This window comes from Pseudomonas sp. NPDC089758 (assembly GCF_044748705.1).
GTDB classification, from domain to species: Bacteria; Pseudomonadota; Gammaproteobacteria; order Pseudomonadales; family Pseudomonadaceae; genus Aquipseudomonas; species Aquipseudomonas putida_X.
Window position 1 is genome coordinate 1 of record NZ_JBIVGN010000003.1, and the last position, 57531, is coordinate 57531.

The following is a 57531-nucleotide window of genomic DNA, read 5'->3' on the forward strand; positions in this document are numbered from 1 at the left end:
TTTGTTTACCTGCATTGCCATGGGCGGCTCCTCGCGTTATGGTTTTTGAGCTTGAAGGGTTTTCACCAAGAGGCGCTGGCTTGCTTCTATCGTCGCTTGCAAACGATGCATTCTTTATCGGCGCTTTGGTGGAAGGGGTGGGGCGATGTCTCCCACAGTCTGTACTGGGTCAACAGTCAGAATCCGGCATTTAGTCCCACCACCCCTTCAAGTCTAACCATACAAGCCGGCTTGCCGGCGATGGGCTGCACGGCAGCCATTGAACATGATCACCAGACCATCGGCGCCCGACTCTTCACCCGCACCTGCTGCGCCGGCACCCGTGCATGCCACTGCACCACCCCCACCGCCTCCAGCTCAAACGCGCTGCGTATCGTCCTGCCCTGTTCTTCGAACGAAAGCTGCAACTGAAAATGCCCACTGTTGAGCAGCAACCCCTCGCTCAACCGCTCGAATGTTTCGTCGTCCACCGCCCCCAGCGCCTGGCGCAATGCCGCAGCATCTACATAGCCCGACGCCGGCCGACCACTGACGATGCGGCTGAGCAACGAACGGGGATACCGCCCTTCATAAAGCGCTTCGAGCAATGGCAGATGCTCCAGCCCTATGGCATTGGCATTCAGGCGCCAGCCGGTGGTCTGCGGCAACGCACACAACATTGGATAACGGTGCTGGCGCGAGGCATCTGGCTCGAGCAGCAGGTTCAACTCACTGGTATCGAGCATCGGCTGGTTGGCCGCCAGACGAGGCGGCTGCTGGCGCAGATACTGAGCACTTTCGGCCCCCTGCAGGCGCGCATCGCTGTCGCTGTCGAGCCAGTCTGCCAAGGCGTCGACCAGACGCTGGGCGGCCATGTTGTCACCCAGCAAACGCCGTAGCTGGCGTTCGGCACGTTCACCGTCATCCCCCAGCAACGCATTGACGTTGAAACAGGTGTGCTGGTCGTACACCCGCAGCTGGGCCTGGCCGGCGCCAAAGTCGTATTTCAGCGGTTGCCCCCGCAGCGCCTGCCAGAACAGCGGGCTAAGCCGCCAGGCGGGGTCACGCAAGGCCTGCTCGGCATAGGCCAGGCCAGCCTGTTCCATGGCCCGCACCTGTACCCGCTGGCGCAGCAACTGCACGTCATCGACCTGACGCCGCCCATCCTCCACCAGCCAGGCCATCCCCGCCGCGAGCATCGCCAGTACCACCAACACCATCAGCAGTGCGGCGCCCTGCTGTCGCTTGCCACCCATGGCGCAGCACTCCTCTTACCAGACAAGGCGCCAGTCAACAGGGGCGTTGTTGCAGGCAGATTGCAAATACCTTGCAGTCATGTTCGCGTCATCTACGCGAGGCAGGATTGGCCTTTCTTTTCATGGCCTTACAGGAGCGGTCGTAATGGGTGGCATCGGAATCTGGCAACTGGTGATCGTACTGCTGATCGTGTTTCTGCTGTTTGGCACCAAGCGCCTCAAGGGCCTGGGCAGTGATGTTGGCGAAGCGATCCAGGGCTTTCGCAAGTCCATGGGCGGTGACAGCGATGCCAGCACCGCAGCCACACCGCAGCAGGTACAACAGGAGCCACTGACCCGTTCGCCGGCCCCACAACCGCACGCGGATCGGCAGGCCTGATGTTCGAGGTAGGCTTCAGCGAGATGCTGCTGGTAGGCATCGTCGCGCTGCTGGTGCTTGGCCCGGAACGCTTGCCCGTCGCTGCGCGTACGCTGGGCCGTGGCCTGGGCCAGGCGCGCCGGGCAATGCGCGGGCTGCGCGCGCAGATGGAACGGGAAATCGACATGCCCGACCTCGACAGCGCGCCACTGCAGCGCCTCGAGCAGCAACTGCGCCAGGGCATCAGCCTGAAGGCGGAACCGGCACCTGACGCTGCACCCGTTACCGTCATTCGGGAGACCACCTCATGAGCATCGCCTTGGACCCAGCGGCACACATGCCGCTCACCGGGCACCTGCGCGACCTGCGCAAGCGCCTGGTGCGCTGCCTGCTATTGGTCGCGGTAGTGTTCGCCGGCCTGTTCCCCTTCGCCCAACAACTCTACACACTGATTTCCGAACCGCTGCGCCGCTTCCTCCCGGAAGGCGCCAGCATGATCGCCACCAGTGTCACCTCGCCCTTTCTCACACCGTTCAAGCTGACGGCGATGTGCGCGCTGTTCCTGGCCATGCCCCTGCTGCTGCACCAGGCCTGGGGCTTCCTTGCACCGGGCCTTTACCGCCGCGAACGGCGCATCGCCCTGCCCTTGCTGGTGTCGAGCATCGTGCTGTTCTACGCCGGCATGGCCTTCGCGTTCTACCTGGTATTCCCCATGATGTTCGGTTTCTTTGCCAGCGTGACGCCCGATGGCGTGGCGATGATGACGGACATCAGCCAGTACCTAGATTTCATCATGGCGCTGTTCCTGGCGTTCGGCCTGGCATTCGAAATCCCGGTGGCAACGTTCATCGTGGTGTGGGTGGGGCTGGCCGATGTAGCCACGTTGCGGCGTAGCAGGCCCTACGTGATCGTTGGGTGCTTTGGGGTGGGGATGATTCTTACACCGCCGGACGTGTTTTCGCAGACGATGCTGGCGGTGCCCATGTGGATACTGTTCGAGCTGGGCCTGGTGGCCTGCGCGCTGGTCCACAGCAAGGCGGGTGTGCCGACAACGTGAGAGGGGCATCAGCTGCTTCGGTAGCGCTGCCTCGTTAACTTCGTAATGCCTCGTCTACATGCTGCTTGTTCATCCGATCCCATCGCGAGGAACACCATGAACGAGCCCCTTGAAACTTCAGACGTCATTGACGACACCACATTCAGCAGCAGCCTTGCCCTGGAGCAGCTGGGCAATCTCGCCAAAACCCTCGATGCCCAGCTGTTCACCCACCTGTTCAGGTCGGTGTTCGGCAGTGGCTTCGCGCCTGCGGTATTTGTCGAGTTGCAACGGCATCTGGCTGACGACACGCTCGCCAACCCCGCATTCAGGGTCGAGACGGGCCTGCCGACATGGACCGCCTATGACCCGGACGCGGAACAGATCCAGGTACAGCGCGAAGTCATAGATCAGGCACTTGAAAATCCGGAGATCACCGCCACGTTGCTGTTGGCGCTGATGCAGATTTTTGCCCTGCATGTTCACAAGCAGCTTCGTCGATATGAGGGCGCAGCAGGCACCGAACCGGCAACCGAGCCCCCACCAGAAAACCTCGGGGTCGCCTTTGCCCAGACGCTGCTCTTCTACAATGAGCCGATCGAAGCGGGTAGGACGTTCGCGATCTTTACCCACTCAGGCACTGAAACACCGTTGGTTGTGGCGTTCCCGACCCAGGAGCCACCCCACACCGACGAATTCGGTGCCGGCCGGGGCGACAAGAAAGCCAGCCATAGATCCTTCGGCCATGAATCGATTGAGGACGCACTGGAGGTCGCCGGCTTCGACAGCGCCCAGCGCAAGGCCATCTACTTCGGCAACTGGTTGCGGGACTACTCGCAACTGATTGACCCAAAACTGGTTCATCCGGTGCAAGGTGCAGGCGTCGATACCGCTGAAATCATTCAGAGCATCGCCAAAGGCCAACTGCCGAGAGTCTCGCGCAAGAAGCTGACAGCCATTGTCGACCTGTTTGCCCTGAAGGAATTCCATAGCCTGCAGCAGACACCCGAAGACCGCGCACACTACCGGGTGACCCCACAGATGCTTGGGGTCTACCGGGCCCACGAACACATCGACAACCCGACCACGCTGGACCGCAATGCCTTCGACCCGCGCAGCATCGACAAAGACTTCACTGCCCTTGTGTTCCCTGAACACAAGCAGAATGCGGTGCTGCCCAAGCGTTCGATGAAACGTTACATCCGCCGATCGATCGCCTACATGGTCAAACAGCTGGAGGCGGCCAAGAAGGAGGGCATGACTACCGAGGGCATGCGCCACTTTGGCGAGGCCTTGCACGTGCTCGAGGACTACTTTGCCCATTCGAACTTTGTAGAGCTCAGCTTGAAAAAACTGGGGCACGACAAGGTGCTGGTCTGGACCACGGGGATCGAGGCCAGAGAAAACAGCAGGCATGCCTGGCCTGTGGTCACCGGCATGTTCGGCGCTCTGGACATCGTCGGTAGCGTCGCCGACCCGCTGGCCAACTTGCTCTATGGTGATGAGTCATCCCCCACACCCGAGCCTGGCGAGCGCAGCGATTTCGACCAGGTCATGCTGATATTGCTCGAGGATGAGGATCCTCTGCTGCGCAATGCGTATGAGCTCTACCTGAAGGCCCGCGACAACGTACGTAAAAACGAGATCTACCGCTGGATCAACCAGGTGACAAAAGTCGCTCAGTTGCCCAACGAGGCGATTGGCTACGCCACCAACCTGATCAAGAAGCCCCTGCTCAAATGGGCAGGCGATCACATCGCAACCCTGCAAACGCTGCTGGACACTGACCCCAACAGCGATGCCAGCGCCCTGGCAACCCATTCACAACTGGCCAAGGACCACGACACGCATCCCTTCCACACCCTGGCGGTACAGATGGCAACAGAAGCCGTGAAGGTCGTAGGCCAAGCGATGTTCGATCACTGGCACGAAAACAGCGCAGCGTCTGGCGACCCCCGTGTATTGGCTGAGGGCATGATTGTTCACCCCTACGACACCGACCGATTCGATCAGATCGTCAAGGACTGGGCGCTCGCCAATCCACAACGGATCGAGCAGGGGGAGTCCGTCGAAACGCTCAGGCAGTTGCAGACAGACGAATTGGCAGAAGCAATGAAGGGTATAGGGGAGGCGCTGGAGACTGTCGTCAAGCACGTCGAGGAAATAGAAAAGATAACCGATACGAGCTTCTGGAGCATCGTCAACAGCCCGGACGCGGGCCCTTCGCCCTTTGGCTGAAAACCACCGGTTTCAGAAATCCAGCAGGCGCCAGACCTCAAAGGCCGGCGTCTCGTACGGATGGCTCAGCCGCAGCGCAGCGACGACCTGAGCGATCAGGTCATCAGCCACCACCAGCTCCACCTTCCACTCCTCGACCACCTCGACCTGGCCGGTTTGCCCGAGGAACGGCTGGCTGCCGTCCAACGGGCGAAACTGGCCCTGGCCGAGGGTTTGCCAGGCGCAGTGGTCGTAGTCGCCGATACGCCCGCCACCGGCGGCGAATACGGCGGCCTTGACCACGTCGACGTGGCTGGCCGGGACGAAGAAGGCGAGCTTGTACACGCCTTAGTTCACCCAGACGCGCGCGTTACGGAACATGCGCATCAGCGCGGCATCTTCCTGCCACTCATCCGGGCGCCAAGAGTTCTGCACGGCGCGGAACACGCGCTCCGGGTGCGGCATCATGATGGTCACGCGGCCGTCGCGGCTGGTCAGGCCGGTGATACCGCGCGGCGAGCCGTTCGGGTTCGCCGGGTAGGCCTCGGTGACCTTGCCGTGGTTGTCGACGTAGCGCAGGGCCACGCAACCGGACAGGTCGGCTTCCAGCAGTGCCTCTTCGCTAGCGAATTCGGCATGGCCTTCGCCGTGGGCGATGGCGATCGGCATGCGCGAACCCGCCATGCCCTGCAGGAAGATCGAGTTGGACTTCTGCACCTCGACCATGGCCACACGGGCTTCGAACTGCTCCGAACGGTTGCGCACGAAGTGCGGCCAGTACTCGGTGCCAGGGATCAGCTCGTGAAGGTTGGACATCATCTGGCAACCATTGCACACGCCCAGGGCGAAGCTGTCGGTACGCTCGAAGAAGGCCTGGAAGGCATCACGGGCACGGGCATTGAACAAGGCCGACTTGGCCCAGCCTTCACCGGCCCCCAGCACGTCACCGTAGGAGAAGCCACCGCAGGCAACCAGGCCCTTGAAGGCTTCGAAGTCGACGCGGCCAGCGAGAATATCGCTCATGTGCACGTCGATGGCGGCGAAGCCGGCGCGGTCGAAGGCGGCAGCCATCTCGACCTGGCCATTGACGCCCTGCTCACGCAGGATCGCCACTTGCGGGCGCACGCCTTTTTTGATGTACGGCGCAGCGATGTCCTCGTTGACGTCGTAGCCCACCTTGACCGACAGGCCAGGGTTGTCTTCTTCGAGCAGGGCGTCGAACTCCTGGTCGGCGCAGTCCGCGTTGTCGCGCAGGCGCTGGACCTGGTAGCTGGTCTCGGCCCACTGGCGCTGCAGCATGCGGCGGTCGTCGTCGAACAGCACTTGGCCGTTCAGGCTGATGGACACCTCGGCGTTGTTGACCGGTTTGCCAATCACCGCCACGCAACCTTCGCCCAGGCCAGCGGCACTGAACTGCGCCAGCACGTCCGGGGTGGCATCCTGGCGAACCTGGATGACAGCGCCCAGCTCTTCGTTGAAGAGGATGGCCGGCACGTCCTTGCTGTTGTCGGTCAGCGGGTCCAGTTGCAGGTCGAGGCCGCAGTGGCCGGCGAAGGCCATTTCCAGCACGGTGGTCAGCAGGCCGCCGTCGGACCGGTCGTGGTAGGCCAGCAGATGACCGTCGGCGTTCAGGCCCTGGATCACGGCGAAGAACGCCTTGAGGTCTTCGGCGTCGTCGACGTCCGGCGCCTGGGCGGCGATCTTGCCGTAGGTCTGGGCCAGGATCGAAGCACCCATGCGGTTCTTGCCGCGGCCCAGGTCGATCAGGATCAGGTCAGTCTCGCCCTTGTCCATGCGCAGTTGCGGGGTCAGGGTCTTGCGGATGTCACTGACCGGGGCGAAGCCGGTGATGATCAGCGACATTGGCGAAGTGACGCTCTTCTCGACGCCCTCTTCACTCCACTTGGTCTTCATCGACATGGAGTCCTTGCCGACCGGGATGGTCAGGCCCAACTCCGGGCACAGCTCCATGCCGACAGCCTTGACGGTGTCGTACAGACGGGCGTCTTCGCCTGGGTGGCCGGCAGCGGACATCCAGTTGGCTGACAGTTTGATGTCGGACAGCTTTTCAATCTGCGCGGCAGCCAGGTTGGTCAGGGTTTCACCGATCGCCATGCGCCCGGACGCAGGCGCGTCGAGCACTGCCAGCGGCGTGCGCTCACCCATGGCCATGGCTTCACCGGTGTACACGTCGAAGCTGGTGGCCGTGACGGCGCAGTCGGCGACAGGAACCTGCCACGGGCCGACCATCTGGTCGCGGGCCACCAGGCCGGTGATGGTGCGGTCGCCGATGGTGATCAGGAAGCTCTTGCTGGCGACCGCCGGGTGGTTCAGAACACGCTGCACGGCGCTGTCCAGGTCCACCTTGCTCGGGTCGAAATCATCGCCCAGCTCGGCTTCGCGCGTGACCGAACGGTGCATGCGCGGCGGCTTGCCCAGCAGCACGTCAAGCGGCATGTCCACCGGCGTATTGCCGAAGTGGCTGTCGGTCACGGTCAGGTGCGGCTCTTCGGTGGCCTCGCCAACGACGGCGAACGGGCAGCGCTCGCGCTCACAGATGGCCTGGAAGCGTTCGAAGTCGACGGCGCTGACGGCCAGCACATAACGCTCTTGCGATTCGTTGCTCCAGATTTCGTGCGGGGCCATGCCCGGCTCGTCGTTGGGCACGTTGCGCAGTTCGAAGCGGCCACCGCGGCCACCGTCGTTCACCAGCTCAGGGAAGGCGTTGGAAATACCACCGGCGCCGACGTCATGGATGAAGGCGATCGGGTTGTTGTCGCCCAACTGCCAGCAACGGTCGATGACCTCCTGGCAACGACGCTCCATTTCCGGGTTTTCGCGCTGCACCGAGGCGAAGTCCAGGTCTGCGGAGCTGGCACCGGTGGCCACCGACGAAGCGGCGCCGCCGCCCAGGCCGATCAGCATGGCCGGGCCACCGAGCACGATCAGCTTGGCGCCGACGGTGATTTCGCCCTTCTGTACGTGGTCTTCACGGATGTTGCCCATACCGCCAGCCAGCATGATCGGCTTGTGGTAGCCGCGCACTTCTTCACCGTGCGGGGTGTTGATGGCCTGCTCGAAGGTACGGAAGTAGCCAGTCAGCGCCGGGCGACCGAATTCGTTGTTGAACGCTGCGCCACCCAGCGGGCCTTCGATCATGATGTCGAGGGCGTCAACGATACGCTCAGGTTTACCGTAGGCCTGCTCCCATGGCTGTTCGAAGCCCGGGATACGCAGGTTGGACACGGTGAAGCCGGTCAGGCCGGCTTTGGGCTTGGCGCCACGGCCGGTAGCACCTTCGTCACGGATTTCGCCGCCCGAGCCGGTGGAGGCACCGGAGAACGGCGCGATGGCGGTCGGGTGGTTGTGCGTCTCGACCTTCATCAGGATGTGCACCGGCTCCTGCACCGCGCCGTACTGGCGGGTTTCAGGGTTCGGGAAGAAGCGGCCGGCAACGTTGCCGACGATCACCGAGGCGTTGTCCTTGTACGCAGACAGCACGCCTTCGCTGTGCATCTGGTAGGTGTTCTTGATCATGCCGAACAGGCTCTTTTCCTGAGCCTGGCCGTCGATGTCCCAACTGGCGTTGAAGATCTTGTGCCGGCAGTGTTCGGAGTTGGCCTGGGCGAACATCATCAGCTCGATGTCGTTCGGGTTGCGCTTGAGGCCCTGGAAGGCGTTGACCAGGTAGTCGATCTCGTCTTCGGCCAGGGCCAGGCCCAGCTCGATGTTGGCCTTGGCCAGCGCGTCGCGGCCACCGGCCAGGATATCGACCGACGTCATCGGTTTGGGCTGGGCGTGGCTGAACAGGTCGCTCGCCTGCTCCAGCTGGGCCAGCACGCGCTGGGTCATGCGGTCATGCAGTTCGGCGGCGACCACGGCGGCGTCGGCATCGCTCAGCTCACCGGCAACGTAGTAGGCGATACCGCGCTCCAGGCGCTGGATCGACTGCAGGCCGCAGTTGTGGGCGATGTCGCTGGCCTTGCTGGCCCAAGGCGAGATGGTGCCCAGGCGCGGCACGACCAGGAACAGGCGGCCAGTCGGCTCCTGCACCGGCACGCTCGGGCCGTACTTGAGCAGACGGCCCAGCACCTGCTGCTGGTCGGCGGTCAGCTCGCCGTCGACATCGGCGAAGTGGGCAAATTCGGCATACAAACCAGTAACAGCGGGGACTTTCTGGCTCAGTTGCTCGAGTAATTTACCGTGGCGAAAGGCAGAAAGGGCAGGAGCGCCGCGCAGGATCAACATCGTCGGGACAGCCTCAGGAAGGGGTGTGCTTAGAGGCCGTGCATTCTAGCCTAATTCCGCGGCTTGCGGCACCCGCCAGAGGGCAATGCTGCCGGGCGGCGGAACCGGACTTCGGGGTCAAAAAAAGCGACAGGCCGCACGCTGCACGCTGCAGGAAAAAACAGGTGCCGCGCAGGTCGCTTTTTTCCTGCCGCTTGCGCCGTGCTGCCGGGAGCCAGCATCACAGAACGCGCTACCAGACAACCTGGCAGTTGTCGAGATATGGCGCCCCCCGTCCTTTGCGTATACTGCAAGCTATGTTCGCCCATACTGCTTTGCGCCAGCGTTGCGCCAAATGGCTTTTCGCAACCGGTCTCTTTCTGTTGCTCGGTGCCTGCGTTGAAAAACCCAGCACCCTCGAGCGCGTGAAGGAGGACGGCGTGCTGCGCGTGATCACCCGCAACAGCCCGGCCACTTATTTCCAGGACCGCAACGGCGAAACCGGCTTCGAGTACGAGCTGGTCAAGCGTTTCGCCGACGATCTTGGCGTGAAGCTGGAGATCGAGACCGCCGACAACCTCGACGAATTGTTCGACGACCTGGGCAAACCGTCAGGCCCTGTGCTGGCAGCGGCCGGCCTGGTCAGCAGCGAACGGCGCAAGACCCAGGCAAGGTTCTCCCATCCTTACCTGGAAGTGACCCCTCAAGTCATCTATCGCAACGGCCGCTCGCGCCCCACCGACCCTCAGGGCCTGGTCGGCAAGAAGATCATGGTGCTCAAAGGCAGCAGCCATGCCGACCAGCTGGCTGAATTGAAAAGGCGGTATCCGGGCCTGGAATACGAAGAGTCCGACGCGGTCGAGGTGGTCGACCTGTTGCGCATGGTCGATGAAGGGCAGATCGACCTGACCCTGGTCGACTCCAACGAACTGGCGATGAACCAGGTGTACTTCCCCAACGTGCGGGTGGCCTTCGACCTTGGCGAAACCCGCAACCAACGCTGGGCAGTGGCCCCTGGCGAAGACAACAGCCTGCTGAACGAAGTCAACGAGTTCCTCGACAAATCCCAGAAAAACGGCACGCTGCAGCGCTTGAAAGACCGTTATTACGGCCACGTCGACGTGCTCGGTTACGTGGGCGCCTACACCTTTGCGCAGCATTTGCAGCAGCGCCTGCCCAAGTACGAAAAATACTTCAAGAGCTACGCCAAGGTTGAACAGGTGGACTGGCGCCTGCTGGCCGCGATCGGTTATCAGGAATCGCTGTGGCAACCGGAAGTCACGTCCAAGACCGGCGTACGCGGCCTGATGATGCTGACCCAGCGCACCGCCCAGGCGATGGGCGTGTCCAACCGCCTGGACCCCAGGCAGAGCATCAAAGGTGGCGCCAAATACTTCATGCTGGTCAAGCAGCAGCTCGATGACAGCATCAAGGAGCCAGACCGCACCTGGTTCGCCCTGGCGGCGTACAACGTCGGCAGCGGCCATCTTGAAGACGCGCGCACGCTGGCCAAACGGGAAAAGCTCAACCCGAACAAGTGGCTGGACGTGAAGAAGATGCTGCCGCGCCTGGCGCAGAAACAGTGGTACCGCCAGACCAAGTACGGTTACGCCCGGGGTGGCGAGCCGGTACATTTCGTGGCCAACATCCGCCGTTACTACGACATCCTCACCTGGGTGACCCAGCCGCAGTTGGAAGGCCAGGTGGCCGAGGGCAACCTGCATGTGCCTGGCGTGAACAAGGACAAGCCGGCAGAGCAGTCGCCGCCGATGTGACGCTCAAGGCCCTATCGCCGGCAAGCCGGTGCTCATAGGGGCAGCGCCAGTCTTGTCGTAGCGCCGCACCTGTAGACCGGTTTGCCGGCGATGCGGCCAGAACAGGCTAGGCCTTGGCCCGCCGGGCCTTGAAGAAGTCGCTTAGGATCTGCCCGCATTCTTCAGCCAGTACCCCGCCCTCGAACATTACCCGATGGTTGAGAAAACCCTGGTTGAAGAACTGCCCCTGGCTCTGCACGATGCCCGCCTTGGGCTCCAGCGCACCGTAGACCACCCGCGCTACCCGCGAATGCACGATCAACCCCGCGCACATGCTGCAAGGCTCCAGGGTCACGTACAAGGTGCTGCCCGGCAGCCGGTAATTGCTGGCGGATTTCGCCGCCGCGCGGATGGCGACCATTTCGGCATGGGCACTGGGGTCGCTGTCGATGATAGGCCGGTTGAAGCCCTGCCCGATGACCTGGCCGTGCTGCACCAGCACCGCCCCGACCGGCACCTCGCCCAGCGCTGCACCTTGTGCAGCCAGGTCCAGGGCCAGGCGCATGAACGCCTGATCATGGCTGCGATCGATGATCTGTGGGCGCATCAGACCACCGCAATCGCGGCCATCAGGCCGGTTTCCATGTGGTCGATGACGTGGCAGTGGAACATCCAGGTACCTGGATTATCGGCCACCAGCGCCACTTGGGCCCGCTCGTTCTTGCCCAGCAGGTAGGTATCGGTGAACCACGGCTCGACGATCTTGTGCCTGTTGGAGGCAATCACCTTGAAGCTCATGCCATGCAGGTGAATCGGGTGCTGGTACTGGGTCATGTTCTTCAACTCGAAGATGTAGCTCTTGCCTTTTTGCAGCGTGGCGATCGGCCGGTCGGCGCAGGTCTTGTCGGTGATGTCCCAGGCCTGAGCATTGATCTGCCACAGGCTAGGCGGCCTGCCGTTTTCGGTGTTGACCGAAACCTTGCCCACCCATTCGAAATTGAAGTTCAGCTTTTCGGCATTCTCCAGGTCCGGCTCGGCCACCGGGTTCGGTGGCAAGGCAGGCGGCCAGTCGCTGGGCGCATCATTGCTGGGCACCGAGCGCAATGTGCCCAAGCGGACGAAGCCATCGCGCAGGGAAATTTCTTCACCTGCCTGGGGAATGCGGATCGCCAGACAGACACGCATGCCTGGCCCCAGCCAGTACTCGTCATCGAGCACACGCGGGGTGACCGGATTGCCATCGAGGGCATAGATTCTGGCCTCGTGATCACCGCCCTTGAGGTTAAGGCGATAGGTCCAGGTGTTGTCCAGGTTGAGCAGACGCAGGCGCACAACCTGCCCAGCCGGTAATTCGGTTACCGAATCAGCCTGGCCATTGATGGTGATCAGCCGGCCAGCGGTACCATTGCGCGCCGCTTCGCGGGGGATGCTGAACGGCAGCCAGGCACCCTGCTCGTCCACGTGCCAGTTCTTAAGGCTCAGCGTGCGCTCATGCAAAAAACCGCTGGGCTCGCGCTCCTCGACGATCAGTGGGCCGACCAGGCCGCGCCCGAGCTCTTCAGAGCTGCTGACGTGCGGGTGATACCAGTAACTGCCGGCGTCAGGCACGCGGAACTTGTAGTCGAAATACTCGCCCGGCTTGACCGGCAACTGCGACACATACGGCACACCGTCCATCTCCAGCGGCAGGCGGATGCCATGCCAGTGAATGGTGGTTTCCACCGGCAGGTGGTTGATGAAGCGCACCCGCAACCAGGTGCCCTGGCGGACCCGCAGCTCGGTACCGGGTGCCGACGGGCCGAAGGCCCAGGCCTCGGTCTTGAAGCCAGGCACGAGCTCGACCTCCAGAGGCGCCGCGATCAGTTCGTAGTCGTGCCCGGCATTCTCATCCTCGACCTTGCCCAGCCAGTACCGCGCTGCGCCACCGGCGCCCAGGCCTACCACAACCAGGCCAGTGAGGCCCTTGAGCATTTGTCGACGGGTGAAGGACATCGGTGCGGGTACCTCGTTTGAGCGCAATCAAGCTGCCAGCACGGCTGGCGATGAAGGGCGAATACGATACACCTGCAAATGCGAAAGATTAAGTGAAGTCTCGTCGCAGGGGGCTCATCGGCCTTCCCAGATACGACGAGGGCGCCTTGCGGCGCCCTCGTGGCTCAACTCATTCCCACTCGATAGTGGCCGGCGGTTTGCTCGACACGTCGTAGGTGACGCGCGAGATACCGTCGATTTCGTTGATGATCCGGCCGCTGACGGTCTCCAGCAGGTCGTAAGGCAGGTGCGCCCAGCGCGCGGTCATGAAGTCCACGGTCTCGACAGCACGCAGGGCCACGACCCAGGCGTAGCGACGGCCGTCGCCCACGACACCCACCGACTTCACCGGCTGGAACACCACGAACGCCTGGCTGGTCTTGTGGTACCAGTCGGCCTTGCGCAGCTCTTCGATGAAGATGTGGTCGGCGCGACGCAGAATGTCGGCGTACTCCTTCTTCACTTCACCGAGGATCCGCACACCCAGGCCTGGGCCTGGGAACGGGTGGCGGTAGACCATGTCGTACGGCAGGCCGAGTTCCAGGCCGATCTTGCGCACTTCGTCCTTGAACAGCTCACGCAGCGGTTCGACCAGCTTGAGGTTCATTTCCTCCGGCAGGCCACCCACGTTGTGGTGCGACTTGATCACGTGAGCCTTGCCACTCTTGGCGCCGGCCGACTCGATCACGTCCGGGTAGATGGTGCCCTGGGCGAGGAACTGGATGTTTTCCAGTTTGCTGGCTTCGGCGTCGAACACGTCGATGAAGGTACGGCCGATGATCTTGCGCTTCTTCTCCGGGTCGGCTTCGCCTTCCAGGTTGTCGAGGAACTGCTTCTCGGCATCGGCACGGATCACTTTCACGCCCATGTTCTCTTTGAACATGGCCATCACCTGATCGCCTTCGTGCAGGCGCAGCAGGCCGTTGTCGACAAAGACGCAGGTCAGCTGGTCGCCGATGGCGCGGTGCAGCAGCGCCGCTACCACCGAGGAATCGACACCGCCAGACAGGCCCAGCAGAACGTTGGCCGAGCCGACTTGCTGACGCACCTGGGCGATGGCGTCTTCGACGATGTTCGAAGGGGTCCACAGGGCTTCACAGCCACAGATGTCCTGCACGAAGCGGGACAGGATGCGACCGCCCTGCTTGGTGTGGGTCACTTCCGGGTGGAACTGCACACCGTAGTAGCCGCGCGCGTCGTCGAACATGCCGGCGATCGGGCAGCTCGGGGTGCTGGCCAGGATGTTGAAGTTGCCCGGCATCTGGGTGACCTTGTCGCCGTGGCTCATCCACACGTCCAGGCCCAGTACGCCGTCGCCATCGACGTGGTCTTCGATGCCGTCGAGCAGGCGGCTCTTGCCGACCACGTCAACACGGGCATAACCGAACTCGCGCAGGTCCGAACCTTCGACCTTGCCGCCCAGTTGCTCGGCCATGGTCTGCATGCCGTAGCAGATGCCCAGCAGCGGTACGTTCAGGTCGAACACGGCCTGCGGAGCACGCGGGCTGTTGGCTTCGTGGACCGACTCGGGGCCGCCGGCGAGGATGATGCCGCGCGGGTTGAATTCGCGGATCGCTTCATCGTCCATGTCGAACGGATGCAGTTCGCAGTAGACACCGATCTCACGCACGCGGCGGGCGATCAGCTGGGTGTACTGAGAACCGAAATCGAGGATCAGGATGCGGTGAGCGTGAATGTCGAGGGCCATGACTCAATCTCTGGTGCAGCTGCAAGCGTCTAGCTGCGAGCTGCAAGTTGATCGGGGAAAACGCGGTAGCTGCTGCAACGCAACTACCGCTTGGAGCTTGCTACTTACCGCTGGAGGCTTCAGCCGACCCGGTAGTTAGGGGCTTCTTTGGTGATCTGCACGTCATGCACGTGGGACTCGGCCATGCCGGCACCGGTGATGCGCACGAATTCCGGCTTGGTGCGCATCTCTTCGATGGTTGCGCTGCCGGTGTAGCCCATGGACGAACGCAGGCCGCCCATCAGCTGGTGGATGATCGCGGCCAGGGCGCCCTTGTACGGTACGCGGCCTTCGATACCTTCCGGCACCAGCTTCTCGGCACCGGCCGAGGAGTCCTGGAAGTAACGGTCGGACGAGCCTTGCGCCTGCGCCATGGCACCCAGCGAGCCCATGCCTCGATAGGCCTTGTAGGAACGGCCCTGGAACAGCTCGACTTCACCCGGAGCCTCTTCGGTACCGGCGAACATCGACCCCATCATCACGCAGGAAGCACCGGCGACGATGGCCTTGGACAGGTCACCCGAGAAACGGATGCCGCCGTCGGCGATCAGTGGCACGCCGGTACCTTCCAGTGCGGCGGCAACGTTGGCGATGGCACTGATTTGCGGGACGCCGACACCGGCGACGATACGGGTGGTGCAGATCGAGCCTGGGCCGATACCGACCTTCACGGCGTCGGCGCCGGCTTCTGCCAGGGCCTTGGCCGCAGCGCCAGTGGCGATGTTGCCGCCGATCACCTGAACTTGCGGGTAGGTTTCCTTGACCCAGCGAACACGGTCGATCACGCCTTTGGAGTGGCCGTGGGCGGTATCGACGACAACCACGTCAACGCCAGCGGCAACCAGGGCGGCAACGCGCTCGCCGGTGTCCTTGCCGGTGCCGACCGCAGCGCCGACGCGCAGGCGACCCTGGTCGTCCTTGCTGGCCAGCGGGTAGGCCTTGGCCTTTTCGATGTCCTTGACGGTCATCATGCCCTTGAGGGTGAACTTGTCGTCGACGATCAGGACTTTTTCCAGGCGGTGCTTGTGCAGCAGCTCGCGGACTTCGTTCTTGTCGGCGCCTTCGCGCACGGTGACCAGGCGCTCTTTGGGCGTCATCACGTCGCGCACCTTGGCATCCAGGCGGGTTTCGAAGCGCACGTCACGGGAAGTGACGATACCGACCAGATCACCGTTCTCCAGCACCGGAACACCCGAGATGTTGTTCAGGCGGGTCAGGTCGAACAGGTCGCGCACAGTGGCGTCGGCGTCGATGGTGATCGGGTCCTTGACCACGCCAGCCTCGAACTTCTTGACCTTGCGGACTTCGCCGGCCTGCTGTTCGATGGTCATGTTCTTGTGGATGATGCCGATGCCGCCTTCTTGGGCCATGGCAATGGCCAGGCGCGCTTCGGTCACGGTATCCATGGCGGCGGAAACCAGAGGAATGTTCAGCTCGATGCCACGAGTCAAACGGGTCTTGAGACTGACTTCATTGGGCAGTACCTCGGAGTAGCCAGGTACAAGGAGGATATCGTCGAAAGTCAGGGCTTCTTGGCTGATACGCAGCATCGCGGGGGCTCCCGGGCGGGAAAAATGGAAGCGCGCCATTATACTCATCCACGGCGCGCCGCTCAATGCAAAATAAGGGCCTTCGGTCAGCGTGCTGGCAGTTTTACCTGCACCACCGCCACCGGCTGGTCCAGCCAGTCGGCGAAGCTGTCGAGAAAGGCCTGGGTAAACCCGGCCTCGCCCCAGTTGTTGAAGATGAACCCCAGGTTGGAAAAGGCACATGGCTGCAGGTAAATGAAGCCATTGATGTCGTCTTCGAAGCCGCACAACGGGCAGGTGAAGTTGTCACTCACCCCCGGCATCCACTCCTCCAGGCTTTCGAACAAAGGTTCACCCACCTCGCGCCGGCACTCGGGGCAGCCGGCTTCTTCGAGGAAACCCTCGGTGGGCGTATAGATGCAGCGTTTGAGCATCACTTCAAGGCCGTTCACCGGCACGCCGATCGGCAGCTGTTCCGGGTGCAGGGCGATTTTGCGTGCACCTTCGGCCAGGGCATGGCCCATGCGGTTGCCGGTGCGACCACAGGTGGTCAGTTGCTCCTCGACCACCTTTTCGCGTACCAGCCAGCGCAGGATGGCCCGGGCGCGGGCCTCGTGCACAGGTACGGTGGAAAGTTTAGGGACGATGATGCTCTGGGTGTTCATGGGCGAAACGGGCCTGGGGATTGCGGTGGTCGGGCAATTCTACCGTTCACGCGCCCAGGTAGCGACCTGGACAGCGCAAGGCCGCAGGCGCCATCGCTGCAACAGCCGAGGCCTCTGTGCGCAACCACCTTGTCCAAGGCAAAATTGCCCCCTGCACTTGGCGCCCTCCCCCCACCCCCTTATCATGCCCCCATGATCAAAGACCCCTTCGAACGACTCGGCCTGGACCGCGAGGTCCTCACCGTCAGCCAGCTCAACGGCCGTGCCCGTGTGCTGCTGGAAGACGTGTTCCGCAGTGTCTGGGTGGAAGGCGAGATATCCAACCTCGCCCGCCCGGCCTCCGGCCACATGTACTTCACCCTCAAGGACAGCGGCGCCCAGGTGCGCTGCGCGCTGTTCCGGCAGAGCGCCACGCGGGTCCGCCAGGCCCTGCGTGATGGCCTGGCAGTGCGAGTGCGTGGCAAGGTCTCGCTGTTCGAAGGCCGTGGCGACTACCAGTTGATTCTCGACACGGTCGAACCGGCCGGTGACGGCGCCCTGCGCCTGGCCTTCGAGGCACTGAAGGAAAAGCTCGGGGCCGAGGGCCTGTTCAGTGCCGAACGCAAGAAGGCGCTGCCAGCCCACCCGCAACGCATCGGCATCATCAGCTCGCCCACCGGTGCGGTCATCCGCGACATCATCAGCGTCTTCGGCCGCCGCGCTCCGCAAGTCGAACTGAACCTGATCCCCACAGCGGTGCAGGGCCGCGAAGCCATCGCGCAGATCGTGCGCGCCATTCGCCTGGCCGACAGCCGCGGTTTCGATGCCCTGATCCTGGCCCGTGGCGGCGGGTCGCTGGAAGACCTGTGGTGCTTCAACGAAGAGGCCGTGGCGCGTGCGATCGCGGCCTGCGTCACACCGATCGTCAGCGCCGTGGGCCATGAGACCGACGTGTCGATCAGCGACTTCGTTGCCGATGTGCGCGCCCCTACGCCATCAGCCGCTGCCGAGCTGCTTGCCCCCGATAACAGCGGGCTGCAGCAGCGCCTTGAAGGGCTGCAGCGGCGCCTGCTGCTGCGCATGCAGAACCGCCTGGCCCACGACCGCCTGCGCCTGGAATCGCTGACCCGGCGCCTGCGCCACCCCGGCGAGCGCTTGCGCCAGCAGGCCCAGCGCCTGGACGACCTGGACATGCGCCTGCGCCGCGCGTTCCTGCAGGGCCTCAACCAGCGCCGCGAACGCCTGGCGCGCCTGGACACACGCCTGGCCGCGCAACATCCGGGGCGCACGCTGAAACTGCTCAGCCAACGCCTGGACAGCCTCGCCGAGCGCCTGCCGCGGGCCATGCGCGAGGTGCTCAAGGACCGTCGCCAGCGCTTTCAGGCGCAACTGCAGACGCTGCAAGTGGTCAGCCCGTTGGCGACCCTGGCACGCGGCTACAGCATCCTGCTCGACGAGCATGGCCAAGCCATCCGCAGTGCCGAGCAAACCCGCAACGGCCAGCGCCTGACAGCCCGCCTGAATGAAGGCGAATTGCAGGTGCGCGTCGAGGACAACCACCTGACTCCGGTCACCCTTTCCCTACTGGACTGACACATGCCCCGCCTGTTCGCCCCTCTGCTTGCCCTATCCCTGTTGTTGCTGGCTGGCGGCGCCCAGGCCAGCTACATCACCCGCACCCTGAACAAACCTGTCCCGGGTGGCGTTGCCGTGGTCGATCTGGGCCCGGCGGCCACAGCGCCGAGCGCACTCTTCGACGGCAAGCCGGTGCTGGTGGTCAAAGAGCAGGACAACTGGCTGGCCATCGTCGGCATTCCACTGACGCAAAAGCCCGGCACGGCCGTGCTGTCCCAAGGCGGGCGCACCCTGCCGTTCAGCGTTGGCACCAAGAAGTACCCCGAGCAGCACATCACCCTGAAGAACAAGCGCCAGGTCAACCCTAACCCCGCCGACCTCAAGCGCATCGACCGTGAACTGGCCGAGCAGATCAAGGCCTACCGCAGCTTCAGCCCCAACCTGCCGAGCAACCTGATCCTCGACAAGCCGGTCAGCGGCCCGCTGTCGAGCAAGTTCGGCGTTCGCCGCTTCTTCAACGGTGAAGAGCGCAACCCGCATGCGGGGCTGGATTTCGCGGTGCCAGCCGGCACGCCGATCAAGACACCGGCCAATGGCAAGGTGATTCTGGTGGGCGATTATTTCTTCAATGGCCGCACGGTGTTCGTCGACCATGGGCAAGGCTTCATCAGCATGTTCTGCCACATGTCGAAGATCGACGTGAATGTCGGCCAGCAGCTGCGACGCGGGGATGTGGTGGGCAAGGTTGGGTCGACCGGGCGGGCGACCGGGCCGCACATGCACTGGAACGTTAGCCTGAATGATGCGCGGGTGGATCCGGCCATCTTCATTGGGGCGTTCCAACCTTGATCCGTAGCGCCTTCATCGCCAGCAAGCCGGCTCCCACATGGATTTGCGCCGGCTTTGGGATATCGGGCAAGACGCTTGCTTCCACAGGTAAAGCGCTGGCCTGAAGAACCGCGCGGCCGTGGTGGGCCGGCTTGCCGGCGATGGGGCCTGCCCTTTTGCACCCCTTGGCTTGATTTGCGCGATCAAAAAATACCGCGCAACAGGTATAAAGCTTGAGACGAATAACGGCCATAAAATCTCGCCATAAAGATTTTTTTAAGCATTTATCTCAATTTTTCGGCAGCCCTTGCCATCCCTCACCCCACTGGTTAGGGTTGAAGGCATGAAAACCTCCAGCACCCTCATCCTGCTCCGACAACATCGCAGCCTCTGCCTGGTCAGCGCCCGACTACCAGGCTGATCGCGTCGCCTCGCCTCTTCATCTCGTTATCGCTCGGCAGGCCCGATCTCGGCCGCACACAAAAGGATTGCTTCCATGACCATGCTCAAAGACCCTTCGAAGAAGTACCGCGCCTTCCCGACCATCGACCTGCCAGACCGTACCTGGCCGTCGAAGACCATCACCGAAGCACCGATCTGGTGCAGCTCGGACCTGCGTGATGGCAACCAGTCGCTGATCGAGCCGATGGACTCGGAGAAGAAGCTGCGGTTCTGGAAGACCTTGGTGCAGGTTGGCGTGAAGGAAATCGAAGCCTCGTTCCCGTCCGCCTCGCAGACCGATTTCGACTTCGTGCGCACCTTGATCGAAGAGGGTCACATCCCGGATGACACCACCATCCAGGTGCTCACCCAAGCCCGTGAAGATCTGATCGCGCGTACTTTCGAATCGCTGCGCGGGGCCAAGAAGGCCATCGTCCACCTGTACAACGCCACCAGCCCGTCGTTCCGCCGCATCGTCTTCAACCAGGACAAGCAAGGCGTGAAGGACATCGCGGTGAACGCGGCCAAGCTGTTCGTCAAGTACGCCGCCCAGCAGCCGGAAACCCAGTGGACGTTCCAGTACTCGCCGGAAACCTTCAGCGCCACGGAGCTTGAGTTCGCCAAGGAAGTCTGCGACGCAGTCATCGAAGTGTGGAACCCGACGCCAGAGCACAAGGTCATCCTCAACCTGCCGGCCACCGTGGAAGTTGCCACGCCGAACATCTACGCCGACCAGATCGAGTGGTTCTGCCGCAACATCAGCCGCCGCGACAGCGTGATCATCAGCCTGCACTGCCACAACGACCGCGGCACCGGCATCGCCGCCACAGAACTGGGCCTGATGGCCGGTGCCGACCGTGCCGAAGGCTGCCTGTTCGGCAATGGCGAGCGTACCGGCAACGTCGACCTGGTGACCCTGGCACTGAACCTCTACACCCAGGGCATCGACCCACAACTGGACTTCTCCGACATCGATGGCGTGCGCAAAGTGGTCGAAGAGTGCAACCAGCTGCCGGTTCACCCGCGTCATCCGTATGTCGGTGACCTGGTACACACTGCGTTCTCCGGCTCGCACCAGGACGCCATCCGCAAGGGCTTCGCCAAGCAGCAGGAAGGCGAGCTGTGGGAAGTGCCGTACCTGCCGATCGACCCGGCCGACATCGGCCGCAGCTACGAGGCCGTGATCCGCGTCAACAGCCAGTCGGGCAAAGGCGGCATCACCTACCTGCTCGAGCAGGAGTACGGCATCAGCCTGCCGCGCCGCATGCAGATCGAGTTCAGCCAGGTGGTTCAGGGTGAAACCGACCGCCTTGGCCTGGAAATGACCGCGCAGCAGATCTACAGCCTGCTGCACAAGGAATACCTCCAGGCCAACAGCCCGTACGCACTGGTCAGCCACCGCCTGCAGGAAGAAAACGGCCACAGCGCAGTGGAAGTGGAAGTCGCCGGTGAAGGCGAAACTACCCTGCACTGGCGCGGCAAGGGCAATGGCGCCCTTGAAGCCCTGGTAGCCGGCCTGCCGGTTGCGGTGGAGATCATGGACTACAACGAGCACGCCATCGGTGCCGGCACCAATGCCAAGGCCGCCGCCTACATCGAACTGCGCGTCGCCGGTGGCCGCCCGGTGCACGGCGTGGGTATCGATGAGAACATCACCACTGCCAGCTTCAAGGCACTGTTCAGCGCGCTGAACCGCTCGCTGAGCCAGCAAGAGGCCAAGGCCGCGTAACTTGCCCCCCCAAAAAAGCCCGCATCTGTGATGCGGGCTTTTTTTTACCCTGGATTCACCAGTTGGACTGTCAGCCAGCTTAAACAACAGTTTAAGAAAAATCAGGCCCGTCAGTCAGTATGAGGACTACCCATTTTCACTTTCAACGAAGCGACTGCCATAGGTGTGAGCCCTAACCCTACGGGCACAATACCCGCAAGTATGGCTACAGCACTGCCAAAAGAACTGCTTATCAACCCTGCCAATGGGACAGAAAGCAGCATCGAAACTTTGAAGAGTGCACTGGTGATTCCGGTGACTCTGCCAAGCAAATCCGCGGGTACCAGCGCCTGTCTCAATGTCCAAGCTGTAATGATCACATAGGCCCCAAAGAAGCCCACGAAAAAGGCCGACACATAGTAAGACTCAACCGTTCCTAGTCCAAGTGGCGACACCCCTGATGCAGCCATTCCAGCACTGCATGTACACACAGCAATGCGGGTATTTAATGCACGCATCATCCTCGGTGCGACTAATCCGGAAAAAATGGAACCCAAAGCATATGAAACCAAAAGGAATGGTGTTTCGCTGATATTGAATACCCCACTGTCCGCAGCACTCAGGAGCACGAAAAAAAGATAAATAGCTGTGAAGGCATTATTGCCCACGACGATATAAACAACATGCACCAGCGGCTTGTTTTGCACAAGCGCCCTATAGCTGGAGATAAAGGAAGTGGGGACAACCGGGGCGATGCGAGGCGGGAGTTCGAAAGAGGAGTAGCGATACAGAAAACTTGAAAGCAAAAAACAAATGGAAGCACCATAAAATACTACCGCCGGATTTTGCAACATCAAAAAATATGAGACGGCGACGGGCGATAGGATGAGCGCACAGTGCTCGACGATAAGTAATCGTGCATTCATGCGCGGGAGTAAATCTTTATGGAGGATACGGGGTATCAGGCAAGCACGAAGATTGCTGAGTATATATATCCCGATGGAAATCACACTTAATAGAACAAACGTCTCTAACAACGTCCATCCCCCTCGCCGAATCGCATACAACGCCACATCACAGCATAGCCCCAGCGCGACCAAGAAACCTAAGGCTCGCGAGCGAACTCCATCCACAAGTCTCCCAGCCCAATAACCAAAGGCAACTGGACCTAAATAAACGGTCGCTCTTAGCAGCGCTGAGAAAACTTCATCCCCCGACCCACTTAGCATGCTTAGCGGTACGTAGATAAAAATCACCTGCGCTGCACACGCCTCGACAAAGAAAGCAAGAAGCAGACATGTTATTGCCTTTGATTGATTGTTCATAATTAACTAGTTACAAATCAATCAACGAAGCGTAAATCGCGGCCAATCTACCGTCAACCAGCAGATTAGGTTGAATTGCCACCTGACAGTGACAATTTTATCTATGGAAGATCAAATGTAAAAAAAACATACAGAGCATTGAATTTTTCACCAAGTGCGACTAAGACTGAATCAGCAACTCATCCACAACAACAAAAAACGGAGTTTGTGATGTCAAGAAAAAAAACTGTAGGAAGTTTCCGAAAACTATTATTCAACGGCAGGCTCGACCTGATTCTGGAGGCCCACAATGGGCTCTCCGCTAGAATAGTCGAGGAAACGGGCTATCCAGCTATTTGGGCGTCGGGACTCGCTATTTCCTCAGCGATGGGGCTTCGCGATTGCAATGAGGCATCATGGAGTCAGGTCATGGAGGTCGCTCAATGCATAGCTGACGCAGTAAATATCCCTGTTCTTTTCGACGGAGATTCAGGCTTCGGTAATTTCAATAATGTAAGGCACATAGTTAAGCGCCTGTCGCACTATGGGATAGCTGGAGTTTCTTTAGAAGACAAACAGTTTCCTAAAATGAACTCGTTCGTCAGCCATGAGCACGCACTTAGTAGCGTGGATGAATTTTGCGGAAAGATTAAAGCTGCGCAGGATTCGAAACGGGACGATGACTTTATTGTTATTGCTCGTACAGAAGCATTGGTAGCCGGAATGAGTGCCCAGGCGGCTTTGAAACGAGCGGAGCAGTACTACGAAGCAGGTGCCGATGGAATTTTTATACACTCCAAAGAGACAGACGGATTCGACATATTGGAATTCAGTAAGTGCTGGGCAGGACGCTGCCCTTTGATAGTCGCCCCAACAACCTATAAAAACGTGTCGACGGAGCTACTACAGGAAGTTGGGGTCTCGGTGTATATATGTGCAAACCAAATGATGCGGGCCTCATTGCTTGCAATGCGAAATGCAGCAGCACAAATTCAGGCAGACAATAGCATCTGCAACATCGACAATAACATCTGCTCGCTCTCCGAAGTATTTCAACTTTTGAACTACGACGAACTAAAGGATGCGGAACTGATTTATGCTCGACAAGAAAGCTAGCATGCGGGCTGCCTGCCACATGCTCAAAACAATCATGCTTGAATGTAAAAAAGTAAAGCTTAGCAACGGCGAGACACTCTTGGAGCACTCGCTTTGGAGTGCTCACCAGGCATTGACTGAGGGCTGTGCGGAAGAACTGATTGTCGCAGCGTTGTTCCACGACATTGGCCATTTCCTATGCAACAGTGACCCGGAAATGACTCCATATGAAAAGGACTGCCAGCATGCTGATCTGGGTGCCCAATGGCTAAACCGATGGTTCCCTCAGTCAGTCTGCATCCCCATTCAACTCCATATCGATGCAAAGCGATACTTAATCACCGTTAATGAAAACTACAACAATCAACTGAGTTCGGGATCACTGTCAAGCTTACTTAACCAGGGGGGACGTATGACAAGCGAAGAAATCTTGGCATTTCAAAACCAGCCATACCACCATGACGCGCTATCCATCCGAAAATTTGATGACACGCCTTATGACAATGGATTCGTGAATGCGTATTCAAGGTATGAAAAAATCATCATGGCCGTAATGAGGTGATGAATGAAAAGGACAGTATTGGATGCTCATGTGCATCTGCTCATGTGGAAGCAGCAAGCAGAGCCGGATTGGAATTCAGTGAGCCAGACGCTGAAAGTAGCAAACTTTAATGAACTCGATGCAATCTGCATCACCGAACACATCGAAGCTGATGCTTACGAAAAACTGATGCTGGGTCTATTCTGCAGCAATCGCCTCGGTGGTAGCACGCAGGGAGATGGCTCAGTTATTTGTAACGGTGTCCTTGTGTTACCCGGTGCAGAGCTACATCTCGCGAACAATATGAACATTGGCGTGCATGCTGACCTGGAAACACTGCTGAGTCTTGATCGACGAGCGAGCGCGTATACCCTGGATACGCTTCATGGACTGCTAGAGAAGCGAGGCAGACCTTTTAAACTAGTAGCCCACCATATTTTTTGGCCAGGTAAGACATGCTCAGATCTTGAAGCTTTAAAACGCTGCATAAACGCGATCGAGGTCCCGGCCAAAGACCTCACTAACATACATAAATACTTGACATTAGCATCGACATTAAATCTCGACACTACAGGAGGGTCTGACTCTCACTCATTCATATCCATAGGCGCTTGTAAAACACTTATAAATGAAGATAACACGCGTCGCTGAGCCGGGAGAAAGCCAAGTCGACTTAAGCGGTGCCGCGATGAACGAGAAAGTCCGCATATTTGATGCGGGCTTTTTTAACCTATACCGGCCTTTCGCGGGTCAACCCGCTCCCATAGAGACTTCACAGAATTCGAAAGCTGTGCAATGCCTGTGAAAGCGGGTTGACCCGCGAAAGGGTCGGCACTGGCAATTCAAAAACGCCGGGCAAAAAGAGGGGCGCCGACCAAGCGCCCCATAAGCCGTAAAGCACACAACAAATTCAGTATCAGTCCAGCAAAGCCATCGCCTCGGCGCTACACGCTTCGATCCGCGCCCAGTCGCCGTTCTTGATCCAGCTGCTGTCGAGCATCCAGGTTCCGCCCACGCACATCACATTGGGCAGCGCCATGTAGTTGCGCACGTTGGCCGGGTTGACCCCACCGGTAGGGCAGAATCGAATATCACCGAACGGGCCACCAAAGGCCTTGATCGCTGCCACGCCGCCACTGATTTCCGCCGGGAACAGCTTGAAGCGGCGGTAACCCAGGGCATAACCCATCATGATTTCCGAAGGCGTGCTGATGCCCGGCAACAATGGGATATCGCTGTCCACCCCAGCCTCGAGGATGTCCTGGGTGATCCCCGGGGTCACGACAAACTGAGCGCCGGCGGCCTCGACCGCGGCAAACATGCCGCGATCGAGCACGGTGCCGGCGCCGACACACAGCTCCGGCCGCTGCTCTCGCAGCACCTGGATAGCCTTCAGGCCAAACTGCGAGCGCAGGGTTACTTCCAAGGTGCGGATACCACCAGCGGCCAGGGCATCGGCCAGCGGCAGGATGTCTTCCTCACGGGCGATGGTGATCACCGGCAGGATGCGCGCCGCCCCACAGATCGCATCGATCCGGGCGGCTTTCTCGGCCATCGAGAGCAGAGGCTGGGGGCGTTCAAGGGTGGTCATGACAGTGGATCCTTTGCTCATGGGCACCAGTAGATGTCCAAGGGGTCGTGAAGAAAGGCGCGAATCGGCATTTCATTGAGGTCGTTGCCCGCCAGCGCGGCGCGCAGGGTAGCGAGTTTGCCCGGGCCCTGCACGGACAGCGCGATGAACGCGGCGCTGGCCAGCAGGGAACGGGTCAGCGAAAGGCGCTGGTGCGGCACGCTCGGCGCCAGCAACGGCAGGCAGCGGCGCGTGCTGTTCAGGTCCAGGCCTTCGGCCAGATTCGGGCTGCCGGGGAACAGCGAAGCGGTATGACCATCGTCGCCCATGCCCAGTACCAGCACGTCGATGGCCGGCAGATCGGCCAATGCCTGGTCGGCTTGGGCGGCCGCCGCGTCGAGGTTCTCGGCCTGCTGATACAGCCCGATAAAACGAGCCTTGGCAGCGCCTCCCTGGAACAAATGGCGGGCCAGCAAACCGGCATTGCTGTCGGCGTGCTCCACCGGCACCCAACGCTCGTCGGCCAGGCTGACGGTGACCTTGGACCAGTCCAGGGCCTCGGTCGCCAGCTTCTCCAGGAACGGCACCGGGCTGCGGCCGCCGGACAACACCAGGCAAGCCCGCCCTTTCGCGGCGATGGCTGCGCGCAAGCGCTCGGCCACATCAGCCGCCAATGTTGCCGAAAGTACGCGGGCATCATTCAGCTGATGCGCGTTGACCGATGTCGGCAAATTCAATTCAGATATCCCCATACCACGCCCTCCCATCACGTGTAATCAGTGCGATCGAGCTCATCGGCCCCCAGGACCCAGCCGCATACGGCTTGGGCGCATCGCCGGCGCTTTGCCAGCCCGCGATCAACTGGTCGCACCACTTCCAGGCATATTCGATTTCATCCTTGCGCACGAACAGGTTCTGGTTGCCGCGCATCACCTCGAGCAGCAGGCGTTCGTAGGCATCCGGAATCCGCGCGGTGCGCCAGGTGTCGGAAAAATTCAGTTGCAAGGGGCCGCTGCGCAGTTGCATGCCTTTGTCCAAGCCCTGCTCCTTGGTCATCACGCGTAAAGAGATGCCTTCGCTCGGCTGCAGGCGGATGATCAGTTTGTTGCCGACCTGCAAGCGCTGCTCCGGGGCGAAGATGTAGTGCGGCGTCTCCTTGAAGTGGATGACGATCTGCGACAGCTTCTGCGGCATGCGCTTACCGGTACGCAGGTAGAACGGTACGCCCGACCAACGCCAGTTACGAATATCAGCACGCAGGGCGACGAAGGTTTCCGTGTCGCTCTGGGCGTTGGCGTTGTCTTCCTCCAGATAACCCGGCACCGGCTTGCCGTCGCTGTAGCCGGCGATGTACTGGCCGCGCACCACGCGGGTACTCAAGCCCTCGCCAGTGATCGGGGCAAGGGCCTTGAGCACCTTGACCTTCTCGTCGCGGATGCTGTCGGCTGAAAGCTCGCTGGGAGGGTCCATGGCGATCAGGCACAACAGCTGCAGCAGGTGGTTCTGAATCATGTCGCGCAGCTGGCCGGCCTTGTCGAAATAGCCCCAACGGCCTTCGATGCCGACCTTCTCGGCCACGGTGATTTCCACGTGGGAGATGGAGTTCTGGTTCCACTGGGTTTCGAACAGGCTGTTGGCGAAGCGCAGGGCAATCAGGTTCTGCACCGTCTCCTTGCCCAGGTAATGGTCGATGCGGTAAACACGGCTTTCCGGGAAGAACCGCGCCACGGCGTCGTTCACCCGGCGCGATGACTCGAGATCGTGCCCGATGGGCTTTTCCAGCACCACCCGGGTGCGCGCGGCAAGGCCCGCCTTGTCGAGGTTTTCGCAGATCGCGCCGTACACGGCCGCCGCAGTGGCGAAATAGGCAATCAACGGCAGCTCGGCAGGTGCCTGCTCAGCCAGGGCCTGGTAGCCCTCCGGCTGCAGGAAGTCCAGGTGCTGGTAACTCAGACGCCCCAGAAAACGCGCCAGCGCCGCAGGCTCCAGATCAGCCTCCGCCACGTGCTTGCGCAGATGGGCCTCGATGGTATTCAGGTGCTCCTGTACGCTGCCAGGCTCGCGTGCCAGCGCCAGCAGGCGAGTATCGGCGTGCAGCAAATTGGCGCGGTCGAGCTGGTAGAGCGCAGGAAACAGCTTGCGCAATGCCAGGTCGCCCAAGGCGCCAAACAGGGCAAAGGTGCAAGGTTCAACACTGATCGCAGCCATGATGTTGGTTCTTTCCTAAAGTTGGCCTAGGAATACCGCTTTCACATACGGTTTTCAAGAGAAAATGTAGTAAAAACCACAACATTACACACAAGTGTTACAGATAAGTGGTGCGCCACCCGCACCGACAGTACGATAGACGACTGTGCAAAAAGCCTGCTGCTCCGCCAGCCGGCTGTCTTCTCGACCCAAGGACACACCCATGGACCGCGTGCGAAACCTCCTGGAGCAGATCCAGGGACGCCTCGACGAGCTGAACAAGGCCGAACGCAAAGTCGCCGAAGTCATCCTGCTCAACCCGCAACAAGCCACCCGTTTCAGCATTGCCGCACTGGCCCAGGCGGCCAAGGTCAGCGAACCGACCGTCAACCGCTTCTGCCGCTCGTTCGGCGTCAGCGGTTACCCCGAGCTCAAGCTGCAGCTGGCGCAAAGCCTCGCCAGTGGTGCGGCCTATGTCAGCCGCGCGGTCGAGGCCGATGACGATCCTGCAGCCTACACCCAGAAGATCTTTGCCAGTGCAATCGCCTCGCTCGACAGCGCCTGCCAGCAGCTTGACCCGCAGCAGGTCAGCCGCGCCGTGGACATGATGATCCAGGCCCGGCAGATCCACTTCTTCGGCCTGGGCGCGTCCGCCCCGGTAGCCCTGGACGCCCAACACAAGTTTTTCCGGTTCAACCTCGCCGTCTCGGCCCACGCCGACGTGCTGATGCAGCGCATGCTGGCTTCGGTGGCTCACACTGGCGATCTGTTCGTGATCATCTCCTACACCGGGCGCACCCGCGAACTGGTGGAGGTAGCGCGCCTGGCCCGCGAAAACGGCGCCTCGGTGCTCGGCCTGACCGCCGCCGGCTCCCCCTTGGCCCAAGCGTGCAGCCTCAGCCTGCACATCCCGCTACCGGAAGACACCGACATCTACATGCCGATGACGTCGCGGATCATCCAGCTTACCGTGCTCGACGTACTCGCCACCGGGATGACCCTGCGCCGCGGGGTGGACTTCCAGCCGCACCTGCGCAAGATCAAGGAAAGCCTCAACGCCAGCCGCTACCCGATCGAGGACGACGAACTCAGCTGAGCCGGTGCGCCTGCAGCCGCAAATGGGCGCGCTGCCCCGGCGCCAGGCTCAGGCCTTCACCGCTGCCGCTGGCCGCCTCGACACAGACGAACCCCTGGCACTCGCGCCCGCTCACACCCATCAACGGGCGGTTGCCGGGGTGCCAGACCACGGTATCGTCACTGTCACCCGTATCGATGCACAGTTCTCGCTGCCAGGCCGGGTCCTGCAGCTGTACGCGCGGCGTGCCGGGATAGACCTTCTGGCAGCCGCCCTTGAGCTTCAACGCGCCGTCTTCGCGGCAGGCTTGCCGGCTCAGACGGTCATAGCCTTGGATATCTTCAAGCCCGGACAGCGCTATCTCGGAAACGTCGCTGATACGCCAGTAGGCCAGCAGTGCATGGCTCAACTGGCAGGGTTCGCTGTCCTGGTGCTCGGTACTCAAGCTCAGTTCCATGCGGCTACCCAGGCGAGCATGCAGGTCGACCTGCCAGTCGCACAAGTCCAGGCGCCACTTCAGGCTCACGCCCTCCTCGTCCTCACGGCTGTCCACCAACTTCCAGTCCAGCAGGCGCGCCCAGCCGTGGGCAGGCCACAGGTCCTCGCTGGGGTGGCGACCGTACCACGGCCAACACACCGGCACGCCCCCACGGATCGCCCCCACCTGCGGCCACTGCTCGGCACACCACAACCAGGGCCGCTCACCGGCCGGCTGGAAGTGCAGCAGTTGCGCACCCTGGCGGCTGAACACCGCCTGGCAACGGGGGTGGTCAATGATCAGCACATCGCGCTGCTGGTAACGCTCCCACTCGAATGTCGGCCTGGGCCGCTGTGCGGTAAAGAAGCGATGTAGCGGATGTTCAGGCATGGTTCCAAGCTCTTGTTGTTTGAGATAGCGCTGTCTCGGCCTATCCCCGACAACCACTGCAAGCCAGTGGATGCCGGGAGCCGTTTTTGGATTGGCGTAAATTTACAACAAACAGGCTCAGAATGACGACTGAATCTTCAAACCAGCGACCAGCGCGTTGTCCACCTCGTCCACCCCACCGGGGCTCTTGATGTACTGAAGGTTCGGGCGAACGGTCAGCCAGTTGGTGACGTGGAAGCCGTAATAGAGCTCGGCGTTGTATTCGGTGCGCTGCAGCGGCACGAAGCCCGGGTTGTCGTAGTCATTTATGCCACTTTGGGCATTGAGCTGTTCGGCACGTTTTTTCACGTCATCGTTGACGTGGATGCGGGCGATACCAAAGCCGATATCGTCCTTGGGCCGGGCATCGAAGGCGCCTTTGTAGACCAGCCCCACCTGCTGGTAGTTATCGACCACGTTGGTCGCTTTGTCATGCACGGTGAAGTTGGCGAACAGGCTCAGACCGCGGCTGGCGTCGCCACCATGGGCGGTGACCTGCTGCTGCGCAACCACCCACCAGCCATGCTTGCTGGAGTGTGACTTGAAGCCGGCGCCGCTGATCCCTTGCGGGTTGCCATTGACGTCCTCGTAGACGTCTTCGGCATCAGCCGTGCTGTAGTAGTAGCCCAGGCGGTACTCGCCCGGCAGGCCGTTGACGTGCGGTGACCACACCGCCTCCACCGGCAGGATCGCGCCCTTGGTGCCGCTGCCGCTGAGCTTGAAGCCGTTGCCGGTTTCCAGGTTGGAAGGGTTCTGCTCGAACGCGCCGACCTGCACGAAGAACTCTGGCGTGATGTTGTACTTGACCCGCAACGCCCACTGGCTGACCGGCCAGTTGTACCAGATGCCGCCGACCCAGTTGCCCACCTGCGATCCACAGAAGGCCAGGTTCTGGAAGTCACAGGGGAAGCTGTTGAAGTCCTCGCCCTCGCCGAACCGGCCAAATTTCACATCCAGGGCACCGTCGAAGTACTTCTGCTTGATCCACATCTGGGTCAGGCGCCAGGTCTGGCCGCGCCCCCATACCTCCTGCACCGAACTGAACTGGCCGGCCCGCGGGTCGCTGATACGGTCATTGGAAAGATTGCGGCCACTTCGCTCGGTGATCGCCAGTTTGAACTCGGCATCGTGCCAGCCAAAGATCTTCTGCAGGTCCAGGTGCGCGCCGAGGGCGAACTGGTCGCTGTAGCGCGCGGTCTTGTCGTCGTTGTAGCCGCCATTGAGGTTACCAGCGACCTCACCCACATAGTCGAGGGTGAAGTCGTAGCCTTTTTCCAGCAGCTCGGTACGGGTCCCCCCCCAGTCGCCGGTCATCCATTTCGATTCGCTGGAGAAGGCCTCGGCGGCCTGAGCCCCACTGCTCCCAACCATGGCCAGCAGGGCCAGCGAGCCCAAGGTCCTTATGCGATTGCGCTGTTCCATCCCTTTGCGTCCTCTTTTTCTTATTGATGGTGTCGACGATTCAACGGCTCTTGAGGTGAGTCACGTTGTCCTTCACTGAAACGTTGGCAGTATTCAAGTCCAGGCGTTCGCCGCTGGCGGCGTCAAACAGCAGCACCCGAGCCGGGTCGAACTGCAGGTTAAGGCTGTCACCGACCCGGCACGCCACATCCGGCGCCAAGCGGCAGCACACTTTGGTCTGGTTGAGGGTGACGAAGACCAAAAGGTCGGGGCCGGTAGGCTCGGTTACCTGCACCTCGGCGCGAATGCCCGGCAGGCCATTGCCCTCGCCGGTACCCAGGCTGATCTGCTCCGGGCGGATGCCGAGGATGACCTCGCGCCCGTCGAGTTCGTCGACGGCCATGCCCAACGGCAGCTCGCACCGTGCCTGGCCGCTGTCGAGCAGGGCCAGCAGGCGCCCGTCCTGCCTGGCCAGGCGCACCGGAATGAAGTTCATCGGTGGCGAGCCGATGAAGCTGGCGACGAACTGATTGGCCGGGTCGTTGTAGATCTGTTGCGGGGTACCGAACTGCTGAATGATGCCGTCCTTCATCACCGCAACCTTGTCGCCCAAGGTCATGGCCTCGATCTGGTCGTGGGTGACATACACCGTGGTGGTTTTCAGTCGCTGGTGCATCAGTTTCATTTCCGTGCGCATCTCGACGCGCAGCTTGGCGTCGAGGTTGGACAACGGTTCGTCGAACAGGTAGATCTTCGGCCGCCGCGCCAACGCGCGGCCCATCGCCACCCGCTGCTGCTGGCCACCGGACAACTGCGCCGGCTTGCGTGCAAGCAGGTGTTCGATCTGCAACAGCTTGGCCACACGGGCCACTTCCTCGTCGATCGCGGCCTGCGGCATCTTGCGGATCTTCAGGCCGAATTCGATGTTCTCGCGCACGCTCATGGTCGGATACAGCGCGTAGGACTGGAACACCATAGCGATGTCACGATCCTTGGGGCTCATGCCACTGACATCCTGATCATCGATGAGAATCGCGCCGCCGGTGATGTTTTCAAGGCCCGCGATGCAGTTCATCAACGTCGATTTACCGCAGCCCGAAGGGCCGACCAAAATCAGGAATTCGCCGTCCTTGATCGACAGCTGAATGTCCTTGAGGGTGTCCGGCAGGCCGCTGCCGTAGGTCTTGTTCACATTACGAAGTTCAAGCGTTGCCATGACTTACCCCTTGACCGCGCCGGCTGTAAGCCCGCGAACGAAATACTTGCCTGCCACCACATAGACCAGCAGGGTTGGCAGGCCGGCGATCATCGCCGCCGCCATGTCGACGTTGTACTCCTTGGCCCCGGTACTGGTATTGACCAGGTTGTTCAACGCCACGGTGATCGGTTGCGAATCGCCGCTGGAGAACACCACGCCGAACAGGAAGTCATTCCAGATCTGGGTGAACTGCCAGATCAGGCAGACCATGATGATGGGTGTCGACATCGGCAGGATGATGCGGCGGAAAATGGTGAAGAACCCGGCACCGTCCAGGCGTGCGGCCTTGACTAGCGCATCGGGAATGCTCACATAGAAGTTGCGGAAGAACAGCGTGGTAAAGGCCAGGCCATAGACCACATGCACCAGCACCAGCCCGCTGGTGGTGCTGGCCAGGCCCAGCTTGCCGAGGGTGAACGAGGCTGGCAGCAACACGGTCTGGAACGGCAAAAAGCAACCGAACAACAGCAGGCCGAAAAACAACTGGGACCCACGGAAACGCCACATCGACAGCACATATCCGTTGAGTGCACCAATGGCGGTCGAGATCAGCACCGCTGGCACGGTGATCATGATCGAGTTCCAGAAATAGCCGCTGACCGTGCCCCAGGCCTTGACCCAACCGATGCCGCTGACCACGGTCGGCCAGCTCAGCAAGTTGCCGGTACTGATGTCCTCCGGGGTTTTGAAGCTGGTCAGCAGCATCACCACAAGCGGCACCAGGTAAAGCAGCACGGCGATCAGCAACACCGCGTGGATGGCGATGCGGCTGATGCTCGGCAGCGGTTTTTCGATAGGGCTATGCATGGCGTTTGCTCCGCAGCTCCGAGTACAGATAAGGCACGAGAATCGCCAGGATCGCCCCGAGCATGAGGATGGCGCTGGCCGAGCCCATGCCCATCTGGCCGCGGCTGAAGGTGAACGAGTACATGAACATGGCCGGCAGGTCGGACGAGTAGCCCGGGCCACCGGCAGTCATTGCGGCCACCAGGTCGAAGCTTTTGATTGCAATGTGCGAGAGGATCATCAGCGAACTGAAGAACACCGGGCGCAGGCTCGGCAGCACCACGGTCCAGTAGATGCGTGGCAGGCTTGCACCATCCATCTGTGCTGCACGGATGATCGACTGGTCGACCCCGCGCAAGCCGGCAAGGAACATCGCCATGATGAAACCCGAGGCTTGCCATACGGCGGCGATGACCAGGCAGTACACCACGCGGTCGGGGTCGATCAGCCAGTCCAGGCGGAACCCTTCCCAGCCCCAGTCACGCAACAGCTTGTCCAGGCCCATGCCTGGGTTGAGCAGCCATTTCCAAGCGGTACCGGTGACGATCATCGACAGGGCCATGGGGTACAGGTAGATCGTGCGGATGAAACCTTCGCGGCGGATGCGCTGGTCGAGCAGCACCGCCAGCAGTACGCCGATGGCGAGGCTGATACCGATGAACAGCCCGCCGAACACCAGCAGGTTCTTGCTCGCCACCCACCAGCGATCGTTGTCGAACAGCCTGGCGTATTGCGCAAGGCCCGCCCACTTGTAAGTCGGCAGGAAGGTCGAGGTGGTGAAGGACAGGACGAACGTCCACAGGATGTAGCCGTAAAAGCCCACCAGGACGATGAACATGCTCGGTGCCAGCACCAGCTTGGGTAGCCAGCGCTGCAGCGCATCCAGGGGGGAGGCCCGCAGTTGGGCGGTTGCTGTAGTCATGATGTGATTACCCGGGGCCTGGGCAGCCCCTGTATTGACGGTACTGACCTCATCGCCGGCAAGCCGGCGCCCACCGGTACGCCACAGTGTTCAAAAGCATCGGAGCAACTGTGGGCGCCGGCTTGGCGGCGATGGGGCCATCAGGTTTTCACTTGGCCGATCTGATCGCCGCAGCCAGCTTCTTCGCTGCAGCTGCAGGGTCTGCCTTGGGGTCGTTGATGTAGTTGGTCACCACATCGAAGAAGGCGCCCTGCACGGCCAGCGTAGTGGCCATGTTGTGCGCCATGCTCGGCTGCAGGCCGCCGGTCTTGGCGTCGGCCATGAAGTCCTTGGCCGACGTCTGGGCGCAGGCGTCGAAGCCGTAGGCGCTCATGTCCGCGAGCATGTCGTTACGAACGGGAATGGAGCCTTTGTTGATGCTGAAGACCTTCTGGAAGTCCTGGCCAAGCACCTTTCTGGCAATGTCCTGCTGGCCAGCGGCCGTGCCTTCGTCGTTCTGCTTGAACACCACCAGCGAGTCGATGTTGTACAGGAAAGCCTTGTCAGTGCCAGGGAACGCTACGCACTGGTAGTCCTTGCCAGCGGTCTTCTTGGCCAGGGTCCATTCGCTCTTGGCCCAGTCACCCATGATCTGCATGCCGGCCTTGCCATTGATGACCTTGGCCGCTTCCAGGTTCCAGTCCTGGCCTTTGCCGTCGGGGTCCATATAGGTGGCGACCTTCTTCAGCTCGGTCAGTGACTTGACCATCTGCGGCCCGGTCAGCGTGGCTTCATCGAGGTCGACCAGCGCTTTCTTGTAACCGTCTGCCCCCATCACCGACAGGACCACACTCTCGAACACCGTGCTGTCCTGCCATGGCTGGCCGCCATGGGCGAGCGGGATGAAGCCGGCCGCCTTGAGTTTTTCGGCGGCGGCGTAGAATTCGTCGAGGGTGGTCGGCGCCTTGTCGATGCCGGCCTTCTTGAACACTTCAGGGTTGATCCACAGCCAGTTGATGCGATGGATGTTCACCGGCACGGCCACGTAGTCACCTTCGTACTTGACGGTATCGGCGACTTTCTTATCGAGCAGCGAGTCCCACTTCTCTTGCTTGGCCACATCCTTGAGCACATCCGGGTCCAGCAAGCCGGTGGAAGCCCATTCCTGGATGTCCGGCCCCTTGATCTGGGCGACACCCGGCGGGTTACCGGCCACCGCGCGGCTCTTGAGCACGGTCATGGCCGTGGCCCCACCACCGCCGGCAACAGCCCCATCCTTCCAGGTGAAGCCATCCTTCTCGACCTGGGCCTTGAGCACATCGACCGCCGCTTTTTCCCCACCGGAAGTCCACCAGTGCACCACTTCGACACTGCCTTTGGAGTCGGCGGCGAAGGCACTGAGCGGGAACAGGGAGGCGAAGGAAATGGCGGCAGCGAGGCGGAGAGTCGAATTCATCGGAGTACCTTTCTTGTTGTTATGCCGGGCAAGTCGAGCGCTTGCATTGCATGGAGTCTAATCAGAGTGCCCGCTGCGTCAGGTAACGAAGCGATGCGTGAATGTCATCGTTTGGTTACATTGCGCGCCAGTGCGCTGGCCAGGCTGGGAGCCAGGGGCAGCGTTGGCAGCAGTACAGCCTGGTAGGCGTGATAGAGGTCTGGCTTGCCAGCCCAGATCGTCGCCGCTGGCTGATTGTCCGGGCCGAGTTCGTGGTGCCAGCTTCCGGCTGCGCGGTCGATGAAGTGGGTGTCGATGAAGGCCCAGAAGCGCCGGTACCATCGTTCGTACTGTTGCTCGCCGGTTCGCCGCAGCAGCGCTGCGGCGCTGGCGCAGGCTTCGGCATGCACCCAGTGCAGGCGCTCGCGCACCCTGGGCCGATCGTCCCAGCCCAAGGTGTAGACGATGCCCTCGGCACCATCGACGCTCCAGGCATGGGTGCAGGCGTTGGCGAACAAGCCTCGCGCACAGGCCAGCAGCCATGCCGGAACGGGAAGCCCGGCCTGACGTCGTGCAGCTTCGAGGTGAAGGGCCAGACGGGACCACTCGAATGCATGGCCTGGCGTTGTGCCGTAAGGGCGGAAGTGGTCTGCAGGATTGTCTTGGTTGTATTCGGGGAGCGGTTGCCAGTGGGCATCGAAATGTTCGATTACCCGGTAGCCACCGGCGCCAGCATGGCCGTGAATGATGCGTTCGACGATACGCAAGGCGCGCTCTAACCAACGCACATCACCGGTCACGTCTGCCAGGGCGAGGAAGGCCTCGGTGGCGTGCATGTTGCTGTTGGCACCGCGATAGGCTTCGGGCTGCTGCCAGTCGCTGGAAAAGGATTCGCGCATAGCACCCTCCTCTTCGCTCCAGAAGCGCTCTTCGATGACCTGTATCGCCTGCGCCAGCAACCCCTGTGCGCCCGCAGCGCCCGCCACCACGGCAGAGCTGGCGGCAAGCGCGACGAAGGCATGCAGGTAAGCCGCCTTGCCATTGTCGCCCTGCCCGTGCGGCCGGGCGAACCAACCGCCGTACTCGGCGTCGCGCAAAGGCCCGCACAAGGCGTGTACACCGTGCTGCACCAATGCCAGGCAGCCAGGCGCCCCCTGGAGGTGGGCCAAGGCGAAGCTGTGGGTCATGCGTGCGGTGTTCATGGTTTCGGCGACAGCCGTAGGGGGCAGATTGCCGCGGGCGTCGAGATTGCCAAAACCTTCGGGGGCTTGCGAGGCCTTGGCGAAACAGAGCAGCCGCTGGCCCTCGCTTGCGAGCCAGGCGGTATGTTCCGGGGAATCGATGTAGTCCATGCTCCTGCTTCTTCCCTGTGTGAGGTTTGCAGATTCTAGCCAGCCGTCCTGGCTGGGATGTCACGAAGGCTTGCGGCTATGTCACCGATCGGTGACACAGCTTCACTCTACCTTCACTCAACGCCACGCGGCAGATGGAGGGTCACGCGCAACCCGCCCTCGCGCAAGTTGAGCAGGCTCACCTCCCCCCCATGGCTGTGGGCAATGTTGCGTGCAATCCCCAAGCCCAAGCCATACCCCTGCTGCTGCCCGGCCAGCCTGAAATGCGGCTCGAACACCTGCTCAAGGCGCTGCTGTGGCACGCCCGGCCCCTGGTCATCCACCTGCAGGACAAAACCCTGCGCGCTGTCGATGATGCGCAGGTGGGCACGCTCGCCGTATTTGATGGCATTGTCTATCAGGTTGCCGATGCAGCGGCGCAAGGCCAGCGGCTTGCCCGGGTACGGCGCCAGGGCCTGGCCTTCCACGGTGATGCGGCCATCCCCCAGATACGGTTCGGCGAGAATCTCCAGGACCTGGTTGAGATCGACCGGCTCGATGTTCTCGTGGATGTCAGTGTCTTTCACGCATTGCAAAGCGCCTTTGACCAACAGCTCCAGCTCATCGAGATCCTGACTGAACTTGGCCTGCATGCGCTCATCTTCCAACAGTTCCACACGCAGCCGCAGCCGGGTGATAGGCGTGCGCAGGTCGTGGGAAATGGCGCTGAACAACTGACTGCGCTCGGTGAGGTAGCGGCTTATACGCTCACGCATGCTGTTGAACGCTCGCCCGACCTCGACCACCTCGCTGCCACCGCCCTCGGGCACTGGCGCCACATCGGCGCCCAGCGACAGATCCCGCGCAGCCCGCGCCAGGCGTTTGAGTGGCCAGCTCTGCCAGTGCACCAGCAGGCCGATGAACAACAGCAGCAAGGCGGTGGTCAGGACGATGAAGCCGATCTGCTGGCGTGGCAGGCGCTCGGCTTCAAGGCCGGTGTAGGGCTCTGGCAGCAACGAGGCGATGTACAGCCACTCGTCTTCGCCCAGGCGAATCTGCGTGACCAGTACGGGCGGGTTGAGTGGCTCCAGGGTCAGCGAGTAATGCGCCCAGGAACGCGGCAGCTCATCGAGCTTGAGGCCGCTGTTGAAGATGCGCAGGTCATCGGGGGCGACGAACTCGACGGAAATTTCCATCTGGGCGCCCAGCCGTTCATGCAGTACCTGCTGAAACACTTCGATCACCGCCCGCTTGCGTGGCGTAAGGGGCAATACCGGCATGTCCAGGGGCTTGTCGTTGAGCGACACGAAAAAACGCGTCCCCCCCATGCTGCGCAACTGGTCCAGTACCATCGGCCGGTAGGCCACCGGCAAAGAACGGAAATAACTGACGCTGGCACTCATCGAATGGGCCAGGCTGCCGGCACTGGCGCGCAGGCCTTGCATCTGGCTGGCACGTAGCTGCGTGACCCAGATGACGCTGGACAAGCCCTGCGCCAGCAGCACCACCAGCAAGGTCAACAGCAGCATGCGCCCCAGCAGCGAGCGCGGCAGCAAGCGCCAGCGCCGCTCAGGACGCACAGCAGACATGCGCAGCCAGCAGGTACCCACTGCCGCGTACCGTGCGGATCAGCCGTGGCGGTTTGTCGGTGTCGCGCAGACGCTGGCGCAGGCGGCTGACCGCCATGTCAACGATACGGTCCAGCGGCATCGGCTCACGGCCACGGGTAGCGTTGCCGATGGTATCGCGGTCGAGGATCTGCTGGGGGTGATCGAGAAACAGCTTGAGCAGGGCGAAGTCGGCACCGGAAAGGATCACCTCTTCTCCATCGCGGTGGAACAGCCGGTGGCTGACCGTGTCCAGGCGCCAGTCGTCGAAGGCCAGCACCGCGCTGGCTGGGGCGGCCTGGCCGAATTCCGCGCGCCGCAGCAGGGCCTTGATGCGCGCCTGCAGCTCCCGCGGGCTGAACGGCTTGCCCAGATAATCGTCCGCCCCGAGCTCAAGGCCGATGACCCGGTCGGCCTCGTCGGAACTGGCGGTCAGCATGATGATCGGTACCCGCGACTGGCGCGGGTGCTGGCGCACCCAGCGACACAGGCTGAAGCCGTCCTCGTCGGGCAGCATCACATCGAGAATGACCAGATCGCAGTGAGTGTTTTCCAGAGCGTGGCGAAAACCTTGCCCATCGGCTTGGGCATGCACCTGGAAGCCAGCGCGGCTCAGGTAGGTTTGCAACAGCTCGCGGATTTCCTGATCGTCATCCACCATCAGGATCGATTTACCGGCAGTGCTCAAGGTGTCCCGCCCTCTTGTTGTCGCAGGTCTTTTGCCTGCTTCGGGGGCCGCTTCGCGCCCCAATCGCCGGCAAGCCGGCTCCCACCGATAGCGAGTGCCCCCATTGTTACCGAGTGCTCTCACTGATACCCAGTGCTGTAGCGACCTGCGTGGGAGCCGGCTTGCCGGCGATCGGGCCGCAAAGCGGCCCCCTCTCAATGATCCAGAGCCTGCTGTAATGCCACGCCAGCGCCCAGCAGTCCAGAAAACTCTGCCGTCACCAACCACACCGGCACACCCGCGAAATACCCGCTCATGCAGCCCTTGTCGGCAAAACTTGCAGCAAACCCGCTACGCATGAACAGCTCGGCAAACCGCGGAATCACACCGCCGACAATATAAACCCCACCGCGCGCGCCAAGGGTCAGAACATTGTTACCTGCCACGCGCCCGAGAAAGCGGCAGAACTGTTCGACGACCGCCAGAGCCCGAGGCTCACCACTCAGGGCGGCATCGGTGATTTCGGCTGGTGTCTTGTGCCGGACCGTATCACCGTCCAGCGCACAGATGGCCTGATACAAACGCAGCAGGCCGCCACCGCTGAGCACGGTTTCAGCGCTGACATGGCCAATCTGCCCGTGAATCTGCTGATGGATCGCCGCTTCGCGGGCATTGCCTACCGGCAGGTCGACGTGCCCGCCCTCACCGGGCAACGCCAGCCAATGCTGCTCACCCAGGCGCAGCAGGCTGCCGACGCCAAGGCCGGTGCCCGGCCCGATCACCAGTGCAGGTCGCGCCGGGTCGGCCTTGCCAGGGCACACCTGGCGCACCTCGTGCGCTTGCAGCCGGGTCATGCCCAGGGCCATCGCCGTGAAGTCGTTGATCAGCAGCAGCTGATCAACCTGCAAAGTCTTGCAGAACGCACTGCGGCTCAGCCGCCAATGATTGTTGGTAAAGCGAAACTCATCACCGTCGACCGGCCCGGCCACCGCCAGGCACACCGCCGACAACCCGCCACGGGCGATGCCTTGGCTGTGCAGGTAAGCTTCGATGGCTTGCTCCGGGCTGGTGTAGTCAGCGGTAGCGAAAACCTTCACCTGGTGCAGCTGGTTGTCACGCCACAACGCAAAACGGGCATTGGTGCCACCGATGTCGCCAACCAGCAGGTCCTTCATTTGAGGTTCTCCAGGGCCGAGGTAAAGGCGCTGGCGCCCTGCTCGGCCGAGCTGAACGCCATGCGCATGAAGCCGAACAGCTCGCGCCCGCAGCCCAGGTCGTTGCCCTGGGGCGGCGGGGGCAGGTCGCGGCTGGCCAGTTCCTCGGCCGACACCTTGAGCTGCAGCGTGCCTTCGACACCATCTACCCGCACGATATCACCATCGCGCACCCGTGCCAGCGGCCCACCATCGAAGGCTTCAGGGCAGACATGGATAGCGGCCGGGATCTTGCCCGATGCACCCGACATGCGCCCATCGGTGACCAGTGCGACTTTATAGCCGCGGTCCTGCAGCACACCGAGGAACGGCGTCAGCTTGTGCAGCTCCGGCATGCCGTTGCAACGCGGCCCCTGGAAGCGCACCACAGCCACGAAGTCGCACTCCAGTTCGCCGGCCTTGAACGCGTCAGCCAGCGACTGTTGGTCCTGGAACACCCGTGCCGGGGCCTCGACGACCTGATGCTCGGGGGCCACCGCAGACACCTTCATCACGCCGCGCCCAAGGTTGCCTTCCATCACCCGCAGCCCGCCTTCGGCCGAGAACGGCCGCGCCACTGGCCGCAGGATGCTCTCGTCCAGGCTCTGCTGCGGGCCCTCGCGCCAGACCAGCTTGCCGTTGTCGAGGAACGGTTCCTGCGTGTAGCGGCGCAACCCATGGCCGGCGACGGTGTTGACGTCTTCGTGCAGCAAGCCGGCATCGAGCAGCTCGCGGATCAGGAACGACATGCCGCCGGCAGCCTGGAAGTGATTGATGTCGGCCTTGCCGTTGGGGTAGACGTGGGACAGGGTCGGCACCACCTCGGACAGGTCGGCCATGTCCTGCCAGGTGAGTTGGATACCTGCCGCCTGGGCGATCGCCGGCATGTGCAAGGTGTGGTTGGTAGACCCGCCGGTGGCATGCAGGGCCACGATGGAGTTGACCAGCGATTTTTCATCGACGATCTCGCCCAAGGGCATGAAGCTGCCACTGGCCTTGGTCATGCGCGTCACTTGCTGCGCGGCCTCGGCGGTCAGCGCGTCGCGAAGTGGCGTGTACGGGTTGACGAAGGAGGCGCCCGGCAGGTGCAGCCCCATCACCTCCATCACCAACTGGTTGGTGTTGGCGGTGCCGTAGAAGGTGCACGTGCCCGGGCTGTGGTAGGACTTCATCTCCGACTCCAGCAGCTCCTCGCGGCTGGCCTTGCCCTCGGCATAGCGCTGGCGCACATCGGCCTTCTGCTTGTTGGAGATACCGGAAACCATTGGCCCACCCGGCACGAAAATGGTCGGCAGATGGCCGAAGCGCAGCGCGCCCATCATCAAGCCGGGAACAATCTTGTCGCAAATGCCCAGCATCAGCGCAGCGTCGAACATGTTGTGCGACAGTGCCACTGCAGTGGACATGGCGATCACCTCACGGCTGGCGATGGCCAGTTCCATGCCTGGCTCACCCTGGGTCACGCCATCGCACATGGCCGGCACACCACCGGCGAACTGGCCGACGGAGCCAACCTCGCGCAGGGCCTTCTTGATCTGTTCGGGGAAATGCACGTACGGCTGGTGCGCTGAGAGCATGTCGTTGTAGGCCGAGACGATGGCCACGTTGGCAGCGTTCATCAGGCGCAGGCTCTGCTTGTCGTCGGCGCCACACCCGGCCACGCCATGGGCGAAGTTGGCGCACTGCAGGCTGGCCCGCATGGGTCCGTCACTGGCCGCGCCGCGAATCAGCTGCAGGTAGCGTTCACGGGTGGCACGGCTGCGTTCGGTCAGCCGTTGGGTGACCTCAAGGATGCGCGGGTGCATGTACTGGACTCCAGGCTAGCGGTAAGGGCGGTTTACCAGGCATTTCCCCTCCAAACGATTGCGGCCTAGGCTCCTGTGTAAGAGACCCTGCGCATCGAGACGGCGGCATGCCCGACCACTCGTTGTATATTTAAACAAAATACTGCCAGTAAAAAGGCTTGTTTTCTATCGCTCAGTGAATAATCTTGTAATTCCAACAACAAAACCGTTTCAGTGAAGCTGCTTCGTGCCAAAGGTTTCACTCGAACTGCCAGAGGTACTGCCATGACACTACGTATCGCCATAAACGGATTCGGCCGCATCGGTCGCAATGTCCTGCGCGCACTGTATACCCAAGGCTACCGCCACGACCTGCAGGTCGTCGCCATCAACGACCTGGGCGACAGCAGCATGAACGCCCACCTGCTCAAGTACGACAGCGTACACGGTACATTCGATGCGTCGGTGCAAGCCGATCACGAGAGCCTGACGGTCAATGGTGACCGTATCGCGGTAAGCGCCATCCGTAATCCGGCCGAGCTGCCCTGGAAGGCGGAGGCGATCGACGTGGTGTTCGAGTGCACCGGGCTGTTCACCGACCGCGCCAAGGCCGCAGCGCACCTGGCAGCGGGGGCTGGCAAGGTGATCGTCTCGGCACCGGCCAAAGGCGCCGACGCCACCGTGGTGTACGGCGTCAACCACGACATCCTGCGTGCCTCGCACCAGGTCATTTCCAACGCCTCCTGCACCACCAACTGCCTGGCGCCGATCGCCCAGGTACTGGACCGCGAGTTCGGCATCGAGCAGGGGCTGATGACCACCATCCATGCCTACACCAACGATCAGGTGCTGACCGACGTCTACCACAGCGACCCGTACCGAGCGCGCTCGGCCACCCAATCGATGATCCCGAGCAAGACCGGCGCCGCCGAAGCCGTGGGCCTGGTCTTGCCAGAACTGGCCGGCAAGCTCACCGGCATGGCGGTACGGGTACCGGTGATCAACGTGTCGCTGGTCGACCTCACCGTCAACCTCAAGCGCGAGGCCACGGCCGAGCAGGTCAACCAGCTGTTCCTCGAAGCCAGCCGGCACTCCAAGGTGCTCGGCTACAATGCCCTGCCGCTGGTCTCCTGCGATTTCAATCACAACCCGTTGTCGTCGATCTTCGATGCCAACCATACCCGCGCCAACGGCAGGATGCTCAAGGTGCTGGCCTGGTATGACAACGAGTGGGGCTTCTCCAACCGCATGCTGGATAACTGCCTGGCGTTGTGCAGCGCCCGCTGAGCACGCCCGTTGCGCCAGGAACGACGTTGGGGCTGCTCAGCAGCCCTTTCGCGCCTTCACGCCGCGCCCTCAGACAATCTTTACCTTTTCCTAACAATTCCAGGCTTGACCTCCAGGCAAGATGATAAGCATTATCATTAACCTTTCGTCGGCCAGGTCCCCCTGTGAGTCAGTCCCGGTTCAATTCTGTCTTCCTCGTTCAGCGCCTCCCCCTACTGCGAACCTTGCAACGCATGGTGGGCAACCCCAGCACCGCCGAGGACCTGCTTCAGGAAACCTACCTGCGGGTGTCACGCGCCTTGGGGGAGCGGCCCATCGAACACCTTGAGCCTTTCGTGTTCCAGACCGCGCGCAACCTGGCCCTGGACCATCTGCGCGCACGCCGGGTGCAGGCGCGCATGCTGGTGGACGATGTGCCCGAAGAAATCCTCCACAACGTCGCCGCGCCGCTGAGCAGCAGCGAAGATGCCGCACACGCCGAGCAACTGCTCAAACACCTGAGCGTCAGCCTCAACCAGTTGAGTGAACGTCAGCAGCGTATTTTCATCCTCAGCCGCCTGCACGGTGCCAGCTACCTGGAAATTGCCGAGCAGCTGAATGTCTCGGCCAGCACGGTCCAGAAGGAACTGAAGCTGATCATGGCAATCTGCATGGGTGTAGCCGAACGCTTGAAGTGAGGCGAACGCTGGCTACCCTACTTCGGCGAAGCGCTTGCCACGCCCCGCCTAAGCCTTGATCATTCGGGAAAATCATTTCAAGGATTCACCGTGACCGACAGCTGCGCCCCTCGCCCGCCCACCAACGGGCCCAATGCCCGTGCCCGAGCGATGGACGAGGCGCTGGACTGGCTGGTACGCCTGCAATGCGCCACAGAAGCCGACACCCTGGCCTTCGAGCAGTGGCTCAGTGCTGCGCCGGAAAACGCCGAAGCCTACGTCGAAGCCGAAGCCCTGTGGAACGGTTCCCCCCTGCGTCAGGCTGCCATGAAGATGGACCAGGGCCGGCGACGCTCGGTAGGCGGGCGCCTGCGCGCCCACTGGAAACCCCTGGCCACTGCCGCAGTGCTGCTGGTCGGGCTGTTCACCGTCGGCAACCTGCCGATGCGCCTGCAAGCTGATCATCTGACCGTGGTGGGCGAGCGCCAGCGCCTGCAACTCGATGACGGCGCCAAGGTGCTGCTCAATACCGACTCGGCCTTCGCCAGCGACCTGCGCGACGGCCGTCAGGTGGCCCGGTTGCTACAAGGCGAGGCGTATTTCCAGGTACCCGGTGGCAGCCACCCCCCCCTGGAAGTTCAGGCCGGCCCGCTACGGGCACAGGTGCGCGACACCGATTTTGCCGTGCGCTACCTCGATGGCGAAGCACAGGTCCGGGTACAGCGCGGCGATGTCGACCTGCAGGCCGCCAGCGACCAGCGGATCCGCCTGAGCGCCGGCGACAGTATCAGCGTCGGCCCGAAAGGCTTCGGCCAGCGCCAGCGCCCGGACATGCACAAGGACCTCGCCTGGGTCGATGGGCGCCTGGTGTTCGAAAACTGCCCACTTAGCCAGGTGCTGGCCGAGGTGCGGCGCTATTACCCTGGCTGGATCATCAACCGCAACGCCCACCTGGGCGATATCGCGGTCACCGGCAACTACCGCCTCGACCAGCCGCTGGAGACCTTGCGCGCGCTGGCCCATATCACCTCGGCACAGCTGCACGAATACCCCGCCGTGGTCATCCTCAACTGACCTGAACATTATTTTTACGCGATCGCCCTGGCCCGCCCGTCTCGTTATAGCCAATGCAACTGATTCTTGTTTGAAAACAGGAACGGTAATCACCTATAACAGTTCGCGCGTCAGGGAGCGCTTTCGATGTCCACAGGTCCAACTCGCCCGTCCCACCTTCCCCGCCGTACCGGCCAACTGTCCCTACTGACCCTGGCCCTGCTCGCCAGTGGCGCCTGCGGCCTGCCGGCGCTGGCCGCGGACCCTGCGCAGGCAACAACCCCGCGCATGGGCGGCTACCGCTTCAGCATCGCCCAGCAGCCCCTGGTCGAGGCCGTCAATGCCTTCAGCCAGGTGACCGGCTGGCAGGTGGGCTTCAGCGCCGAACTGGCCGAGGGTGTGGATTCGCCAGGCGTCCGCGGCTCGCTGCCTCCGGAAGCAGCGCTGAAACAACTGCTGCAAGGTACCGGCCTGGGCTATCGCAAGATCAGCAACGGTAATGTGGTGCTGGAGCGTCAGGCGGGCAACGCCATTGCCCTGCAGCAAATGACCGTCAGCGCGACCCGCAGCGCTCAGGATGTCAGCCAGGTACCCAGCACCGTGAGCGTGCAGACCCGCGAACAGCTGGACCGGCAGAACGTCAATGACATCCAGGAACTGGTGCGCTACGAGCCTGGCGTGTCGGTCGGCGGCGTTGGCCAGCGCAGTGGCCTGAACGGCTACAACATCCGCGGTATCGACGGCGAGCGCATCCTCACCCAGATCGACGGTGTGTCGATCCCCGACAGCTTCTTCTACGGCCCCTACGCCCAGACGCAGCGCAACTACGTCGACCCCGAAATCGTCAAGCGCGTGGAGATCCTGCGCGGCCCGGCCTCGGTGCTGTATGGCAGCAACGCCATCGGTGGCGCGGTGAGCTACTTCACCCTCGACCCGGACGACATCATCAAGCCCGGCAGGGATGTGGGCGCGCGCCTGAAGACCGGCTACAGCTCGGCCGACGATAGTTGGCTGACCTCTGCCACCGTGGCCGGCCGCCAGGGCGACTTCGACGGCCTGCTGCATGTGAGCCAGCGCAATGGCCACGAAACCGAATCGTATGGCGAACACGGCGGCACCGGGCTGTCACGCACCGAAGCCAACCCGGAAGATGTGCGCACCACCAACGTGCTGGCCAAGCTGGGCTGGAACTACGCCGACGACGCACGCTTTGGCTTGACCTATGAGCGCTACAAGGACGACCGCGACCAGAACATCCTCAGCGCCGTGGGAGGGCCGTTCATTCCAGGCTTTGCTGCCATGAACGCCTACCGCACGCGCCAGGGCAACGACACCGTCACCCGCGAGCGCTTCGGCATCAACCACGAGTTCGGCCTCGACAGCCTGGTCGCCGACCACGTGAAATGGAGCCTGAACTACCAGATCGCCAAGACCGACCAGCGTACCGATGAGCTGTATGTCGCGTCGGGGCGGCAGGTGCTGCGCGACCGCCAGACCACCTACAAGGACCGCCAATGGGTGTTCGATGCCCAGCTGGACAAAGCTTTCAGCATCGGCCAGACCGATCACCTGCTGACCTACGGCACCACCATAAAGCATGAAGAAGTGACCGGCTCACGCAGCGGCTCCGGCACCTGTGTGGCCATTGGCGGTACCTGCACCGCCATCGGCCAGGACAGCTCGCGCGACGGCCAGGCCCTGGTCAGCGATTTCCCGGACCCGACCATCAACACCTACAGCCTGTTCGTGCAGGATGAGATCCGCTGGAACAACTGGACCTTCCTGCCCGGTGCCCGCTACGACTACACGCGCATGGAGCCGAAATTCACCGACGAATTCCTGCGGGGCATCCAAGGCTCCGGAGCCGCACCTGGCAGCCTCGATGATTCGGACAAGAAGTGGCACCGCTTGTCGCCCAAGTTCGGCCTGACCTACGCCTTCAACGAAAACTACACCTGGTACGGCCAATACGCCGAAGGCTTCCGCACACCGACTGCCAAGTCGATGTACGGCCGCTTCGAGAACCCGACACTGGGCTACAGCGTGCAGGGCAACCCCGGGCTTGAGCCGGAGAAGAGCAAGAGCTACGAGACCGGCCTGCGCGGCAACTTCGACGCCGGTAACTTCAGCGCTGCGGTGTTCTACAACAAGTACCGCGACTTCATCGACGAAGACGCCGTGCAGTCGGCCAACCTGGAAACCACCTTCCAGGCCAACAACATCAAGCACGCCACCATCAAGGGCGCAGAAGTCAAAGGCCGCCTCAACCTCGACCATTTCGGTGCTCCGGAGGGGCTCTACACCCAAGGCTCGATCGCGTACGCCCACGGCCGCAACGACGACAACGGCCAGCCGCTGAACAGCGTCAACCCACTGACCGGCGTGTTCGGCCTGGGGTATGAGCAGCCCAATTACGGTGGTCTGTTGAGCTGGACCCTGGTCAAGCGCAAGACCCGCGTCGACGACACTACGTTCTTCGCCCCGGACGGACAGAGCTCGCAGTTCCGTACCCCTGGCTACGGCGTGCTGGACCTGAGCGGTTTCTACAAGGTGACCGACGACGTAACGGTCAACGCTGGGCTGTACAACCTGACCGACAAGAAATACTGGCAGTGGGATTCGGTGCGCGGCTACGACGGCCAGGGTGAGGCGGGCGTGACCCAGCCGGCCAACCTCGACCGCCTGACCATGCCAGGGCGCAACTTCGCCATCAATGTGGTGTGGGATATCTGACTGAGCTGATCGGTACTGGCCCTATCGCCGGCAAGCCCCCACAGCTACGCCACTGAACCTGAGGGCAGTGGCTACCCTGTGGGGGCTGGCTTGCCGGCGACAGGGCCGTTACTGACAACACGAAAAACCAGTTTTTTTACTCTCCCCACGCCGCTGTTTCGTCTTGTCCCTAGACGCCACCCATTCCCAAGGAAACACCATGACCGACCGCCCAGCCCTGCGCTCGCAACGTCTCAACCAGGTCACCCACGCACCGCACACCGAGCTCGATGCGCTGGTCAAATCGCATGCGCCGTTCGACAGCCGCGAGAGTTTCGCCCGCTTCGTCGTCGCCCAGTACCTGTTCCAATCCGAACTGCAGGCCCTGTACAACGACCCGAAACTGATCGCCATCGTGCCTGACCTGGCCCAGCGCTGCCGCGCCGAACAGGCCCGCCTGGACCTGGCAGACCTCAACACCGAAGTACCGGCTGCAGTACCCGGCGCCTTGCGCGACCCAAGCCTGGCAGAGGCGTTGGGCTGGATCTTCGTCTCCGAAGGCTCCAAACTGGGCGCCGCATTTCTGATCAAACGGGCCGTGGCCCTGGGGCTGTCCGACAGCTTTGGCGCACGCCACCTGGGCGAACCGGCCGGAGGCCGCGCCGAAGGCTGGAAGCAGTTCACCCGAACCCTCGATGGCCTGGCGCTGTCTGCCGAAGACGACGCTGCAGCCGAGCGCGGCGCTGTGGCCGCCTTCGAGCGCTTCACCGAACTGCTCAAACATGCCTACGCCGCCGACAGCGCGCTGGCCTGATATGCTCTACCCGGCCGCCCTTTCGGTGGCCGGACCGTTTTCTGCAGTGAGACCATGACCCGACCTGCCCGCTCGAAACTTTCGCGCCTGCTCTATGGCATCCTGGCTTACGTGAGCCTGGGTATCGGCCTGGTCGCCATCGTCATTCCTGGCCTGCCGACCACCGAGTTCATCCTCCTGGCTGCCTGGGCAGCGACACGCAGCTCGCCGCGCCTGTCGGCATGGCTGGAGAACCACAGGCTGTTCGGGCCCATCCTGTTCAACTGGCGCAATGGCAAGGTCATCCAACGCCGGGCGAAGGTCAGCGCAACCCTCAGCATGCTGCTGTGCGCGGGCCTGATGCTGGTCTTCCTCGACCATCACTGGCCGGTGTTTCTGGCCATCGCCGGCATGGCCCTGGGCAACCTGTGGATCTGGTCACGGCCAGAGCAGGCATGCCCGCCTGCGTCACAGGCTCAGTAGCCCTGAATACAGCGCATAAGCGGCCAGGGCCGCGCCAATCAGCACCGCGGCAAAGATCACCTTCTCCCACGTGGTGAACAGCACCTGGCCTTGCTCACGCTTGGCCCGGGCGAACAGGATCACCCCTGGCGCGTACAGCAATGCCGAGAGCAGCAGGTACTTGAGCCCACCGGCATACAGCAGCCACAGCGCATAAACCAGCGCCACCAACGCCACCAACAGGTCCTTGCGGCGCAGCGCCTCCTGCCCGGCATAACTGTCCCCACGCAGCGCCAACAGCACCGCATAGGCAGCCGACCATAAGTACGGCACCAGGATCATCGACGACGCCAGGTAGATCAGGCTGGTGTAGGTACCCGCCGAAACCAGGGTGATCAGCAAGAACCCCTGGATCATGCAGTTGGTCAGCCACAGGGCATTGGCCGGCACATGGTTGGCATTTTCCTTGGCCAAAAAGCGCGGCATGGTCTTGTCCCGGGCCGTGGCGAAGAGGATTTCTGCGCACAGCAGCGCCCAGGAGAGCAAGGCGCCAAGCAGCGAAACTGCCAGGCCGATGCTGATCAGCAACGCGCCCCATGGCCCGACGATGTGCTCAAGCACCGAGGCCAGTGAGGGGTTCTGCAAGCCGGCCAGTTCCGGCTGGGTCATCACCCCCAGCGACAGCACGTTGACCAGCACCAGCAGCGCCAGTACCCCGAGAAAACCAATCACCGTGGCCTTGCCCACATCCGTCCGGCGCAGCGCCCGCCCCGAATAGACGCTGGCGCCTTCGATGCCGATGAACACGAATACGGTGACCAGCATCATGTTGCGCACCTGGTCCAGCACATTGCCGAACTGCGGGTTGCTCACGCCCCAGATATCCCGAGTGAAGATGTCGGCGCGGAAGGCGAAGGCGGCAATGACGATGAAGATCAGCAGCGGCACCACCTTGGCCACGGTGGTCACCTGGTTGATGAACGCCGCCTCCTTGATGCCACGCAGCACCAGAAAGTGCACCGACCACAGCAGCAACGAGGCACAGCCGATGGCAATGGGCGTATTGCCCTCACCGAACACCGGAAAATAGAAGCCAAGGGTACTGAACAGCAGCACGAAGTACCCCACGTTGCCCAGCCAGGCGCTGATCCAGTACCCCCACGCTGACGAAAAGCCCATGTAATCGCCAAACCCTGCCTTGGCATAGGCATACACCCCTGAATCCAGCTCAGGCTTGCGGTTGGCCAAGGTCTGGAACACGAAGGCCAGCGCCAGCATGCCCACCGCCGTGATACCCCAACCAATCAGCACGGCACCGACATCCGCGCGCGCGGCCATGTTCTGTGGCAATGAAAAGATGCCGCCGCCGATCATCGAACCGACCACCAGTGCTATCAACGCGCCTAAGCGCAGTTTCTGTCCTGGTTCGCTCATGCGATTCCCCGCCTGTCGTTCGTGTTGTCATACCGCTGAAACAGCTTTATCAGTATATGAATAAGGCTGCTTATAATAGACAAAGCCATTAAAGCTATAGCACTCATAACTCTTTTGTCTATACCAGCCACCCCAGATAAACGCTTGTCCGACGTGCAACTTTAATCCCTCGATCACCCCTGGGATTTGTTGAGAAAAGTTTGCGAAAACTGCAAAAGCGACTAGCGTCAGAGTTCGCAGGCTGAACACGGCGTTTGCTTTGGTTGTGCATGGAGGTGCCAGGGTACAGGGCCTGCAACAGGGCTGTCGGCACGCTCCAGGAGTCAAGTGAAGGAAATTTCCTACTTCACAACGCCATGAACTGATCCATGTCAGATCATGGCCACGGCGACGGTTTTATTCTGTCGTCAACGTTCTCCTGGTATGGAGTTGTTAAATGTCTGATTCTTCCGGAAAACTTAAACTTGGCGCACTCGTTGCACTCGTCGTCGGTTCGATGATTGGTGGCGGTATATTCTCGTTGCCGCAAAACATGGCCGCGAGCGCAGGGGTTGGCGCCGTACTGATCGGCTGGGCAATCACCGCAGTGGGCATGCTGACCCTGGCCTTCGTGTTCCAGACCCTGGCCAATCGCAAGCCTGATCTGGACGGCGGGGTATACGCCTACGCCAAGGCCGGCTTCGGTGACTACATGGGCTTCTCCTCGGCCTGGGGCTACTGGATCAGTGCCTGGCTGGGCAACGTCGGTTACTTCGTGCTGCTGTTCAGCACCCTAGGCTACTTCTTCCCCATCTTCGGCGAAGGCAACACCCCGGCCGCCATCATCGGCGCATCGGTGCTGCTGTGGGCAGTGCACTTCCTGGTCCTGCGCGGCATCAAGGAAGCGGCGTTCATCAACCTGGTCACCACCGTTGCCAAGGTGGTGCCGCTGGTGCTGTTCGCGCTGATCTGCTTGTTCGCCTTCCGGCTCGACATCTTTACCGCTGACATCTGGGCCACCGGTACGCCGGAACTGGGCAGCGTGATGAACCAGGTGCGCAACATGATGTTGGTCACCGTCTGGGTGTTCATCGGCATCGAGGGTGCGAGCATTTTCTCCTCGCGAGCGGAAAAACGCGCCGACGTCGGCAAGGCCACGGTCATCGGCTTCATCACCGTGTTGCTGTTCCTGGTGCTGGTCAACGTGTTGTCGCTGGGTGTGATGACTCAACCGGAACTGGCCAAACTGCAAAACCCGTCGATGGCTGCCGTGCTGGAGCACGTGGTTGGCCATTGGGGCGCGGTGCTGATCAGCGTCGGCCTGATCATCTCGCTGCTCGGCGCACTGCTGTCGTGGGTGCTGCTGTGCGCCGAGATCATGTTCGCCGCAGCCAAAGACCACACCATGCCGGAGTTCCTGCGCCGCGAAAATGCCAACCAGGTGCCGGCCAACGCCCTGTGGCTGACCAATGCCATGGTGCAGATCTTCCTGGTGATCACACTGTTCTCCGCCAGCACTTACCTGTCACTGATCTACCTCGCCACCTCGATGATTCTGGTGCCCTACCTGTGGTCGGCAGCCTATGGCTTCTTGCTGGCCATGCGCGGTGAAACCTACGAGCAGGCCGCCAGCGAACGCAATAAAGACCTGCTCATCGGCGCCATCGCACTGATCTACGCCATCTGGCTGTTGTATGCAGGCGGCATGAAGTACCTGCTGCTCTCGGCCTTGCTGTATGCCCCTGGGGTCATCCTGTTCGCCAAGGCCAAGCGTGAAATTGGCCAACCGATCTTCACCAACGTGGAAAAACTGATCTTCGCGGCTGTGGTCATCGGCGCCCTGGTGGCGGCCTATGGCCTGTATGACGGCTTCCTGACCCTGTGACCCACGTCATCGCTCAATTGGAGGAAAGAACCATGTCCGCTGAAAAACAGAAGTACGGTGTGCACTCCGAAGCCGGCAAACTGCGCAAGGTAATGGTGTGCGCCCCAGGGCTTGCGCACAAGCGCCTGACCCCGAGCAACTGCGACGAACTGCTGTTCGATGATGTGATCTGGGTCGACCAGGCCAAACGCGACCATTTCGACTTCGTCACCAAGATGCGCGAGCGCGGCGTGGATGTGCTGGAGATGCACAACCTGCTGACCGATATCGTGCAGAACAAAGACGCGCTGAAGTGGATCCTTGACCGCAAGATCACCCCTGACACCGTAGGAGTGGGGCTGACCAACGAAGTGCGCAGCTGGCTCGAAGGCCTGGAGCCGCGCCACCTCGCCGAGTTTCTGATCGGCGGTGTGGCCGGCCAGGACCTGCCGCAGAGCGAGGGCGCCGACGTGGTCAAGATGTACAACGACTACCTGGGCCACTCCAGCTTCATCCTGCCACCGCTGCCGAACACCCAGTTCACCCGCGACACCACCTGCTGGATCTACGGCGGGGTTACGCTGAACCCGATGTACTGGCCGGCACGACGCCAGGAAACGCTGCTGACGACCGCCATCTACAAATTCCACCCGCAGTTCACCGGTGCCGACTTCCAGGTCTGGTACGGCGACCCGGACAAAGAACACGGCAACGCCACCCTTGAAGGCGGTGACGTGATGCCGATCGGCAAAGGCATCGTGCTGATCGGCATGGGCGAGCGCACTTCACGCCAGGCCATCGGGCAGCTGGCGCAGAACCTGTTCGCCAAGGGCGCAGTGGAGAAGGTCATCGTTGCCGGCCTGCCGAAATCCCGCGCGGCGATGCACCTGGACACCGTCTTCAGCTTCTGCGACCGCGACCTGGTGACAATCTTCCCCGAGGTGGTGAAAGAAATCGTGCCGTTCATCATCCGGCCGGACGAAAGCAAGCCCTACGGCATGGACGTACGCCGCGAGAACAAGTCGTTCATCGAAGTGGTGGGCGAGCAACTAGGGGTCAAGCTGCGCGTGGTCGAGACCGGCGGCAACAGCTTCGCCGCCGAGCGCGAACAGTGGGATGACGGCAACAACGTGGTGGCGATGGAGCCTGGCGTGGTCATCGGCTACGACCGCAACACCTACACCAACACCCTGCTGCGCAAGGCTGGCATCGAGGTCATCACCATCAGTGCCGGCGAGCTTGGCCGGGGCCGTGGCGGCGGCCACTGCATGACCTGCCCGATCGTGCGTGACCCCATCGATTACTAACGACCATTTTCCCGGCTGCCCCCACAAGGCGGTGGCCGGGCCGATTACCGAACTCAAGGAGAATCACCATGGCGTTCAACATTCACAACCGCAACCTGCTCAGCCTGGAACACCACACCACCCGCGAGCTGAAGTACCTGCTGGACCTGTCCCGCGACCTCAAGCGTGCCAAGTACACCGGGACCGAGCAGCAGCATCTGAAGGGCAACAACATCGCCCTGATCTTCGAGAAAACCTCGACCCGCACCCGCTGCGCCTTCGAAGTGGCCGCTTATGACCAGGGTGCCAACGTCACCTACATCGATCCCAACTCTTCGCAGATCGGCCACAAAGAAAGCATGAAGGACACCGCCCGGGTACTGGGGCGCATGTACGATGCCATCGAGTATCGCGGCTTCAAGCAGGAAATCGTCGAAGAGCTGGCCAAGTTCGCTGGGGTGCCGGTGTTCAATGGCCTGACCGACGAGTACCACCCGACCCAGATGATCGCCGACGTGCTGACCATGCGTGAGCACAGCGACAAGCCGCTGCACGACATCAGCTATGCCTACCTGGGCGACGCCCGCAACAACATGGGCAACTCGCTGCTGCTGATCGGCGCCAAGCTCGGTATGGACGTGCGTATCGCTGCGCCCAAGGCGCTGTGGCCGCATGACGACCTGGTCGAGCGCTGCAAGAAGTACGCGGAGGAAAGCGGTGCACGCATCACCCTGACTGAGGACCCGAAAGCCGCGGTCAAAGGTGTGGACTTCGTGCACACCGACGTCTGGGTGTCGATGGGTGAGCCGATCGAAGCCTGGGGCGAGCGCATCAAGCAGCTCAAACCCTATCAGGTGAACACGGAACTGATGAAATCCACCGGCAATCCGCGGACCAAGTTCATGCACTGCCTGCCGGCGTTCCACAACTCCGAGACCAAGGTCGGCAAGCAGATCGCCGAACAGTACCCGGACCTGGCCAATGGCATCGAAGTGACCGACGACGTGTTCGAGTCGCCCGCCTGCATCGCTTTCGAACAGGCGGAAAACCGCATGCACACGATCAAGGCGATCCTGGTGTCGACCCTGGCTGATCTTTAAACGCTGAATAGCTGCAAGCCTCAAGCTCCAAGTTACAAGAACAGCGGCACATGACTGCAGCCCGCCTCATCTTGAGCTTGTAGCTTGGCGCTTGAAGCTGCCCACACAAGGACATTCCCATGCGTATCGTTGTTGCATTGGGCGGCAACGCCCTGCTGCGTCGCGGCGAGCCCATGACCGCTGACAACCAGCGCGCCAATATCCGCACCGCCACCGAGCAAATCGCCAAGATTCACCCCGGCAACGAGCTGGTCATCGCCCACGGTAACGGCCCCCAGGTTGGCTTGCTGTCATTGCAGGCCCTGTCGTACAAACCTGATGAAGCCTACCCGCTGGACGTGCTTGGTGCCGAAACCGAAGGCATGATCGGCTACATGATCGAACAGGAGCTGGGTAACCTGCTGGCGTTCGAAGTGCCGTTCGCCACCCTGCTGACCCAGGTCGAGGTCGATGCCAACGATCCGGCCTTCAAGGACCCTACCAAGTTCATCGGCCCGGTCTACAGCAAGGAAGAAGCCGAACGCCTGGCCAAGGAAAAAGGCTGGGTGGTCAAGGCCGACGGCGACAAGTACCGCCGCGTGGTGGCCAGCCCCAAACCCAAGCGCATCTTCGAGATCCGCCCGATCAAGTGGCTGCTGGAAAAAAACAGCATCGTGATCTGCGCCGGCGGTGGCGGCATCCCCACCATGTACGATGAAAACCGCAAGCTCAAAGGCATCGAAGCGGTCATCGACAAGGACCTGTGCTCGGCGCTGCTGGCCGAGCAATTGGAAGCCGACCTGCTGATAATCGCCACTGACGTCGATGCGGCTTACATCGACTGGGGCAAGCCCACGCAAAAAGCCATTGCCCAGGCCCACCCCGACGAACTCGAACGCCTGGGCTTCGCCGCCGGCTCCATGGGGCCGAAGGTGCAGGCCGCCAGCGATTTCGCCCGCGCCACCGGCAAGGTCGCGGTGATCAGCTCGCTGGAGAATATCGAGGATATCGTCAAGGGCACCGCCGGCACCCGTGTTTCAACCGCCAAGCCAGGCATCAGCTACCGTTGACTGCAGTAGGCGGGCGCCGGCCGCCCGCCATTTTCGACCCTTCGGAGGATTCCGCCATGGCCCAGTTCGAACCTGGTCACGTGCATATCGAGCGCACTGCGCTGAATACCCATGACCACAGCTACGACCTCAACATCGAGTACGAAGCGACCCAGGATCCCAAGGAAGGCCGAGGTGTGCAGTTTCGCCTGCATGGAAGCATCGAGGGCAAACCGGTGGATGAAACGTTCTTCCTGGCCAAAGACCAGGTCTTGCCGAGCTTTTTGATGGTGCTCAGCCGCAAGGCGCAGAATCACCTCACACCACCCAAGAAATTTGAAACACTCAGTTCACCGCACAAGATCTACGACCAGATGTTCGAGGACATCCGCGCCAAACTGGATGTGAAGTCCGGCGATCCGATCAAGCCTGAACATTTAGAGTGAAGCCAATCCCCGGCAAGCCGGCCCCCACAGGCATCCCGCCGAGCCTCAGGCACGCGGGGTATCTGTGAGAGCCGGCGTGCCGGCGATTGGGTTCAACCCTGCTCCCAAGGCATACTACCGCCCTCCCCGGCCATGACCCCCGCCTCCCCATGCGCATCCACGTCAGCTTCATCGACCGCGTCGGCATCACCCAGGAAGTCCTCGCCCTGCTCGGTGCCCGCAACCTCAACCTGGACGCCGTGGAGATGGTCCCACCGAACGTCTATATCGACGCCCCAACCCTGAGCCCAGCCGTGCTCGAAGAACTGCACGACGCGCTGTTCGAGGTACATGGCGTGCAGTCGGTAGACGTGGTCGACATCCTCCCCGGCCAGCGCCGCCACCTGCAGCTCGATGCCCTGCTGGCCGCCATGAGTGACCCGGTGTTGGCCGTCGACAGCGCAGGCTTGGTGCTGCTGGCCAACCCCGCGTTGATCGCCTTGTGCGGGCGTGAGTCAGCGGGGCGGTCTGTTGGCGAGCTGTTCGGTGACCCCGGCCTGCTGCAGGCCCTGCTGGACAACAACTTCCATCTGCCGATGCGCGAGATGCAGCTCAACGGCCAGAGCCTGCTGCTGGACGCTACGCCCATCACCAACGCCGGTGGCCTGTTGACCCTGTACCCGCCCAACCGTATGGGCGAACGCCTGTCGGCCCTGCACCACGACCATGCAGAGGGCTTTGATGGGTTGCTCGGCGAGTCCCCGGCGATCCGCACCCTCAAGGCCCGCGCCCTGCGCGTAGCGGCCCTGGATGCGCCCCTGCTGGTCAATGGCGAGACCGGCACCGGCAAGGAGCTGGTGGCCCGTGCCTGCCATGCCATCAGCAGCCGCCAAGCGGCGCCTTTCCTGGCCCTAAACTGCGCCGCGCTGCCCGAAAGCCTGGCCGAGAGCGAGCTGTTCGGCTATGCCCCCGGCGCCTTCACCGGCGCCCAACGGGGTGGCAAGCCCGGACTGATGGAGCTGGCCAACCAGGGCACGGTGTTTCTCGACGAGATTGGCGAGATGTCGCCGTACCTGCAGG

General features: G+C 61.8%; 49 protein-coding genes (1 of these 49 only partly in view). 24 read left to right on the forward strand and 25 right to left on the reverse strand.

Translation table 11 applies throughout. The features are described from left to right. Positions 1–269 precede the first annotated feature (269 nt). Entirely contained in the window at positions 270–1235 is a 966-nt protein-coding gene (gene gspK / locus ACIPZH_RS04645) for a type II secretion system minor pseudopilin GspK (RefSeq protein WP_400635341.1), read from the reverse strand. Positions 1236–1380: 145 nt separating this feature from the next. Between gspK and tatA the strand changes: the two genes are divergently transcribed. The 4 genes from tatA to ACIPZH_RS04665 all read left to right on the forward strand — a co-directional run bounded on the left by tatA (position 1381) and on the right by ACIPZH_RS04665 (position 4867). Next, on the forward strand, positions 1381–1614 hold the full coding sequence (gene tatA / locus ACIPZH_RS04650; protein WP_267818397.1) for a twin-arginine translocase TatA/TatE family subunit: 234 nt from the start codon (positions 1381–1383) through the stop codon (positions 1612–1614). Next, on the forward strand, positions 1614–1904 hold the full coding sequence (tatB, locus tag ACIPZH_RS04655) for a Sec-independent protein translocase protein TatB (RefSeq protein ID WP_241804308.1): 291 nt from the start codon (positions 1614–1616) through the stop codon (positions 1902–1904). The genes tatA and tatB overlap by 1 nt, the downstream gene beginning before the upstream one ends. Further along, on the forward strand, positions 1901–2650 hold the full coding sequence (tatC, locus tag ACIPZH_RS04660; RefSeq protein WP_400635343.1) for a twin-arginine translocase subunit TatC: 750 nt from the start codon (positions 1901–1903) through the stop codon (positions 2648–2650). The genes tatB and tatC overlap by 4 nt, the downstream gene beginning before the upstream one ends. Before the next feature lie 96 nt (positions 2651–2746). Continuing rightward, a complete protein-coding gene (locus ACIPZH_RS04665; protein WP_400635345.1) occupies positions 2747–4867 on the forward strand; it encodes an HET-C-related protein in 2121 nt (706 codons plus the stop codon). Between the two features lie 12 nt (positions 4868–4879). Here the strand turns inward: ACIPZH_RS04665 and ACIPZH_RS04670 are convergent, their stop codons facing one another. Beyond that, complete coding sequence (locus tag ACIPZH_RS04670; protein ID WP_241804305.1) at positions 4880–5191, reverse strand: NGG1p interacting factor NIF3; 312 nt, start codon at positions 5189–5191, stop codon at positions 4880–4882. 3 nt (positions 5192–5194) lie between these two features. After that, on the reverse strand, positions 5195–9094 hold the full coding sequence (gene purL, locus ACIPZH_RS04675) for a phosphoribosylformylglycinamidine synthase (RefSeq protein ID WP_267818404.1): 3900 nt from the start codon (positions 9092–9094) through the stop codon (positions 5195–5197). Positions 9095–9390: 296 nt separating this feature from the next. Here purL and mltF point away from each other — a divergent pair, with 296 nt between their 5' ends. Next, positions 9391–10848, forward strand: a complete 1458-nt coding sequence (gene mltF, locus ACIPZH_RS04680) for a membrane-bound lytic murein transglycosylase MltF (RefSeq protein ID WP_400635347.1) — start codon at positions 9391–9393, stop codon at positions 10846–10848. 106 nt (positions 10849–10954) lie between these two features. On the opposite strand, the gene tadA is transcribed toward mltF, so the two are convergent. From tadA to ACIPZH_RS04705, 5 genes are all read right to left on the reverse strand, one after another. After that, the gene (gene tadA, locus ACIPZH_RS04685) at positions 10955–11434 is read right to left on the reverse strand and encodes a tRNA adenosine(34) deaminase TadA (protein ID WP_400635349.1); all 480 of its coding nucleotides are present in this window, start codon (positions 11432–11434) and stop codon (positions 10955–10957) included. Beyond that, on the reverse strand, positions 11434–12819 hold the full coding sequence (locus ACIPZH_RS04690; RefSeq protein ID WP_400635351.1) for a multicopper oxidase family protein: 1386 nt from the start codon (positions 12817–12819) through the stop codon (positions 11434–11436). Before ACIPZH_RS04690 ends, tadA begins: the two co-directional genes overlap by 1 nt. 169 nt (positions 12820–12988) lie before the next feature. Continuing rightward, positions 12989–14566, reverse strand: a complete 1578-nt coding sequence (gene guaA / locus ACIPZH_RS04695) for a glutamine-hydrolyzing GMP synthase (protein WP_241804300.1) — start codon at positions 14564–14566, stop codon at positions 12989–12991. Positions 14567–14685: 119 nt separating this feature from the next. Continuing rightward, entirely contained in the window at positions 14686–16155 is a 1470-nt protein-coding gene (gene guaB, locus ACIPZH_RS04700) for an IMP dehydrogenase (protein ID WP_267818412.1), read from the reverse strand. An 86-nt stretch (positions 16156–16241) separates the two neighbouring features. Then, on the reverse strand, positions 16242–16799 hold the full coding sequence (locus ACIPZH_RS04705; RefSeq protein WP_267818414.1) for a sugar ABC transporter ATPase: 558 nt from the start codon (positions 16797–16799) through the stop codon (positions 16242–16244). Positions 16800–16991: 192 nt separating this feature from the next. Between ACIPZH_RS04705 and xseA the strand changes: the two genes are divergently transcribed. Next, the gene (xseA, locus tag ACIPZH_RS04710; protein WP_241804297.1) at positions 16992–18371 is read left to right on the forward strand and encodes an exodeoxyribonuclease VII large subunit; all 1380 of its coding nucleotides are present in this window, start codon (positions 16992–16994) and stop codon (positions 18369–18371) included. A 3-nt stretch (positions 18372–18374) separates the two neighbouring features. Then, positions 18375–19202, forward strand: coding sequence for a peptidoglycan DD-metalloendopeptidase family protein (locus ACIPZH_RS04715; protein WP_400635354.1), 828 nt, complete (start codon positions 18375–18377; stop codon positions 19200–19202). Here ACIPZH_RS04715 and ACIPZH_RS04720 read toward each other — a convergent pair. Beyond that, positions 19180–19434 carry a hypothetical protein gene (locus ACIPZH_RS04720; RefSeq protein ID WP_400635356.1) on the reverse strand — a complete coding sequence of 85 codons (255 nt, stop codon included), beginning with the start codon at positions 19432–19434 and terminating at the stop codon, positions 19180–19182. The genes ACIPZH_RS04715 and ACIPZH_RS04720 overlap by 23 nt on opposite strands. 243 nt (positions 19435–19677) lie before the next feature. Here ACIPZH_RS04720 and leuA point away from each other — a divergent pair, with 243 nt between their 5' ends. Continuing rightward, on the forward strand, positions 19678–21351 hold the full coding sequence (leuA, locus tag ACIPZH_RS04725) for a 2-isopropylmalate synthase (RefSeq protein ID WP_125924466.1): 1674 nt from the start codon (positions 19678–19680) through the stop codon (positions 21349–21351). Positions 21352–21461: 110 nt separating this feature from the next. On the opposite strand, the gene ACIPZH_RS04730 is transcribed toward leuA, so the two are convergent. Beyond that, positions 21462–22655 carry an MFS transporter gene (locus tag ACIPZH_RS04730; protein ID WP_400635358.1) on the reverse strand — a complete coding sequence of 398 codons (1194 nt, stop codon included), beginning with the start codon at positions 22653–22655 and terminating at the stop codon, positions 21462–21464. Positions 22656–22865: 210 nt separating this feature from the next. On the opposite strand from ACIPZH_RS04730, the gene aepX reads away from it, so the two are divergent. From aepX to ACIPZH_RS04745, 3 genes are read left to right on the forward strand one after another with little or no spacing between them, the layout of a single operon-like run. Next, on the forward strand, positions 22866–23750 hold the full coding sequence (gene aepX, locus ACIPZH_RS04735; RefSeq protein ID WP_400635360.1) for a phosphoenolpyruvate mutase: 885 nt from the start codon (positions 22866–22868) through the stop codon (positions 23748–23750). Beyond that, entirely contained in the window at positions 23731–24291 is a 561-nt protein-coding gene (locus ACIPZH_RS04740) for an HD domain-containing protein (RefSeq protein WP_400626207.1), read from the forward strand. The genes aepX and ACIPZH_RS04740 overlap by 20 nt, the downstream gene beginning before the upstream one ends. Before the next feature lie 3 nt (positions 24292–24294). Further along, positions 24295–24921: a PHP-associated domain-containing protein gene (locus tag ACIPZH_RS04745; RefSeq protein ID WP_400635362.1), complete on the forward strand. Its 627-nt coding sequence runs from the start codon at positions 24295–24297 to the stop codon at positions 24919–24921. 265 nt (positions 24922–25186) lie between these two features. On the opposite strand, the gene ACIPZH_RS04750 is transcribed toward ACIPZH_RS04745, so the two are convergent. From ACIPZH_RS04750 to zwf, 3 genes are read right to left on the reverse strand one after another with little or no spacing between them, the layout of a single operon-like run. Continuing rightward, entirely contained in the window at positions 25187–25861 is a 675-nt protein-coding gene (locus ACIPZH_RS04750) for a bifunctional 4-hydroxy-2-oxoglutarate aldolase/2-dehydro-3-deoxy-phosphogluconate aldolase (protein WP_400635364.1), read from the reverse strand. Between the two features lie 17 nt (positions 25862–25878). Beyond that, the gene (gene pgl / locus ACIPZH_RS04755) at positions 25879–26592 is read right to left on the reverse strand and encodes a 6-phosphogluconolactonase (RefSeq protein ID WP_400635365.1); all 714 of its coding nucleotides are present in this window, start codon (positions 26590–26592) and stop codon (positions 25879–25881) included. Further along, complete coding sequence (gene zwf, locus ACIPZH_RS04760) at positions 26579–28048, reverse strand: glucose-6-phosphate dehydrogenase (protein ID WP_204918797.1); 1470 nt, start codon at positions 28046–28048, stop codon at positions 26579–26581. Before zwf ends, pgl begins: the two co-directional genes overlap by 14 nt. Before the next feature lie 211 nt (positions 28049–28259). On the opposite strand from zwf, the gene hexR reads away from it, so the two are divergent. Continuing rightward, positions 28260–29123 (forward strand): DNA-binding transcriptional regulator HexR, encoded by an 864-nt coding sequence (gene hexR / locus ACIPZH_RS04765; protein ID WP_174141604.1) that lies wholly within the window; start codon positions 28260–28262, stop codon positions 29121–29123. Here hexR and ACIPZH_RS04770 read toward each other — a convergent pair. From ACIPZH_RS04770 to edd, 11 genes are all read right to left on the reverse strand, one after another. After that, positions 29116–29970, reverse strand: coding sequence for a D-hexose-6-phosphate mutarotase (locus ACIPZH_RS04770; protein WP_241804289.1), 855 nt, complete (start codon positions 29968–29970; stop codon positions 29116–29118). The genes hexR and ACIPZH_RS04770 overlap by 8 nt on opposite strands. Positions 29971–30087: 117 nt before the next feature. After that, the gene (locus ACIPZH_RS04775) at positions 30088–31380 is read right to left on the reverse strand and encodes a carbohydrate porin (protein WP_267824086.1); all 1293 of its coding nucleotides are present in this window, start codon (positions 31378–31380) and stop codon (positions 30088–30090) included. A 91-nt stretch (positions 31381–31471) separates the two neighbouring features. Next, positions 31472–32626 carry an ABC transporter ATP-binding protein gene (locus tag ACIPZH_RS04780; protein ID WP_400626191.1) on the reverse strand — a complete coding sequence of 385 codons (1155 nt, stop codon included), beginning with the start codon at positions 32624–32626 and terminating at the stop codon, positions 31472–31474. A gap of 3 nt (positions 32627–32629) precedes the next feature. Further along, complete coding sequence (locus ACIPZH_RS04785; RefSeq protein ID WP_241804287.1) at positions 32630–33475, reverse strand: carbohydrate ABC transporter permease; 846 nt, start codon at positions 33473–33475, stop codon at positions 32630–32632. Next, positions 33468–34376, reverse strand: coding sequence for a carbohydrate ABC transporter permease (locus ACIPZH_RS04790; RefSeq protein ID WP_400635367.1), 909 nt, complete (start codon positions 34374–34376; stop codon positions 33468–33470). Before ACIPZH_RS04790 ends, ACIPZH_RS04785 begins: the two co-directional genes overlap by 8 nt. Positions 34377–34524: 148 nt before the next feature. Further along, on the reverse strand, positions 34525–35811 hold the full coding sequence (locus ACIPZH_RS04795) for an ABC transporter substrate-binding protein (RefSeq protein ID WP_400626188.1): 1287 nt from the start codon (positions 35809–35811) through the stop codon (positions 34525–34527). A 104-nt stretch (positions 35812–35915) separates the two neighbouring features. Further along, on the reverse strand, positions 35916–37142 hold the full coding sequence (locus tag ACIPZH_RS04800; protein ID WP_400635369.1) for an AGE family epimerase/isomerase: 1227 nt from the start codon (positions 37140–37142) through the stop codon (positions 35916–35918). Positions 37143–37255: 113 nt separating this feature from the next. Then, positions 37256–38710: an ATP-binding protein gene (locus tag ACIPZH_RS04805; RefSeq protein WP_400626186.1), complete on the reverse strand. Its 1455-nt coding sequence runs from the start codon at positions 38708–38710 to the stop codon at positions 37256–37258. Continuing rightward, on the reverse strand, positions 38691–39416 hold the full coding sequence (gene gltR / locus ACIPZH_RS04810) for a two-component system response regulator GltR (protein ID WP_241804282.1): 726 nt from the start codon (positions 39414–39416) through the stop codon (positions 38691–38693). Before gltR ends, ACIPZH_RS04805 begins: the two co-directional genes overlap by 20 nt. A gap of 194 nt (positions 39417–39610) precedes the next feature. Further along, on the reverse strand, positions 39611–40570 hold the full coding sequence (locus ACIPZH_RS04815; RefSeq protein ID WP_400626184.1) for a glucokinase: 960 nt from the start codon (positions 40568–40570) through the stop codon (positions 39611–39613). Further along, positions 40567–42393: a phosphogluconate dehydratase gene (gene edd, locus ACIPZH_RS04820; protein ID WP_400635370.1), complete on the reverse strand. Its 1827-nt coding sequence runs from the start codon at positions 42391–42393 to the stop codon at positions 40567–40569. The genes ACIPZH_RS04815 and edd overlap by 4 nt, the downstream gene beginning before the upstream one ends. 264 nt (positions 42394–42657) lie before the next feature. On the opposite strand from edd, the gene gap reads away from it, so the two are divergent. The 6 genes from gap to ACIPZH_RS04850 all read left to right on the forward strand — a co-directional run bounded on the left by gap (position 42658) and on the right by ACIPZH_RS04850 (position 49356). Then, positions 42658–43659, forward strand: coding sequence for a type I glyceraldehyde-3-phosphate dehydrogenase (gap, locus tag ACIPZH_RS04825; protein ID WP_241804279.1), 1002 nt, complete (start codon positions 42658–42660; stop codon positions 43657–43659). Between the two features lie 164 nt (positions 43660–43823). After that, positions 43824–44336, forward strand: coding sequence for an RNA polymerase sigma factor (locus tag ACIPZH_RS04830; protein WP_241804278.1), 513 nt, complete (start codon positions 43824–43826; stop codon positions 44334–44336). A 90-nt stretch (positions 44337–44426) separates the two neighbouring features. Further along, positions 44427–45389: a FecR domain-containing protein gene (locus tag ACIPZH_RS04835; RefSeq protein WP_267818434.1), complete on the forward strand. Its 963-nt coding sequence runs from the start codon at positions 44427–44429 to the stop codon at positions 45387–45389. A 126-nt stretch (positions 45390–45515) separates the two neighbouring features. After that, on the forward strand, positions 45516–48101 hold the full coding sequence (locus ACIPZH_RS04840) for a TonB-dependent receptor (protein WP_400635373.1): 2586 nt from the start codon (positions 45516–45518) through the stop codon (positions 48099–48101). A 199-nt stretch (positions 48102–48300) separates the two neighbouring features. Then, the gene (locus tag ACIPZH_RS04845) at positions 48301–48894 is read left to right on the forward strand and encodes a biliverdin-producing heme oxygenase (RefSeq protein ID WP_400626174.1); all 594 of its coding nucleotides are present in this window, start codon (positions 48301–48303) and stop codon (positions 48892–48894) included. Positions 48895–48948: 54 nt separating this feature from the next. Further along, positions 48949–49356: a YbaN family protein gene (locus tag ACIPZH_RS04850; protein ID WP_400635374.1), complete on the forward strand. Its 408-nt coding sequence runs from the start codon at positions 48949–48951 to the stop codon at positions 49354–49356. On the opposite strand, the gene arcD (ACIPZH_RS04855) is transcribed toward ACIPZH_RS04850, so the two are convergent. Continuing rightward, positions 49342–50769, reverse strand: coding sequence for an arginine-ornithine antiporter (gene arcD, locus ACIPZH_RS04855; protein ID WP_400635376.1), 1428 nt, complete (start codon positions 50767–50769; stop codon positions 49342–49344). The two genes, ACIPZH_RS04850 and arcD (ACIPZH_RS04855), sit on opposite strands and share 15 nt — an antisense overlap. A gap of 436 nt (positions 50770–51205) precedes the next feature. Between arcD (ACIPZH_RS04855) and arcD (ACIPZH_RS04860) the strand changes: the two genes are divergently transcribed. From arcD (ACIPZH_RS04860) to ACIPZH_RS04885, 6 genes are all read left to right on the forward strand, one after another. Then, positions 51206–52633, forward strand: a complete 1428-nt coding sequence (gene arcD, locus ACIPZH_RS04860; protein ID WP_241804272.1) for an arginine-ornithine antiporter — start codon at positions 51206–51208, stop codon at positions 52631–52633. Between the two features lie 32 nt (positions 52634–52665). Beyond that, positions 52666–53919 (forward strand): arginine deiminase, encoded by a 1254-nt coding sequence (gene arcA / locus ACIPZH_RS04865; protein ID WP_241804271.1) that lies wholly within the window; start codon positions 52666–52668, stop codon positions 53917–53919. A gap of 68 nt (positions 53920–53987) precedes the next feature. Then, on the forward strand, positions 53988–54998 hold the full coding sequence (locus tag ACIPZH_RS04870; RefSeq protein ID WP_241804270.1) for an ornithine carbamoyltransferase: 1011 nt from the start codon (positions 53988–53990) through the stop codon (positions 54996–54998). Positions 54999–55117: 119 nt separating this feature from the next. Then, positions 55118–56047, forward strand: a complete 930-nt coding sequence (arcC, locus tag ACIPZH_RS04875) for a carbamate kinase (protein ID WP_115273960.1) — start codon at positions 55118–55120, stop codon at positions 56045–56047. 56 nt (positions 56048–56103) lie between these two features. Continuing rightward, on the forward strand, positions 56104–56472 hold the full coding sequence (locus ACIPZH_RS04880; RefSeq protein WP_241804268.1) for a DUF5064 family protein: 369 nt from the start codon (positions 56104–56106) through the stop codon (positions 56470–56472). A gap of 149 nt (positions 56473–56621) precedes the next feature. Beyond that, positions 56622–57531 carry the 5' portion of a sigma-54-dependent transcriptional regulator gene (locus tag ACIPZH_RS04885; RefSeq protein WP_400635378.1) on the forward strand. The gene runs 599 nt beyond the window's last position, so only the first 910 of its 1509 coding nucleotides appear in the window; it begins with the start codon at positions 56622–56624; the stop codon falls past the right edge of the window.

What these genes read in the sequence shown, in the direction of transcription:
- gspK (WP_400635341.1), bottom strand. Translation starts at nt 1,235, where the DNA reads ATGGGTGGCAAGCGACAGCAGGGCGCCGCACTGCTGATGGTGTTGGTG.
- tatA (WP_267818397.1), top strand. Translation starts at nt 1,381, where the DNA reads ATGGGTGGCATCGGAATCTGGCAACTGGTGATCGTACTGCTGATCGTG.
- tatB (WP_241804308.1), top strand. Translation starts at nt 1,614, where the DNA reads ATGTTCGAGGTAGGCTTCAGCGAGATGCTGCTGGTAGGCATCGTCGCG.
- tatC (WP_400635343.1), top strand. Translation starts at nt 1,901, where the DNA reads ATGAGCATCGCCTTGGACCCAGCGGCACACATGCCGCTCACCGGGCAC.
- ACIPZH_RS04665 (WP_400635345.1), top strand. Translation starts at nt 2,747, where the DNA reads ATGAACGAGCCCCTTGAAACTTCAGACGTCATTGACGACACCACATTC.
- purL (WP_267818404.1), bottom strand. Translation starts at nt 9,094, where the DNA reads ATGTTGATCCTGCGCGGCGCTCCTGCCCTTTCTGCCTTTCGCCACGGT.
- mltF (WP_400635347.1), top strand. Translation starts at nt 9,391, where the DNA reads ATGTTCGCCCATACTGCTTTGCGCCAGCGTTGCGCCAAATGGCTTTTC.
- tadA (WP_400635349.1), bottom strand. Translation starts at nt 11,434, where the DNA reads ATGCGCCCACAGATCATCGATCGCAGCCATGATCAGGCGTTCATGCGC.
- ACIPZH_RS04690 (WP_400635351.1), bottom strand. Translation starts at nt 12,819, where the DNA reads ATGTCCTTCACCCGTCGACAAATGCTCAAGGGCCTCACTGGCCTGGTT.
- guaA (WP_241804300.1), bottom strand. Translation starts at nt 14,566, where the DNA reads ATGGCCCTCGACATTCACGCTCACCGCATCCTGATCCTCGATTTCGGT.
- guaB (WP_267818412.1), bottom strand. Translation starts at nt 16,155, where the DNA reads ATGCTGCGTATCAGCCAAGAAGCCCTGACTTTCGACGATATCCTCCTT.
- ACIPZH_RS04705 (WP_267818414.1), bottom strand. Translation starts at nt 16,799, where the DNA reads ATGAACACCCAGAGCATCATCGTCCCTAAACTTTCCACCGTACCTGTG.
- xseA (WP_241804297.1), top strand. Translation starts at nt 16,992, where the DNA reads ATGATCAAAGACCCCTTCGAACGACTCGGCCTGGACCGCGAGGTCCTC.
- ACIPZH_RS04715 (WP_400635354.1), top strand. Translation starts at nt 18,375, where the DNA reads ATGCCCCGCCTGTTCGCCCCTCTGCTTGCCCTATCCCTGTTGTTGCTG.
- ACIPZH_RS04720 (WP_400635356.1), bottom strand. Translation starts at nt 19,434, where the DNA reads ATGGCCGTTATTCGTCTCAAGCTTTATACCTGTTGCGCGGTATTTTTT.
- leuA (WP_125924466.1), top strand. Translation starts at nt 19,678, where the DNA reads ATGACCATGCTCAAAGACCCTTCGAAGAAGTACCGCGCCTTCCCGACC.
- ACIPZH_RS04730 (WP_400635358.1), bottom strand. Translation starts at nt 22,655, where the DNA reads ATGAACAATCAATCAAAGGCAATAACATGTCTGCTTCTTGCTTTCTTT.
- aepX (WP_400635360.1), top strand. Translation starts at nt 22,866, where the DNA reads ATGTCAAGAAAAAAAACTGTAGGAAGTTTCCGAAAACTATTATTCAAC.
- ACIPZH_RS04740 (WP_400626207.1), top strand. Translation starts at nt 23,731, where the DNA reads ATGCTCGACAAGAAAGCTAGCATGCGGGCTGCCTGCCACATGCTCAAA.
- ACIPZH_RS04745 (WP_400635362.1), top strand. Translation starts at nt 24,295, where the DNA reads ATGAAAAGGACAGTATTGGATGCTCATGTGCATCTGCTCATGTGGAAG.
- ACIPZH_RS04750 (WP_400635364.1), bottom strand. Translation starts at nt 25,861, where the DNA reads ATGACCACCCTTGAACGCCCCCAGCCTCTGCTCTCGATGGCCGAGAAA.
- pgl (WP_400635365.1), bottom strand. Translation starts at nt 26,592, where the DNA reads ATGGGGATATCTGAATTGAATTTGCCGACATCGGTCAACGCGCATCAG.
- zwf (WP_204918797.1), bottom strand. Translation starts at nt 28,048, where the DNA reads ATGGCTGCGATCAGTGTTGAACCTTGCACCTTTGCCCTGTTTGGCGCC.
- ACIPZH_RS04770 (WP_241804289.1), bottom strand. Translation starts at nt 29,970, where the DNA reads ATGCCTGAACATCCGCTACATCGCTTCTTTACCGCACAGCGGCCCAGG.
- ACIPZH_RS04775 (WP_267824086.1), bottom strand. Translation starts at nt 31,380, where the DNA reads ATGGTTGGGAGCAGTGGGGCTCAGGCCGCCGAGGCCTTCTCCAGCGAA.
- ACIPZH_RS04780 (WP_400626191.1), bottom strand. Translation starts at nt 32,626, where the DNA reads ATGGCAACGCTTGAACTTCGTAATGTGAACAAGACCTACGGCAGCGGC.
- ACIPZH_RS04785 (WP_241804287.1), bottom strand. Translation starts at nt 33,475, where the DNA reads ATGCATAGCCCTATCGAAAAACCGCTGCCGAGCATCAGCCGCATCGCC.
- ACIPZH_RS04790 (WP_400635367.1), bottom strand. Translation starts at nt 34,376, where the DNA reads ATGACTACAGCAACCGCCCAACTGCGGGCCTCCCCCCTGGATGCGCTG.
- ACIPZH_RS04795 (WP_400626188.1), bottom strand. Translation starts at nt 35,811, where the DNA reads ATGAATTCGACTCTCCGCCTCGCTGCCGCCATTTCCTTCGCCTCCCTG.
- ACIPZH_RS04800 (WP_400635369.1), bottom strand. Translation starts at nt 37,142, where the DNA reads ATGGACTACATCGATTCCCCGGAACATACCGCCTGGCTCGCAAGCGAG.
- ACIPZH_RS04805 (WP_400626186.1), bottom strand. Translation starts at nt 38,710, where the DNA reads ATGTCTGCTGTGCGTCCTGAGCGGCGCTGGCGCTTGCTGCCGCGCTCG.
- ACIPZH_RS04815 (WP_400626184.1), bottom strand. Translation starts at nt 40,570, where the DNA reads ATGAAGGACCTGCTGGTTGGCGACATCGGTGGCACCAATGCCCGTTTT.
- edd (WP_400635370.1), bottom strand. Translation starts at nt 42,393, where the DNA reads ATGCACCCGCGCATCCTTGAGGTCACCCAACGGCTGACCGAACGCAGC.
- gap (WP_241804279.1), top strand. Translation starts at nt 42,658, where the DNA reads ATGACACTACGTATCGCCATAAACGGATTCGGCCGCATCGGTCGCAAT.
- ACIPZH_RS04840 (WP_400635373.1), top strand. Translation starts at nt 45,516, where the DNA reads ATGTCCACAGGTCCAACTCGCCCGTCCCACCTTCCCCGCCGTACCGGC.
- ACIPZH_RS04845 (WP_400626174.1), top strand. Translation starts at nt 48,301, where the DNA reads ATGACCGACCGCCCAGCCCTGCGCTCGCAACGTCTCAACCAGGTCACC.
- ACIPZH_RS04850 (WP_400635374.1), top strand. Translation starts at nt 48,949, where the DNA reads ATGACCCGACCTGCCCGCTCGAAACTTTCGCGCCTGCTCTATGGCATC.
- arcD (WP_400635376.1), bottom strand. Translation starts at nt 50,769, where the DNA reads ATGAGCGAACCAGGACAGAAACTGCGCTTAGGCGCGTTGATAGCACTG.
- arcD (WP_241804272.1), top strand. Translation starts at nt 51,206, where the DNA reads ATGTCTGATTCTTCCGGAAAACTTAAACTTGGCGCACTCGTTGCACTC.
- arcA (WP_241804271.1), top strand. Translation starts at nt 52,666, where the DNA reads ATGTCCGCTGAAAAACAGAAGTACGGTGTGCACTCCGAAGCCGGCAAA.
- ACIPZH_RS04870 (WP_241804270.1), top strand. Translation starts at nt 53,988, where the DNA reads ATGGCGTTCAACATTCACAACCGCAACCTGCTCAGCCTGGAACACCAC.
- arcC (WP_115273960.1), top strand. Translation starts at nt 55,118, where the DNA reads ATGCGTATCGTTGTTGCATTGGGCGGCAACGCCCTGCTGCGTCGCGGC.
- ACIPZH_RS04880 (WP_241804268.1), top strand. Translation starts at nt 56,104, where the DNA reads ATGGCCCAGTTCGAACCTGGTCACGTGCATATCGAGCGCACTGCGCTG.